Here is a 57,671-nt window from a genome sequence, read left to right as displayed (position 1 = left end):
GTTTGTCCATTGCAGTGTGTGCTCGTTGACCTTAGGTGCATCGACAACACTGAGCGTGCACACCGCTGCCTGCTCGGAAGTTAACAACAAACTGACGCCGTATTTGGCCACGACTTGCGGCTCAAGTAAGGCGGGGTATTCAGGTGCAGTAACTTGCGGCTGATTAACATAGGACGCATACATATCATCACTATAAAGCAGTTGTTGCTGCACCGGCGGATAGGCGACATTTTGCGCGTAATCTTGAGTCGGAATAAAACGAATGTTCTTAGTCAGTTCACCACTGTCAACCACAGTATTCACATAGAGTGTCAGCGTGGGCGGCGCTGCGGGAAAGGTAAACTGTGTGATCGATTCATATTGTGCCGCTGAGGCCAACGCCACCATATTTTGCTCTGCCGGGGTTAACCAATCCGGCCCAGTGGGCGGCGGTGAAAGATATTTCACCATAGCGCCTTCGGCACCGTCAAAGCGCCGGTATAACCAAGATTTGTCAGTGCTGCCTCGCGATTTCAGCAAATAACTGAATGGTTTATCTGGGATTGGCGAGAGTTCCAGCTGTATATCTTCATACTGCAAGACCACAGTTTTGCTGGGATCGGGGGTCAGGTTAAGTTTGACTAATTTCGCGCCGCGATAATGGGCAGTCGCGCGAAACTCAGCAACCTGAGCTAAGAGGTCATTCGGCGCATTCCAACCGATAAGCAAATTCTGCTGCTCAGACTGATGGAAACCATCCTGTTCTGGATAACTGTAACTGCCTACCTTGCTCAATTGCAGCGGCAGTACTGTGCCATCCGCACTGTGTGCTGTGATATCGGTTAAGTTAAACCCGCCTTCGGGTTTAAAACCTGAAAAGTCATACTGATAAGTCAGCTTTAATAAATCATCTTGCTGGTAAAAGTAGCCCGCATCATAGGCAAATACAGCATCTTGGGTTAAGGTCTTATTGACGTTATCCAACACAACGTCAGGTTGTTTTTGATACTCAAATACTGGGAAATCATAAAAACCTAAATACTGCGTCAGATCGCCCAACTGGCGCTCCTGCGGCAACATAATAACGTTGCTGCGCACTGTGCCCTTATAGCCGTAGCGCTCAAACGGCGCTTCTGCCACTAAGGCTAACTGCGCTAACCAACCCCGCTCACGTTCTAACATCAGCTGACCGTATATTTTGGCTTGCTCGCCGCCACTTTCAACTTTGGCTAACACATGAGTATCAGTGACTTGCAATACAGTAAGCTTGGCATTGGCGTGGCCTTGATAGGCAGGAAGCGCGACGACCGCCCCCGCTTTGGCGGGTATGGTGCTAAGGAAGGCAGATGAGCTAAAGAGCTTTTTCAGTTCCTGCTCAAGCTCTGCGCCGCGTTCAGCCAACAGCGCCTGCCATACAGGTTTGTTCAGTGCACTGAATTCTTTAACGCTGCCATCGTCTAGATTTAAAGAAAATTCAAACCCCTGCGAGAAAATAGCGTGCATTTCTGGATTACGATCGGCCCGCTGGCTACTACTGACGCCGCTCCCTTGGCCATCGCGCATGTTCATATAATCGACATGCACTTGAAACCGACTGTTTTTGCCTGTTTCGAGGACCTTATAACGCAGCAATTGATGTGACGTGGCGTTAACCGTTTCGGTACGCTGACCATTGTCTACAGTGATGTTAGTGGTGCTATACAGCTGATACGAGCGCTCTTCCCCTTTTTCAGGTGTAAACTCAACATCAGCATCCCCAAAAGAACAGGCCGATAATAAACAGCATGCAACTACGCTAACCAAGTACTTCATGGTTATTCCTTGTATCTCAAACAAATAGTAAGCGCCGCATTATGCCCTTTCATACACAGTAAATAAAATGCTTTGGCTATTTTGCCTGTCCAGCGCAACACCTTAATGCACGACTAAAATATCCTTTTAGATAGTCGCAGGTACAGCAATGCTAATCTCAGGCAAGTTCTTAATGACGAATTACAACATAAAGAACTGATGCGCAAAGCTAGTTCTGCTGTATTAATTGTCATTATTTACCCAGTGACTCGCCGTATTTTTATTTAATATGAAGTGTCCCTATCGGCTCGACGGTAACATCTGCAGCACACGGAAGTGTAAATGCCGCGTTCACATGGTCTATGATGTTCCCAACATCATAGACATTTCCCATATCCCTATGGGTCAGATGTGAAAGAGCGGCCATGTTACCAACGGTCACAGTTGCAACAATGCCAATCCTAACTAACACTTCTGCTGTTCGTTTAGCTAAAAAGCTATTGCCCCTTAAAGCTTGCTAGCATTCATTTAGTGAGTCGAAAACGGACGAATAAATTGCCCTACAAAATCTCATCTATTTAACGAATGTTTGGCCCTACCGTAAAGCGACTAACAATGTATGGGTACAGTCGTATTTAAATTTAGATGCTTTTGAGTGTTTTTAAGCTCATTTTTTTGCGCGTTTATCCAGCATAAAATTAACAAACCCCTTTAAAATCATTTGTATATATTTTTCCAAAATTAGTTAATAGGTTTGGAAAACGCGCATGCGCGTTTTTTCAGATGGTGTATTGGATAAAAAGCTGATAAGTTCTTTGTATACAGCTAGTTAACTGTGCGCGTTTTCACTGGTCTAATGAGGTAAACGCGCATGCGCACTAATAAAATGTTGAACTAAGCCGCTGCGCGGAGCTTAAAGGGAACCACTGCTCCACACTTACTCCTAGGGATAATCCCTTACCTAGGAGGTCTACCATGTCATCACTTCTGCAACAGTTCCATGACGAGATTAGTTTACGTAGTTACTCAGCCCGTACACGCGATGCTTATCTGCGTGCCATCACCCAACTGCAGCACTATGCAAACCAACCGCTCGATAGCATTACGGATGAGCAACTTACGGCTTATTTCCGTTATTTGAATCTTGAGCGACATCATTCCAGAGCCACCTTAAAGTTACAGCTTAATGGCATTCATTTTTTCTATAAACATGTCCTAGGGCGCGACTTTACGCTTCAGTTGAGTTTACCTAAACGTCCGCACAAGCTGCCGCAATTGCTTAGTTGCCAAGATATCGCGGCACTGTTGTACCACTGTCAAAACCTGAAACAACGCGCCATGTTGGCGCTGTGCTATGGTTGTGGTTTGCGTGTCAGTGAGTTAACCCATATTAAGGTTGCTGATATCGATGGGCAGCGGCAGTTGCTCAAAGTGTGTCAAGGCAAGGGTGCCTGCGACCGCTGGGTGATACTCTCACCGACTTTACTCACCCTGTTGCGTCAGTATTGGCAAGCGTATCATCCCGTCGAATGGTTGTTTGCCTCGACCTATCATGATGTGGTTTATCCGCTGCATGAGTCGACCTTTCGTAAAGCGTTAGCGAAGGCGGCCCGCTTAGCGAGTATCACTAAGCCATGCAGTCCACACAGCCTAAGGCATGCTTATGCGACCCATCAATTACAAGCGGGTATGCCACTTCATCAATTACAGGCTCAACTTGGTCATCACAGTATTAAATCCACCGAGCGCTACTTGCATTGGTCGCCGGAATTGGGTCATCAAGGCTGTGACTTGCTAGCAAGTCTTGGGGGGATGCCATGGCAACCTCCTACCATGTAAGCGATATCCTTCATCAGCACTTAGCCCACTATCAACAGCAGCATAAACTGACCGAACAACAAGCCTTAGTCTGCCAGCATATTCAACAGTGTCGCACGCAAGCCTTGGGCATACAGCAATGGCGTTGTGATACTTGTCACTATGAGCAGCAGCTGTTTTGCTCCTGTGGTGACCGGCATTGCCCTCGTTGTCAGGGAAGGCAGACGCAAGCGTGGATTGCTGCGCAGCAGGCGCAAGTCTTGCCTTGTCGCTATTTCCATTTGGTCTTTACCTTACCCCACGAGTTGAATATCTTGGCGCACTACGCTGCCAAGCCGTTATACAGCGCCCTGTTTGAGTCTGTGTGGCAGACGCTTGCGCAGTTTGGCATGAAACGGAAACACCTTCAGGGGCAATTGGGTTGCACTATGGTGCTGCACACGTGGGGGCAAACCTTGAGTCAACATATCCACTTGCATTGCTTAATTCCAGGCGGGGTGGTGACGTCAGCGGGAGATTGGCATGGCGTAAAAACGGATTATCTGTTTCCGGTTAAAGCCTTGTCCACCGTGTATCGGGCAAAGTTATTACGGGCGCTGCGACAACATGAGCTGGCTATCCCTGCGGCTGACACCTTAATGGCAAAACCGTGGTGTGTTTACAGCAAAGCGTGTCTGAGCCGCGCCGAAACCGTGGTGGAATACCTCGGGCGTTATACCCGTAAAGGCATGCTGCATGAGTCAAGAATTGCCGAAGTGACCGCAGAGCATGTCAGTTTTCGCTACAAAGACTATCGTGATGGTCAGCAGCATAAGCAAATGCGGCTAAGCTGTGATGAGTTTATCCGCCGTTACTTATTGCATGTGTTGCCCAAAGGGTTAATGCGAGTCAGGCACTTTGGCTTTTTAGCCAACGCTTGCCGCCGCAAAAAGCTCGCTTTCATCCAGCATCAATTGCGCCAACCGCAGGCGATATTGGCGAGTCCTTTAGTTAAGAAGGACTGTTGGTGGTCATGTCCGCAATGCCAGTTAGGTCATTTGCAGTTTATTGGGCTGTTAAGGCCGCAGGGATTAGTGATGATTAACAACCAAAGTCAGCCAGTACGTCTGTCAGGATAACCACTCCCTCAAGATGTAGCGTAATGACCGACAGCGAAAAGCAGCCAGCCTTATGGGCGCAAGCCGATGAGGGGATAGGGTGTGAGTGTCAGCCTGAATCTGGAGCCAAAATACTGTCAACCAAGGTCAAAAATCAGTCGAAAGTGAGCGTAAAAGAATGAGAAAGCTAAAACGATATCAAGTGATTACCCATCAAACTGTATAAAAAACCGCTACCGCAAAAAAGCAAATTCCTATAGCATCATTCATACCCATTTACACGGATGTGGCAGCGGCCAAGTCCAACAAGCGATTTATGCCCTGCAAACAGCGCAGCGCATAAATACTAAGACGTTAAAATGGCCACGCTGAGAGGCGGTACAAATTGTATGAATATAAAACTTATCAAATACCTTACTGCGTTGCTAATTTTACTTAGTGGTTTTTCATACGGAGAAAATAAAACTATGGAAGCAATCCCGGGTAAGACAATTACAATCGAACAATTGGAAGAAATGTTTGTAGGGCTTAAAAAAGACACTAAATGGAATATCTCAGGCAATCTTCTTTGGGGTTATTTCTTTACCAGTCATGAGCCTAAAAAGTTAGAAAAAGCCAAATCTATCTTAATCGCCAAGGGTTATCGTTTCGTAGATCTCTACATGTCTGACAAAGACGACCCAAATGAGCCAGACCTGTTCTGGTTGCATGTAGAGAAAATAGAACATCATACGCCACAAAGTTTAGACGCAAGAAATAACGAGCTTTATATTTTAGCAAATGAACTTAAACTTGAGTCATATGACGGAATGGATGTTGGGCCAGTATTCAACTAATTTTAACAAGTCGCTCAAGCATCGCCACTGCGTGGCTGGACAGTTTTTAAGTCGCGCTTTTATGGTTTTGCTACGCAAAAGTATTCCACAAAACCACAACTTAAAAACTGCCGCTTAGCTCGGCGTTATGCGTACTGATGAGGAGTCTTCTACATGGAACATAATTTTGAGAAGTTAAAAGAGCATATATTGCCTTTGTCCAATTCAACTGACTTTCATCATGCAAAAAACGAGTGGAAACTTGTTGGTGTTGAAATAAATGAAGACTGGGATAATTGTCCCTGTGGGCAATCGATTAAAGAGCTTTGTTATATTGAAAACCAACTCAACAATCAAAAGACTTACGTTGGTAATGTTTGTATTAACAAATTTATTGGCATTGATACTGGTAACTTATTTGCTGGACTAAAACGAATAGCTAAAAATGACTCAGCTAACGCAAATGAAGATCTAATAATCCATGCTTATAAACTAGGTTATATATTTGAAAATGAATATAGCTCTCTTATGGACACAAAAAACAAACGAAAATTGTCAGAGAAACAACTCGCTTGGAAACAAAAAACAAACAATCGAATTACAAGCCAAACCGTAGTTCGAGCAAAAGTGTAAATACGCATAACAAGAGACTATGGCGTCAATAACTAATTTATCGCTTTTGGCGCTTCCCATAGGGCACCGTCTCTCAACATCGAATTTAACGTCACCACCATCTTCCTAATACAGGCAATGATAGCCACTTTTTTAGGTTTCCCTGTGGCAACTAATCGCTGATAGGTGCTCTTAAAAACCGGGTTAGATTGTATGGCTGACATCATTGCCATATATAAAACCGTTCTCACTTGATGCCTTCCTCCTTGTATTTTTCGCATGCCTTTAAAGCGCCCGCTTTCTTTATTCATCGGTGCCACACCGACCAATGCGCTTGCTTCCTTGTTACTGATATAACCCAATTCTGGTAAGTTACTGATGATGGAAGCTGCGGCGATTTTACCGATACCTTTCATACTCTGAAGCAGTATATTTTTCGCTTGATAATCAGGGTTTGACTCAATGAGTTTAACGATTTTTATTTCAATCTTTTCAATCTGATTTTTGAACGCCGTTAAAATAGGTTTAATGGTCATTTCAAGTTCTTTTGGCAATATTTGAAGGCGGTTTTTTTCCATCGTCTGCATCACCAATAGTTGATTTCGTCTTGCGACTAAATCACTCATAGCACGCATTACATCAGGTTTTAAAGTTGATAAGGTCGGCTTAATCGCTTCGCTGTAATGCGCTATAAGTTGCGCATCAAGCTTGTCAGTTTTTGCCCGTTGACCAATGGCACCAGCAAAGCGTTTTATGTGAACAGGGTTTGCGATGACAAAAGGTAAGTTTGCCTCAGCGCAGGCCATAATGAAGGGCATTTCAAGACGACCTGTCGCTTCGATAACGATGCGCTCAGGAGTGTATTTTTTAATAGTTTTGACGGCCTCTTTAATCCCTTTTTCATCGTTCGATACAGTGAAATAGATATTGAGAGGGCGGATATAAATGTCGAGTTGAAACTTGCCAGTATCAACACCTACGTTAATGTTTTGATTAGAAGTTGTTTTCATAATAAGCTAACTCTTGCTTGCAAATGCGGGTTCGAGACCCAGTAGACTATTCGAGTATTTTGCTTGGAGTCCTTTGTCGCGTTCTTTCTTGTTATCGGTCTCTCAATAGAGGAGCCAGCGTTCAATCGAACTACGACAAGGAAAGCTTTAGTTGCAGCTAAAGCCTGGGTCTCACATTACCCGAAACTGGAAATTATTTGTAATCAGGTGAGTTTATTATCCATACAAGGCGTTTAAACTGGACTAAAACAGTGGGTTACGTTTCGCTTCGCTACGCGCTATAACCCACAATTTTAGTCCGCTTAACGCGGCGTTACCCATAGAAATTTTAATCCGAAAATCAAAAATTAGAGTTGGGAATCTAACACGCATTTGTCCAAAAGCGTGCTGCGTGTCTCCTTAAAACCTACAGTTTATGCTAATGCTAAAAAGGTAGGCCATGGTGATTCGCGAGACGACCGTCCGCCCCATGGACGGGGCGGTCGAGCACTGAAGAATCCCCTGATGATTTACATATAAATCATCAGATTGGAGTGAACTTGCACCTTGAAGTGTGATCTGATGGAAGTGCGAACAAACATCAATCACAGGGCATTAAGGTGCAAGTGTTAACTATCTTACATCAATCTCTCTATCAACATTGTCCAGAAATCCATCAAAAGCGACTGAATACACTCATGGTTGCTTGCCGAGCACTTATCAACGCGGATTGTCTCACCCTCACGCATTTAGGGCGGCACATTGATGGCACCAGCACTCATACTAAACACTCAATAAAACGCATGGATAGATTGTTGGGCAACCCGCACCTTCACCATGAAAGACTGGCTGTTTATCAGTGGCATGCAAAGTGGCTGCTAACAGCACATACGATGCCGACCATACTGGTGGATTGGTCAGATATGCGTGAAGGTCGTGAGCTGATTGCACTACGCGCCTCTATTGCTATCAAGGGCCGCTCTATCACGCTCTACGAGCGAACATTTCCGTTAATCCTGCAAGGCACTCAAACTGCCCATAATCAGTTTCTGAATGAACTCAAATAAGTGTTACCTGACAACATTACCCCGCTGATAGTCACTGACGCGGGCTTCCGTAATCCATGGTTTCGCAAAGTCGAGCAGCTCGGTTGGTATTGGCTGGGTCGTGTCAGAGGATTAAGTGTCTATCGGCCGCATCCTTCTGGTCGCCAATTTTCACTAAAAGCGCTTTATCCCCAAGCCAGTCGTCGCGCAAAACATGTTGGGCGGGTGGCGTTATCGGTAAAGAAACCCTTGTTATGCGAGATGGTGTTGTTCAGAGCCCCAAGTAAAGGCAGAAAAGGTCAGCGAAGTACGACAACAGACTGTCACCATACGGCGCAATGGACGTATGAGTTGACCGCCAAAGAGCCTTGGGCACTGGTGACCAACTTGACCATAGAAGCCATGTCGCCTCAAAAACTGGTTAATATTTACCAAAAACGGATGCAAATAGAAGAAACCTTTAGAGATTTAAAAAGTCCCGCTTATGGCTTTGGTTTACGTCATAGCAGAACACGTTATGCGGCGAGGATGGACATACTGCTATTGATAGCGTTATTGGTGCAACTGGCATTTTGGTGGGTAGGATTATACGGTGAAACACAGCAATTACAGCGGCACTTCCAAGCCAACACGGTAAAGAAAAGGAATGTGCTATCAACAATCAGGATGGGCAAAGAACTGCTGCGACGACGGCATGATTACCCCATATCAGCAGATGATTTGCTTTGTGCTGCGAAGAAACTAGCTGAACTCTCATTAATTCATGGTTGTTGGGGTTATGAATTATGAGGGGATCCTACAGGGTCGAGCATCCAAGGATGATGGGATGGACACCTCTTGTGAAGTAGGCGTCATTTACGCCATATTGAATTTGCACGTTCAATAACAACAAAAGGTGTCCAAAATGAAAGTTACACTAATAGGAATTGATCTCGCAAAAAATATCTTCCAAGTATGTGGAGTTAATCAAGCAGGCAAGAGTGTTTTTAACCGTTCGATTAAACGTGCTCAGCTCCTGACTTTTCTGCGTACTTACCCTGATGCCACTATTGCTATGGAAGCCTGCAGTGGCTCTAACTATTGGGGCAGAGAGTTACTTTCTCTCGGGCATGACGTCAAACTGATCCCGCCTCAGCATGTTAAGCCATTTGTCAAAGGCAATAAGAACGATCGCAATGATGCCTTCGCTATCTGTGAGGCAGCGCAGAGACCGAACCTGATTTTCGTTCAGCCGAGAACCTTAGCGCAGGTTGATATCATCATTACCCACAGAATTCGCGAGCGTCGGATCAGAATACGCACTGCACTAACCAATCAAATTAGAGGCTTACTAAGTGAATATGGAATCGCCCTCCCTAAAGGACGTAATCCATTGAATCTTTTGCTGCCGGAATTACTTGAGGATGCCAGTAATCAACTCACTACGATTGCACGCCAATACATGCGTGAGCTGATGGAAGAGTTGCGTGCGATCAACGTTGCAATAGGTTCGCTGGAAAAAGACATCAAACTGCAGGCAAGAACGCACCCAGATGCCAAGCGACTGATGGGTATAAGAGGCGTTGCAGAAATCATTGCCACTGCCGCGGTGTCATTTGCCGGTGATGGCTCTGGCTATCATGGTGCTCGGCATTTTTCTGCAAATTTAGGACTGGTTCCTAAAGAGTTTTCCAGTGGGGGGAAACAGAAATTGGGCGGCATAACCAAACGAGGTAACAGCTATCTGCGGCGGCAACTGATCCAGGGAGCTTGGTCGATTATTCGCTATGCAAGTAAGAGTAATGACAGGATCTCCGTATGGGTCTTAAAGGTGATTGAGCGGCGAGGTAAACAGAAAGCGGCAGTAGCAATTGCAAACAAATTGGCGCGGATCATCTGGGCTATGCTGTTTCATCGCAGCGAATATCGGCCTTGTTAATATGTAAAAATCGAGTATTAAACTCACCTTAAAACACGACTACAGATAATGAAGTAACAGGTAATACCGGCCTTTGCAGATGCTGAGAGAGTACAAGGAGCATATGACTCCGAAAGGACGATAAGCAGCAAAGGCGCGGTTCTCATTAAGGCCAGAGAACAAAGATTCTCACAAACAGGTCGGATATACGTACGCAGTATTACTTTCTGTTACTCAAAAAGTGGTTGATCTATTTGAGGTGTCCATATACGGACTAGCTGCGAGTCGGTGAGTGAACACCATGGCAAGCCTGTATTAATGAATATCAGCAAATGCTCACAACTCAAGTTACGAATCCCCTGCACGACTTCCAACACATTTCCATCCACTTTCAACATCCCACCAACAAAAATGCTCAATAACTTTATTTAACGATAACCCTCTGCCTTTCACAAAAACGCATAAATATTCTCATTTAATTCAAATTGACTGTTGCAAAGGCTCATAAAAGCGGTTAGTTTAAATCCACTTATACGGGTAGACGTCCGTAACAACGCATTCAAGGCTCCACTGTATTTTGAGCAGTTAAGCCAATAAAGTTAAATACCGAGAGAGTAAAATGAGCCCACTACTGAACGCTATTCACCACCATCACCACCATATGCGGTAGCCTTCGGACGCTCACTGCCGGAGGACTATATCCTTCTGGCGGACTGATTCAAGATGATCATAAACCCCTGGAAGGAATTCCGGGGGTTTTTGCATTTAGGCGTTAATTTTGGTTTTAATTTAAATAAGCAACTTTAGATATTTAATAAATTATCAATACGTTAGCTAGAACACTTAGCTAGATTTCTTAGCTAGGGCCCATTGAATGGCAAGGCGTATTAAACCGATTAAACAACACTTTTTGAATCTTTTAATTTTGATACTTTTGAGCGAGATAACACTATGACTGAATCGAACCGTTTACGCATCGCCATCCAAAAATCTGGCCGTCTTTCTACTGACTCTCAGCAACTGCTAAAAAGCTGTGGTGTTAAATTTTCCATTAATGAACAACGTCTTATCGCTCACGCTGACAATATGCCTATCGATTTACTGCGCGTTCGTGATGACGATATCCCAGGTCTAGTGATGGACGGCGTAGTCGATATGGGGATCATCGGTGAAAACGTACTCGAAGAAGAACAAATCGAGCGTCAAACCCTGAACAAACCCGCAGATTGTCTCAAACTGCGTCAGTTAGATTTCGGCTCATGTCGCCTCTCGTTAGCCGTACCGACAGAATTCAGTTACGCCGATGCCTCCTCGTTAGAAGGATTACGCATTGCCACTTCTTACCCGAACCTGCTGCGCCGTTTTATGCAACAAAAAGGCATAACTTATCGCGACTGTATGTTAAAAGGTTCGGTTGAAGTCGCCCCACGCGCTGGCCTTGCCGATGGGATTTGTGATCTCGTGTCGACAGGCGCTACCTTAGAGGCCAACGGCTTATACGAAACCGAAGTGATTTACCGCTCAATGGCCTGCATCATTCAATCGACCCAAACCCAATCGCCGACTAAACAAGCACTCATCGACAAAATTCTGTCCCGCGTCAACGGCGTTATCCGCGCCCGTGAGAGCAAGTACATACTGCTACACGCGCCAACCGAAACCTTAGATCAAATCGTCGCCCTGCTGCCAGGCGCTGAAAACCCAACCGTATTGCCATTAAATGATGATACTAACCGCGTGGCTATCCACGCTGTCAGTACCGAAGATTTATTCTGGGATACCATGGAACAGTTGACCGCACTCGGTGCCAGCTCGATTCTGGTAATGCCAATCGAAAAAATGATGGGGTAATGTATGGAAATCCTAACTTGGTCAACCTTATCAACCGCCGAGCAGAAAACGGCGCTGAAACGCTCGCCCTTAATTGGTGATAGCGGCTTAGAGCAAAGCGTTCGCGCCATTATCGATGCAGTGGCAACGCGGGGTGATGCCGCCATTGCCGAATTTAATCAAAAGTTTGATGGCTTCAATAGCGCGACCAAAGATTTAAATGGACAAGGAAGTGGCGAGCTGCGCATGGGTGAAGCCGAGATTGCAGCGGCAAGCGCACAGGTATCACCAGAGCTGAAAGCGGCGATCGCCAAAGCCATGGCGAACATAGATGTGTTTCACAGCGCCCAGCAATTTCGCCCGATTGATATGGAAACCGAGGCGGGAGTACGCTGCGAGCTACGTAACGAACCGATTGAAAAAGTGGGTTTATATATTCCTGGTGGCAGTGCGCCATTAATTTCTACCGTGATGATGCTCGCCCTGCCCGCCAAGATCGCCGGCTGCGAACAAAGAGTATTGGTCAGCCCACCGCCAATCAACGATGCCATTATCTATGCCGCCAATGCCTGCGGGATCACTGAAATTTATCAAGTGGGTGGCGCGCAGGCCATTGCGGCACTGGCCTTTGGCACAGAAACGATTCCCGCGGTCGATAAAATTTTTGGCCCAGGTAATCGCTACGTGACTGAAGCTAAACGCTTAGTGTCACAGGATGGCCGCTGCACTGTGTGTATCGATATGCCAGCTGGTCCTTCTGAAGTGTTAGTGATTGCCGATAGCGACGCCAATTGCGAATTTATCGCCGCCGATTTGCTTTCGCAAGCGGAGCACGGCCCTGATTCACAAGTGATTTTAGTGACAGATTCGCAAGCTATCGCCGATGGCGTAAATGATGCACTAACAAGACAACTCGCTGCCCTGCCGCGTTGTGATATAGCTACAACGGCACTACTGAGCAGTCGCACTTTTGTTGTGGACGATATGCTGCAAGCCGCGCAGGTTTCTAATCAATATGGGCCTGAGCACTTGATCATTCAAACGCGCTTTCCCCGTGAGGTGCTGAAAAACATTCGCGCCGCGGGCTCGGTATTTTTAGGCGCTTATACACCTGAATCTGTTGGCGATTATGCCAGTGGCACCAACCACGTGCTGCCGACTTACGGTTACAGCCGCGCCGTGTCGAGCCTGTCATTAGCCGACTTTAGCCGCCGCTTTACCGTGCAGGAACTCAGTGCTAAGGGCTTAATCGGATTGGGGCAAGCGGTCATGACGTTAGCCAGTAACGAATTGCTCGATGCGCACAAAAATGCCGTCGCCATTCGCCTAGCTAGCCTAGAGAAATGACCCGCTTAACCTTAAGTAATTGAAAATAGAGCTGAGTGAAGAAAATGAGCCAAGTGAGCAGCATGGAAAAGACAACAGAACCCGTAGCATTAGCATCGACGTTAGCACCGGCGCCGCTAACGTTAGCTGAGCGCCTAGCGCGCCCTGAATTACTGGATTTAACGCCCTACCAGAGTGCCCGCAGACTGGGCGGTCGTGGTGATATTTGGATCAATGCCAACGAATCGCCCTTCAATAATGTCGATACGGCAGCGCTCGATTTATCAAAATTGAATCGTTACCCAGAATGCCAACCGCCGCAGCTTATCAGTGCCTACAGCAACTACAGCGGCGTGAGCACCAGCAAGATAGTTGCCAGCCGCGGCGCCGATGAAGCGATTGAACTGTTAATTCGCGCCTTTTGTATACCTGGCATCGACAGCATCGCCTGCTTTGGCCCGACGTACGGCATGTATGCCATCAGCGCGAACACCTTTAATGTGGACGTTAAAGCATTAAATCTCAGCGCGGAATATGGCTTGCCGTCAAGCTATGCCGAGGACGTTCGCGGCGCAAAACTGGTGTTTATCTGCAATCCCAATAATCCGACGGGCACAGTGATCGACAAAGCCATTATCGAGCAAGCAATCAAAGTCCTGCCCGACGCGCTTGTAGTCATCGACGAAGCCTATATTGAGTTTTGCCCCGAATACAGTGTGGCGGATTTACTGGAAAGCTATCCGAATCTAGTGGTACTGCGCACCCTATCAAAAGCCTTTGCACTCGCCGGCGCACGTTGTGGTTTTATGCTAGCAAACGAGGCCGTAGTCGAAATCATTATGCGCGTGATTGCGCCCTATCCTGTGCCGCTACCCGTGAGTGAAGTCGCCACACAGGCGCTATCAAGCGCTGGCGTTGCAAGAATGAAAGTGCAAGTTGCTGAATTAAATGAGCAAGGCGCCAGACTCACAGCGGCGATCAGCGCTTATTGTTCAAAATCGAATAGTTCAGAGTCCCGCGCCCGCGTGCTCAAACCTAACGGCAATTATGTGCTGGCTGAATTTGATGATGTCGCCAAGGTAGCTGCGTTACTGCAAGGCAGCGGTGTTGTCGCCCGCGCCTACAAAGACCCAAGGCTTGCTAAGGCCATCCGTTTTAGCTTTAGTTCAAAGGCGGATACCGATGTGTTAGTGAATTTATTTGAATCGCAACGCACTGAGCAGCCATCAGAAAATGAATGATAAGTCACTGATAATAAATCTCTGATCATAAAAAACTAATAAAAAGCGAATGCAACGCTGAAAGTTAAATCAGCTTAAGCATTAGCTAAACGAATTGAATTTGAAGGTAGAGCCATGAACCCACAATTTGTCCCGAATGTTGCACAAAAAATTCTGTTTATCGACCGCGATGGCACCTTAATTGAAGAACCCGTCACCGACAAACAGGTCGATAGTCTGGCTAAATTAGTGTTTGAGCCACAGGTGATCCCCGCTTTGCTACGTCTGCAAAAGGCAGGGTTTCGCTTAGTCATGGTCAGCAATCAAGACGGCCTTGGCACACCGTCTTTCCCGCAGGAAGATTTCGACGCGCCCCACAATATGATGATGCAAATCCTCAAAAGCCAAGGGGTGAACTTCGAAGATGTGGTGATTTGCCCGCACTTTAACGATGAAAATTGCAGCTGCCGTAAGCCTAAGCTTGGGCTAGTGAAAGACTATCTCACCCAAGGCTGTATCGATTTCACCCAATCAGCGGTGATTGGCGATCGCGAAACCGATGTGGAGCTGGGCAATGCCATGGGCATTAAAAGCCTGAAATATCAACGCGACACTTTAGGTTGGAACGCCATCGCCGATGCGCTGCTCAATAAAGGCCGCACAGCCACGGTCGTACGTACCACCAAAGAAACCGACATTCGTGTGACTGTTGATCTCGACAGCCCCGTTAAAGGCAAAATCGACACTGGCATTGGCTTTTTCGACCACATGCTCGATCAAATTGCCACCCACGGTAATTTTAGAATGGATGTGAAAGTCGATGGCGATCTGGAAATCGACGATCACCACAGCATCGAAGACACGGCACTGGCCATAGGTGATGCCCTGCGCCAAGCGCTTGGAGACAAACGCGGCATTGCCCGTTTTGGCTTTAGTCTGCCAATGGATGAAGCTAAGGGTGAGTGTCTGCTGGATATATCTGGCCGCCCTTTTATCAAATTCTCGGCCGATTTTGAACGCGAGCATGTGGGCGAAATGGCCACTGAAATGGTGCCGCACTTCTTCCGATCCTTTGCCGATGGCCTGCGCTGTACGCTGCATGTGTCGACGCAGGGCGATAACGATCACCACAAGGTTGAAGCCATGTTTAAAGTGCTCGGCCGCGCGCTACGCCAAGCGGTTAAAGTCGAAGGCGATATTCTGCCATCGAGTAAAGGCGTGCTTTAAGGCATCAGCATAAATCGTTTAAGAGGTTAGGATGCAACAAGACACTCTATTAATAGCTGGCCAGCAATTAACAGCAAATGCATCACTAGATGCTGAAACCGTCATCATAGACACGGGCTGCGCCAATTTAAACTCAGTACGTTTCGCCTTCGAGCGTTTAGGCGCTAAGGTATTGGTCACAGACGATAAAGCCAAAATCAAAGCGGCAAAACGTGTGGTACTGCCGGGTGTGGGCACGGCGGGTGCAGCCATGGCGTCCTTACATGAAAAAGGCTTGGTCGAACTCATTCAAGGCCTGACTCAACCTGTGCTGGGTGTGTGCCTTGGCATGCAAATGTTGGCGGCAATTTCTAAGGAGCGCGGCGGAAAAGGTCAAGATTGCGAGTGCTTAGGCATAATCCCGACCGATATTTGCGAGCTGGATACGCAGTTACTCAAAGCTGAAAGCCTACCTTTGCCGCACATGGGCTGGAACCAACTTAAGCTAACAACAAACTCACAAGGCGCCAACAGCCCTAACGTTCACCCGCTGTTTGCGGGTATTGAAGATGGCAGCTATGTGTATTTCGTCCACAGTTACCGCGCGCCGTTGAGTGAATTTACTTTAGCCCAATGTACCTATGGTGAAGGCTTTAGCGCCGCCATTGGCAAAGGCAACTTTATGGGCGTGCAGTTCCACCCCGAAAAAAGTGCCGCCGTGGGCGCGCAAATTCTGCGTAATTTTTTACTGATGGACGAGTTGCAAATGAACGAAGCTCTGATGAACGAAGCACTGCAAAGCAACTCTGCTGATGGCCAAGCGGGTGTAAAGAAGGCTGACCAATGAATAAATTACTCATTAAAAAAGTATTTATTAATAAACTACTTATAGAAAAATAAATCAAGGATCTGAGCTTATGATTATTCCTGCAATTGATTTAATTGATGGCAATGTCGTCCGCCTCTATCAAGGTGATTACGGCCAGCAGACTACCTTTGATTTAAGTCCTTTGGCGCAGCTGCAATCCTACGAGGCACAAGGCGCGAAGTGGTTACATATCGTTGATTTAACGGGCGCGAAAGATCCCGCTAAACGCCAAACTCGCCTTATCAGTGAATTAGTGGCAGGACTAAACGCCAATATTCAAGTGGGCGGCGGCATTCGCACTGAAGAACAAGTCACTGAATTATTAGCTATCGGCGTAAAACGTGTGGTGATTGGCTCACTGGCGGTGAAAGAACCTGAGTTAGTCAAACAATGGTTTATCAAATACGGCAGCGAAGCTATTTGCCTCGCGCTCGATGTCAATATCAACCAGAGCGGCGAGAAAATGGTCGCCGTATCAGGTTGGCAAAGTGGTGGCGGTAAGAGTTTAGAATCCCTTGTCGAAACCTTTAGCGCGGTCGGCTTAAAGCACGCGCTAGTGACTGACATTAGCCGTGATGGCACCTTAACGGGCGCCAATACCGCGCTTTATCAAGAAATTGCAGCAAGCTTCCCCGACATCGCTTGGCAAGCCTCTGGCGGTATTGCGACCCTTGAGGATGTTGCCGCCGTGCGAGACAGCGGCGCTGCGGGCATCATTATCGGTAAAGCCTTGCTTATCAATCAGTTTAACGTGGCGGAGGCAATCCAATGCTGGCCAAACGACTAGTCCCCTGTTTAGATGTGAAAGACGGTAAAGTAGTGAAAGGCGTGCAGTTCCGTAACCACGAAATTGTCGGCGATATCGTCCCGTTAGCCGCGCGTTATGCCGAAGAAGGCGCCGATGAGCTAGTGTTTTATGACATTACCGCCAGCGCCCACGAACGTGTGGTCGATAAATCGTGGGTGAGCAGCGTGGCGGAGCAGATTGATATTCCCTTCTGCGTGGCCGGTGGCATTAAAACCATTAGCCAAGCCCGTGAATTATTAGCCTTTGGTGCGGATAAGATTTCGATTAACTCGCCCGCCTTAACCGATCCGAGTTTAATCTCGCGCCTGCAGGACGAGTTCGGCCGCCAGTGTATCGTGATTGGTATCGACTCCTTTTTCGATGCCACCAGCAACAGCTATAAAGTAAAGCAATTTACCGGCGATGAAGCGGCAACTAAGGATACGCAGTGGTTTACCCAAGACTGGGTTGAAGAAGTGCAAAAACGTGGTTGTGGTGAAATCGTGCTCAATGTGATGAACCAAGACGGCGTGCGCGGCGGCTATGATATCAAGCAGTTAAGTCTTGTTCGCGCCATCTGCGACGTGCCTTTAATTGCCTCTGGCGGTGCAGGGACTATGGCGCATTTTCGTGATGTATTTATTGAAGCTAAGGTCGATGCGGCGCTGGCAGCGAGCGTATTCCACAAGGCGATTATCAACATAGGTGAATTAAAAGCCTATTTAGCGGCCGAAGGTATCGCGATTAGACGCTAGAGCGGTTCTAGGTTCTAGGTTCTAGGTTCTAGGTTCTAGGTTCTAGGTTCTAGGTTCTAGGTTCTAGGTTCTAGGTTCTAGGTTCTAGGTTCTAGGTTCTAGGTTCTAGGTTCTACAAACAGATTAAGAGTGAATACTATGTCAACGCAAACAAACACTAAGTCGGATTTTAGCCCTGTTCAAGTTAATGAGCTGGATTGGAACAAACAGGATGGGCTCATTCCTGCCGTTATCCAAAATCATTTATCGGGCAAGGTATTAATGCTCGGTTATATGGATAAGGCCGCGCTGGAAAAAACCTTGAGCACAGGTGATGTCACCTTTTTCAGCCGCTCAAAACAGCGCTTGTGGACCAAGGGTGAAACCTCGGGGAATACCCTAAAGTTGGTCGCTATCGATAAAGACTGCGATAACGACAGCCTGTTAGTGCAAGTGATCCCCAACGGCCCAACCTGCCACAAAGGCACCGAAAGTTGCTGGTTAGATGACAATGCGCACCCTTTCTTGAACAACCTCGCGAGCTTAATCACCTCACGTAAAGGGCAAAGTGCCGATTCCAGTTACACGGCGTCTTTGTTTGCGCGCGGCACAAAACGTATCGCCCAAAAGGTCGGGGAAGAAGGTCTTGAAACCGCCCTTGCCGCCGCGACCCACGATAAGGAAGAGCTGGTTAACGAAGCCTCAGATCTTATCTATCACTTGCTGGTATTGCTTGAAGATCAACACTTAAGCCTCAGTGACATCACAGCAAACCTGCTGGCAAGACATGAAAAGGCGCTACAGAATAAAGCATAATCTGCTCACTGATTCTGATTTCACACTAGGGTCTGTTGATCTTTCGAGAGTAATTTTTAGACAGCATGGCAAGACGTTATAATTTGCTTCGCCAAAAGTAACCATAACCTCAAGCCATGCCAAGACTTATGCTAACCGATGCACGCTGGGAAAAGCTATTTCATTTAATGAAAAGCACAGGCCGTGTTTATGACAAACCTGAACATAGACAAACATTCGAAGGTATTCTTTACCGCCTTAGAACAGGTATCCCTTGGCGAGATTTACCTAAAGAGTTCGGTCATTGGAGCACGGTCTTTAGACGGTTTCATTTATGGTCTAAGAAAGGCGTTCTAGCACATTTATTCAAGGCCTTAGCCAACCTTGCTGATATAGAATGGGTCTTTATTGATGGCTCGATAGTGCGGGCTCACCAGCACAGTGCAGGTGCAGCGACGCTAAGTAATGAGAGTATTGGTAAAAGTCGAGGCGGTAATTCAACCAAAATTCACTTAGCCGTCGACAGCGGAGGATTACCGATTTATTTCGAATTATCAGAAGGCCAAAAACACGATATTACACACGCCCCCAGCTTAATTGAGCACCTGAAGCAGGTTGATACCGTCATTGCAGATAAAGGTTATGACAGCGATGCTTTTCGTGAACTTATCGCAAATAAAGGCGGGAAATCTGTTATTCCAAGGCGCCGCTATAAGAATACACCTCAAGAAAGAGTCGATTGGTGCTTATATCGGTATCGACATTTAGTGGAGAATGCTTTTGGAAGAATTAAGCACTATCGAGCAATATCAACAAGATATGACAAGCTAGCAAGAAATTACGCCAGTATGGTGTCACTGGCGTTTATGTTAATGTGGCTGCCGATGTATTGCTGAACAACATTTGTACAGCAAAGATCAACAGACCCTAGTCACTGACATCTAGAAATGCCGCACACTTGAGCCAAGTCTGCGGCATTTTTTATTGCGCGATAAACGTGGCTAACTCCTCTTTCCTTCTCCTCGTTGACCATAAACTCAGTGTGAGTTAGGCATGGCTTTCAGCTTAGTCACATGACAAAAAACAAACAAAATACTGCCGTAATGGTTGACAAGTACATATCTAATCCCTATGGTAGCCTCCGTTGCTGATGTTAAGTCTCGGCAGCAAAAAGACTTAAGGTGCAGCTGTTCAAGCTACTCATAAAATGACTGTCTTTTAAGTAAAAAAGATTAAAGAGAGCGCCACCTTTGATAATCGAACCGAATTTAATCGCGGTTATCCATGTTTACTCAACACACGCTAAGGCAAGTTTTATGTGTTTCACAGCATTTTATACTCCCTATCTGTAGCCGCAATGGGTATACCCAAGCTACCTGAAGATACGAGTTTCAGCATCTTCAGATTGTTTGTGCATAGATAGGCACCTCGCCTGACCTTCCATTGTGGCCATATCCTTTCGGATCCGCTGAGCGCCACTGTCTCATTTACTTAAATCATTTTGTGCTTGAATCATTTCATTATTGAATCGCATCAAAATCCTTTAAGACAGTTGCTTTCGGATCAAGTCTTTATCTCTTTTTCTTGCGACACGCTTTTGAGATCATGTTATGACACAGAATAAAATTCTCGGCAGTTTACTGCTTATCGCCGGCACCACAATCGGCGCGGGCATGTTGGCTTTGCCTATCGCATCGGCTGGACTTGGCTTTGGCACTTCCTCCGCCATTATGCTCATCCTATGGGCGCTAATGGCTTACACGGCGCTGCTAATGGTGGAAATCCATCAATTCGCCCCCAGCGATGCCAGTCTTAATCACTTAGCGCAACGCTTATTGGGTCGTAAGGGCCAGTTGATCGCCAATAGCGCCCTGATGTTTTTACTGTACGCCCTCTGCGCCGCCTACATTGCTGGCGGCGGCGAGCAAGTGAACCAAAAGCTGAGCACTTGGCTAGGACTAAATTTGCCACCGCAGGCGGGTGCAATCCTATTCACCCTGCTGGTTGGCGCCATTGTGGGCATGGGAACCCACTGTGTGGATCTCATCAATCGCGGTCTGTTTGCCCTTAAGTTATTAGCACTATTGTTGATGTTGGCCTTATTACTGCCGCAGGTTGAAAGCCCACATTTGCTCGAACTCCCGCTCAACCAAGGCCTAATTATCACGGCTATTCCGGTGATTTTTACCTCCTTTGGTTTTCACGGTTCGATTCCCTCAGTGGTGCGCTACTTGGGCGTTGAAATCAAAGCCCTGCGCAAGATCATGTTGTTTGGCTCGGCTTTGCCATTAGTGATTTACCTTTTGTGGCAAGTAGGCAGTCAAGGCGTATTGAGCCAAAGTCAATTGCTCGAAAACCAGAGTTTATCGAGCTTTATCAATCAACTGGCGAGCGTACTGCACAGTGAATACTTAAGTAGCACTATAAGTCTATTTGCCGATCTCGCCCTTGCGACCTCGTTTTTAGGGGTGAGTTTAGGTTTGTTCGATTTTATGGCCTCAAGCTTAAGGCAAGAAGATAATGCAACAGGTCGAAGCTTAACCGCGGCTATCACCTTTTTACCGCCCTTAGGTTTTGCCCTCTTCTACCCTCAAGGTTTTATCACAGCGCTGGGTTACGCGGCGATTGCGCTGGTGATCCTCGCCATCTTTTTACCTGTGGCCATGGTGTGGACACAACGCCAGATGCGAGACGCTGCCAATATGCCAACAGGTTACCGCGTTGCGGGCGGCAAGTTAGCCTTAATGCTCGCCACACTTTGCGGAATTGTGGTGATCGCCGCCCAGATATTTAGCTAGCCGCAATTCACTCACCAAGAGTGAGTGAACTAAAAGTTAGCTAGCCCGAATAACAGATTAAGTACAAGAGCCTGTAAAACCTCAACTATTGACATCAGGCTCTTGTCTATTCAATGATCCTTTCACATTAGTCAGCTAAGCCCTTGAGTGTTAAACTGCCTCAGGTGCTCGTGCGCGATATAAAAGCTCCGAAGTAACCGAACAAAGTAAAAGTGCCAATGAAATATACACATTCGTGTATTTTTGCACTGCTAAGGCACGAGTTTGATCAGGGCTCAGTCAATAAAGGATAAATATCAAACCCAATGCCAATCCACAACAAGCCAAGCCGTGGCAATGCCTCTGATAGCAAGGCACTTCAGCACGAGGCAACGGAAATATCCGCAGGCCCTCGCAGTGGTGCTTTAGGTTTTGGAACAGATACTCATGTTGCTGCGCAAAATCGCCGTAAATTCCCCCTAAAAAAAACCTTATTGGCGACCAGCTTAACGGGCATCTTGGCGGGCGTGGCGTTAACTGTTTGGATTGTGAATACCCAGGCTGAACAACTCATCATACGGGCGGCAAATTTTGCCCTCACAGGTATGGACAGCGAACTGATTGACATTGAATTAGGGAAAAGTCAGTTAGAACATTGGCGAATTACCTCTGCCAATCTGAGGGTGCATGATAGCCATATCAGACTTAATGATCTGAATATTCAGCTAAAACTTGACTGGCCGCAAAATTTTGCCGAACTTAAACAGTTCAGCCAAGCTTCTTACCTCACTCAAAAAATCACCCAAATATCCACAGGTGATATTGAGGTCGAGTTAGGGCAATCACTGTTTTTACCCAATCGGAATGCCATCGATGAACAAGGCCCCGCATTGGCCTTAGATATCAAATCATTACCACTTATTGATATAGGTAAAACCAGCCTAATTCTCAAAGCCCAGCATCTCAACACCCAAAATGATTTACCCGCCTATCGTTTGGTGATGGACAAGTTGAGCCTCAACGGCGCGGGGGAAATCAACAGCGAATTTAGCCATGCAGGTGAAAGCATCGCCAAACTTAAAGCAACACTCGAAGCTAACAAGTGGCAACTTGCGAGCGAAATTGCACTCGCGCCGCTGCTTGCGAGCTTGCATCAAATCAGCCTGAGGCAAGCGCAAGACAGTGTACTTAGTCCGTTAACTGAACTTGATAATGAATGGCAAGCGTTAGCGATTAATCTACAAGGTCAATTGGTGTCCAACAGCAGTATCACTTTAACCTCAGGCGAACTTATCAGTGAGCATCAGTTAATCGAGCCAAAGCTGACCTTTAATCAGTTGGCTGCACTGCAACTTGCACCTAAACCTGAGCTAGCATTTAAAATTGCCGGACATGTAACTGAACTTGACCTAAAACTAGAGCCCTTTAGCTTAGCTGTGAGCCCCAATACCGCCCAGCAACAGCGATTGATGCAACTGCTCGATGAGACGCTGGCTAAACCTTCATCTCAGTCAGTATCTGAACCAGTATCTCAACCGATAGCGGAGCAAGTGCCTGATCCGCTAGCGAGTCAAATCGCTAAGCTACTATCGGGGCTCAAAAGTACAGATACACCTGTGGGGATCGCACTGACATTGCCTGAAGCCCTGCACTATCCGCTGACTCAAATTCCGCAAGATGTGCACTTAGCTAATCCCCTTGCGATTAAACTTCCTCAAGTGAAGCTTAAGACCTTAGGCAGTAAGCTCGATACCCAAGTCGATTTGGCCAATGTTGAAATCACAAAATCAACCAAAGCACTGGCCTTCAAAACAGATTGGCGCCTTAGTACGAGGCAAACCAGCTCAATGCAATTATCTGAATTGTGGACAAATCCGCCGCAGGATTTTAGCTGGAATAATAGTCAGTTAACGACAGCAGGCACATTTAACTTAGTTCAGACGCCAAGTTCAACCGATTGGCAATTTATCACTGCCGCTACCAAATCGACTGAACTGACTCAATCAACAAAACAAAATACTGGCAACACGCTACAGTTCGCCGTGGGTGAGCTTAAGCGTATTAGCATGCAAAATAAAAATGCGGCTAAGCATGCAGAGTTTAGCCTTGGTAGTATCGCGATAAATGCCCTCGCGCCGCTGAACATAAGCTCGCAGCAAAGCACTCATACTCAGAGTTCTGGTATTCAAAACGCTAGCATTCAGAAAGTCAGTCCAGCGCAAAGCTCAGTGCCCACATCTGATACCGCAAACAGGTTAACCCTTGCCATACCACCTTTAACCTTAGCACTGGAGCAACTGTATTTTTCGCAGACCAAACAGACTTTAGTGACAGATGATGTAGTCACTGAGGCTAATGCTGATAAAAATGCTAGCACTAGCATCATAACGAAAACCGATATGAATGCGGGCAGTTTCTCGATTGCATTACAAAAAGCCATGTCATTTGAGCTTAAACCCGATATCGAAGCGCTGTTCGACTCACTACGCGCTACCACTTGGCGTAATCAACTCGCATGGCAAGCAAGTCAGCTTAATATCGAAAAACAGCTCAGCAGCAAAGGCCGCAGCCGCAAAGAAACCGTACTCAAGCTGGACAAGTTAACGCTGGCACAAAGCTTAGATTGGAAAAATAACACGCTCTTTGGTGATGAGCACTGGCAAGTGGGCACTGTTGAGCTGCAAAGCCAACACAAGTTGAATCTTGCCACCGCGAACAATCCCTTAGTGTTAACGGGCCAATGGGTAGTCAACACTAGCATGACCGAGGCGCTAGCCTTGCTCAATCAAACCCAACCCTTACCATCTGAGCTTAATGTCACAGGTAATAACCAATTACAGGCGCAGTTTAATTTAACCCAACAGCGCGATCAGACCCAATTTGCCATGCAAATAACTCAATCGATGACAGAACTTGAAGGCTTTTATAAAGACATCATTTTTGAGGGGGGAAAACTGCAAGCGCAATGTGAGTTCACTTGGGGGCAATCTTATAAAAAAGAGTCTCATAACAAGCCACAGGATAAAGGCTATTTTAGCAGCCTCAGTAAGCTCAATTGCCCGCAGACGCTGATGACCTTTAACTTATTTGATCCAGGCTTCCCACTGACCGATATCGAAGTGGAAGCCGATATCGCCCTTGGCAAAGATGCCGAGAAATTGCCCGACAATTGGATACAACAACTCACAGGCTTAAGTGACACCGATGTTTCCATGACCGCCAAAGGCAAAGTGCTCAGCGGCCAGTTTCTGCTGCCAGAATTTAATCTTAAATTGCAGGATAAATCCCATGCCTATCTGCTGCTGCAGGCCATGAGTCTGGAAGAGGTCCTGCGCATTCAACCACAAATTGGCATCTATGCCGACGGTATATTCGATGGCGTGTTGCCCGTCGATTTAATCAACGGCAAAGTGTCGATCACTGGCGGGCAATTAGCCGCGCGCGCACCCGGCGGCCTCATCGCTATCTCGGGCAACCCCGCCGTTGAGCAGATGCGCCAATCCCAACCGTATCTAGACTTTGTCTTTTCGACGTTAGAACACTTACAATACAGCCAATTATCAAGCAGCTTTGATATGGAGCAAGCTGGTGATGCTAAACTACTCGTCGAAGTAAAAGGCCGCGGTGAAGGGATTGAACGCCCAATCCACTTGAATTACTCCCACGAAGAGAACATGCTGCAATTATTTAGAAGTCTGCAAATTGGTAATGACTTGCAGGACAGAATCGAAAAATCAGTGAAGTAACAAGGAAACCTCAGTGAAGATAATTCAATTACAGCAAATTAGCATAGGTACCCGAAGCGCGCTTATCGCATTGGTAGCCCTAGCCTCATTGCAGGGCTGTACGCCCACAGTCAAAATAGAACCGCCAGATAAACCTATCGTTATCAATCTCAATGTGAAAATTGAACATGAGATACGGATCAAAGTAGATAAGGAATTAGACCAACTCCTGTCAGACGATAAGCTGTTCTAATTAAATAAGAATTGAGGAATCACCATGAAATCAATCCGACTAAAAACAAAGTTATTATTGCTATTAACCCTCAGCTTCTTAAGCCTAAGCGCCTTTGCTATGTCACTTCAAGAAGCTAAATCACAGGGCTATTTAGGCGAACAAGCCAACGGCTACTTAGGATTAGTGCAAGCCAATCCCGAAGCCAAAGCCGTGATGGACGACGTAAATAACAAACGTCGCGCCCACTACGAAACCATCGCCAAGAAGAACAAACTCTCCCCAGCCGATGTTGCTAAACTCGCAGGCGAAAAAGCCATAGCCGCCACCGATAAAGGCAACTATGTGCAAGATGCCAAAGGCAAATGGATTAAAAAGTAGTCCGCTTTCTAAGGCTCTAGCGCGTAAAAGCAAAACGAATAAATATAAACAAAACGCCTGCAGTAGCAGGCGTTTTCATTGGTGGTCGATAAAGGGAATGATTTGCTAGCCAATACCTTTGAACGAGGATCTAGATTTTAGATTATTTGATGGAGTTTAGTTAAGCACTGTCATTCCAGTGACTCGCAGCAAGTACATCCGTGTATGCTCGACCGTGACATCCCTGTCACGGACGGTCACTTCTATGACAGTGCTTAATCTAATCAACCCCGGTGTATACTGGGTAACCAAATTTAACAATGGGTGTCTTATTAAATTGCTCTAAATCACAGGGCTATTTAGGCGAACAAGCCAACGGCTACTTAGGATTAGTGCAAGCCAATCCCGAAGCCAAAGCCGTGATGGACGACGTAAATAACAAACGTCGCGCCCACTACGAAACCATCGCCAAGAAGAACAAACTCTCCCCCGCCGACGTCGCTAAACTCGCCGGTGAAAAAGCCATAGCCGCCACCGATAAAGGCAACTATGTGCAAGATGCCAAAGGCAAATGGATTAAAAAGTAGTCCGCTTTCTAAGGCTCTAGCGCGTAAAAGCAAAACGAATAGACATAAACAAAACGCCTGCAATCGCAGGCGTTTTTGTTGGTGGAGTTTGATTAAGCACACTCATTCCAGTGACACGCCGTCCTGTTACCTAGTAAGAAGTATCCCTATAGGCTCGACCGTGACATCCCTGTCACGGACGGTCACTTCCATGACTGTGCTTAATCTCATCGACCCCTGCGTATACTTGTAACCAAATTTAACAATGGGTGTCTTACTAAATTGCCTATGGAGTTTGATTAAGCACACTCATTCCAGTGATACGCCGTAAATATATCCCTATAGGCTCGACCGTGACATCCCTGTCACGAACGGTCACTTCCGTAAGTATGCTTAATCTCATCGACCCCTGTGTATACTGGTAACCAAATTTAACAATGGGTGTCTTATTAAATTCTGTTATGTTTAAATTTTCGCCAGCATTTCAGCACTATCTAAGACGCTAGACTTCAAAGACCACGACTTGTCATCAAGCACGATTTTACTTAGACCCCAGTTTTCTCTATTAGCTAGTTCATACAATTCATCAGAACCATTACCTTCACTAAGTAAGGGGTTTCTCACTCCAAAATATACCTCTGAAATTGTATGTTGCTGGTGATAAATACGTAATCCCGGAACATTGTCTAAAGAATTAAATGAGCGAAAAGGGTGTGATTGAAAATCCGCACAAGTCATAAAGAATGACGTTTTGGGTTTTACTACTCTTACCTCTTCCTCATACACCCACGTAGAGTGCTTTGTCAGAAATAACTTCCGAGATAATTTGTTAAATTCAAGTTTTTCCTGTGGACTGTCAAATGCCCCTAACGTGTCTAGCCACGTTTTGTGAAGTTTATCCTTACAAACATTCAATGGTGTCTTCGTATTTGTATAGAAAACATCACCTTCGTCTATTGGAACCAAACTAAATTCAGGGTCTTGAAAAAAGCCGGTATCAACTTTATAGCCAACTACGAACCCTTTATGCTCATCACCATAATGCGCCCACATTAGTGGATTTAAAGGAGTCCTAGTTAGCGAAAGAATGACTACTGAATCTCTTATTTCATTCACTTTTTCAAGAATATCAGCATCGCCTTCAGAAACATGTGACAAAGCAGAGAGCTCAAAGGGGTCATTAAAGTAGCGAGGTTCCCTAAAGCCTAGGCATTGACTTTTCAAAGCTGCCAACCCAGATTCATATCCATAATATTTGTATAAAATCACTCAAACTTCCTTTTAAACATAACGCTCAAAGCAAGCGCGCGGTATGCGTCGCCTTGCCTTTGTTTGTTATGTGTTTTCTCAAATTACGCAATGTAAAAGTACTCCTATAGTAAATGCGATTAGTAGCAGCCCAAAGAGCGAAACCAAAGAATTTCCCCATAGATAGTTTTCAACTTCTTCATGCAATTCAAGCTCATACTTGGGGTGCTTTCCCGCCGAGATAAGGCGTAAAGAGTAGTAACCCACAACGTAACATAATTTATAAAAAAACATTTCAACGAAAAGCCAAAAAACACCTCTGGCTATTAAAGAAATAAAGTCTTCCATGGCTCACCAAAACACATAACGCCCGCCACACACGCGAGCAACTTGTTGCGAGTCGAGCGCCCGAAGGGCGCGTTTGTGCTGGCGCTTGTTATAACGCAACGACTAAAGACCACGCTCTTTGATTATTTGAGCCAATTTTAAACCTTTAGCAAATTCAGTCTTATAACTTTCATTGCGGCCAATGGCTAAAGAAAACTCGATGGGATTGATATCTTTAAGTTGGTCAGCGTACTTAACTACAAGATACATGTTAACCCCGTCTTTATTTTTTTCTAAAGCGGCTTTGGCAACTTCATCTCTAATGTAATTCAACAGTTCTTGTTGATTCATCTCAACTCCGACTTGAACTTGCGTTATAACGTCTTAATATTTATGCGCTGCGCGTTTACCTCATTAGACCAGTAAAAACACGCATGGTTAACTAACTGTAATAAAAGGAACTTATCAGCTTTTGTTTAGATATGCCATCAGGAAAAACACTCATGCGCGTTTTTTCAAACCTATTATCTCAAGCTGTCAAAAAATAACTTGTTGATTATAAATGCTATATACATCGAAAAGACCGAACACCCACAGATTTTTTGCTTTTAGCGCTCCACAGACAACACTAAAAATCAAAACAAATCACCGTTAAATGTAATCTCTAATCTTTTGCATCTACAGACTACGCAAATGCTGAAAGGTGCGCCATGGTGATTGACGAGACGACCGTCCGCCCCATGGACGGGGCGGTCGAGCATCCAAGGACGGACTGGCTGCGAGTCGACGAGTGAATACCATGGCAAACCAGACTGCGTAGTGAGTTTAATACTAAAAGCAGGGCCAAATAGAGAAAACTAAGACTCACGAATTATCGGTAAGTGGTTAATATCAAAAACCAATGATGAGCTATGCCGCAACCACGTGGCGCTGTGCACGTAGTGGGTGTAAGCGATTATGCATCACTTTGATGGTCTCAAACTGCACCATGGTTTTAGCGCCCGACAACACACATTCAGGTGACAATAACATCACTAGCGCGGACTGTAGGGTATTTTCAACCACGAGGGCGAGTACTCTTTGCTTTTGGCATTTTAGCTCAAAGACTTTACCTACATCGCTATAAACACAGACATCACTGGTATCAAAAAACCATGATTTAGGCATTTGTGGTGTCAGCATAAAATGGGCTGCGGTGGCATTGAGCGCAATTTGAACAATAGCGGCATCGGACAAAGACAGGGTTTTAGGCAATCTATCGAGTAAGTTCATATAGAATTTGGCGTGCGCAATATTAAATTCCATGCTTGATAAGGCATCTGGAATGAGTAATTTTGCTTTATAAGACGTCAGAAATTCTATCTCGGAACCTAACGATACGCCTAATACACCATACGAATCGTTATATTTCCATTGCCAATCTTTTTGCGGCATTAATAACATAACGGTGACCCAATATTTGAACACTGGGACATAATAGTAGATATTTTATCCAATATCAAAATAAAAATAATAAAATACAAATTATTTAACAGTTACTTAGTCGATCTATTGTAGGATCTTAACAGCGATCTAAGGATCATTTTAGATCGCTGTTAAAGAATAAGATCTTATTTTAGATCGTTATATTAATCCTAAGATCATTATTTCAAGCGGTATGCATTTACTATTTCTTTAATTAACTTCGGACCTTGATAAATAAAACCCGAATAAATCTGAACCATAGTGGCGCCCGCATCGAATTTGGCTAAGGCATCTTCAGCGCTATTAATACCGCCCACACCGATGATCGGGATCTGCCCTTTCAAACAAATCGCCAATTGCTTAATCACTTTAGTAGACAGCTCTGTTAAGGGTTTGCCACTTAACCCGCCGCTTTCATTGGCGTTGGCAAGACCGCTAACACCATCACGTGTTAAAGTAGTATTGGTCGCAATTGCGCCATCAAATTTGTTTTTAATCAAAGCTTGCGCGATATTTTCAATTTCTTCGATGGTTAAATCTGGAGCAATTTTAAGCGCGATGGGCACGTATTTTTTATGCTTTTCGGCCAGATCAAGTTGCTTAGTTTTAATTGCGCTCAATAATTCATCTAATAGATCGCCATATTGTAGCGATCGTAATCCTGGGGTATTGGGTGATGAAATATTCACCGCAATATAAGCCGCATGGAGATAAACTTTATCCATGCAGATCAAATAATCGTCTTTACCTTGTTCTACTGGCGTGTCTTTATTTTTGCCAATATTGACGCCAACCATGATATTGGTCTTTTTAGCGATCAAATTTTTGACCAGATTATCGACCCCCTTATTATTAAACCCCATGCGATTAATGATGCCTTTGGCAGGCTTTAATCTAAATAGACGGGGTAAATCGTTACCAGGCTGTGGTCTTGGGGTCACTGTACCCACTTCAATATGACCAAATCCCATCGCATGAAAGGCATCAATCGATTCGCCATCCTTGTCCATACCGGCAGCAAGTCCCACTGGGTTAGGAAAGGTCAACCCCATAAAGCTGACAGGAGCGGGTGCAATCGTTTGTCCATATAGACACGTTAACGGGCTATTGGCGGTCATTTTTAAACTGCCTATAGCAAGATGGTGAGCTCGCTCAGGATCCATCTGAAACATGACTTTCTGTGCGATTTTATAAAACATGTACTTTCCTCGACCTAAAAAAAGCCCCGGCGATCGCCAGGGCTTCTGATTGTTATAATAAGTTTACTTTTGGCCTTCGCAATGAAGGATCAGAAGGTTAAGTTCACGTAGGGCGACAGAGAACTTAGCAAACTCATGGATTTGCGACGTTTTAAAGTCAGCTAGCATATGGAACCATCTTTCCAATAAGCCTTGATTTATCTCAATCCACTGAGAAATCACACTTTCGGCATCACAGGTTGCACTGCAGGTTCTTAAGACCACTGAACTCAATGCACGTTGTTGCCAATCTAACTCTTCCCTAAAGGCGGCACGAGCCAGTGCTTGCCAATGGTTCGCTACAGGTTGAGCGCTGATCTGTTCTAAGAACCAGTGCAGCTCAACGCGGGCGCCGAGTTTGAAGTAAGTTTCAGCCACTAATGCCACTGTCTTATCTTCTGTTTGCGCAATTTGGGCAATGTCTAAGGCAGAGAACAAGGTGCTCATGTTAGCCACAATCGTTGCAACAGCTTGTGGTACGTTTTCTTTGACCAAAGCATTGATCTCAGATTGGATACCCTTCGCTTCTTCTTCGACCAGATATAAATGAACATTATCTTTAATTTGTTCAAATACCGGTTTGAAGAAGGCAACGGTTTGTTCGATGCTCCAAGAGCGGTTACGGTGACGTAGGAACCAGCGGCTAGCACGACGCATATTGCGGCGTAACTGATGCAGCATTTCACCTTGAACCACAGCCGGAACTATGCCGTTTAAGTCAGTGATCGATTTAGTTAATTCAGCTAAACCAAATACTTCGCGAGCCATAGTGTAACAAATTGCCGCGTCGGCAACTGAGGCACCAGTCTCATCTTGCATACGTTGAACAAAATTCAAGCCCATGTCGTTGACGAGTTCATTGGCGAGTGAGGTCGCAATGATTTCGCCACGCAGTGGATGGGTTGCCATTTTGTCGCTGTATTTTTCCTGAAGTTTTTTCGGGAAATACGCGATAAGCAGTTGGCTTAACAGAGTATCTTCAGTGATTTCTGGCGTCACTAATTGCTCTTTCAGCACCATTTTCGCATAAGCAACCAATACTGATAGCTCTGGGCGCGTTAATGCACGACCACTGGCTAAACGTTCAGCTAGCTCATCGTCAGACGGTAAGAACTCTAACGCTCTGTCTAACTTGCCTTCTTTTTCCAGGTACTGGATAAAGCGGATCTGCTCTTTTAACTGCTCAGCACCGCGCACTTGAGTCACAGAGATGGTACGAGTTTGATCTTTACAGTCTTGTAGTACGATTTGGCCGACTTCTTCAGTCATTTCTTCCAGTAAACGGTTGCGCTGCTTAAGCGTCAGTTCACCTTCAGTCACCATAGCGTTCAGCAAAATCTTGATGTTCACTTCGTTGTCTGAACAGTCCACACCACCAACGTTATCCACGAAGTCAGTGTTGATGCGGCCGCCATTAGACGCATATTCAATACGACCTAACTGAGTACAACCTAAGTTACCGCCCTCGCCGACTATCTTAGCGCGCAGTTCGCCACCGTTGACACGTAGAGCATCGTTGGCACGATCGCCGACTTCAGCGTGGGTTTCCCGTGAAGATTTCACATACGTACCGATACCGCCGTTCCAGATCAAATCCACTGGCATTTTCAACAGTTCTTTCATCAGCTCAGTTGGGGTCATAGAGGTTTTCTCTGTGGCCAACATTTGCTTCATCTCTGCCGATAATGGAATGGATTTAGATGAACGTAGGAAAATACCGCCACCTTTAGAAATCAACTTGCTGCTGTAGTCTTCCCAGCTTGAACGTGGCAGAGCGAATAAACGCGCCCGTTCATCATAACTTAATTCCGTATCCGGATTTGGATCGATAAAGATGTGCATGTGGTTAAAGGCTGCAACCAGTTTAGTGTGCTTAGACAACAACATACCGTTACCGAATACGTCGCCCGCCATGTCACCTATACCTAAACAGGTAAAGTCTGTGGTTTGGCAATCAATACCAACTTCGCGGAAATGACGCTTAACCGATTCCCAGCCGCCTTTGGCCGTGATACCCATTTTCTTATGGTCATAACCGTTGCTGCCACCCGATGCGAATGCATCACCGAGCCAGAAGCGGTATTCGAGGGAAATCGAGTTCGCGATATCAGAGAATGTCGCTGTACCTTTATCGGCTGCTACCACTAAATATGGGTCATCTTCATCGTGACGAACCACATCCAATGGATGGACGATTTCACCGTTCAAAATGTTATCGGTAATATCGAGCAATGCACGGATAAAGATGCGGTAACATTCTTGACCTTCGGTGAAGAAAGCTTCACGGCCGCCTTCAGTTGGCAATTGTTTACAAACAAAGCCACCTTTAGCACCCACAGGCACAATCACAGTGTTTTTCACTTGCTGTGCTTTTACCAGACCTAATACTTCGGTACGGAAGTCTTCACGACGATCTGACCAACGCAGACCACCACGAGCCACTTTACCGTAACGTAAATGCACACCTTCAACCCGTGGCGAATAAACGAATATTTCGAATTTCGGCAGTGGACGTGGCATTTCAGGGATCAGTGAAGGCATGAATTTAAACGAGATATAACTCTTAGATTCGCCTTTGGCATCCAGTTGGTAGAAGTTGGTACGCAGAGTGGCGTTAATCAAGTCTAAATAACGACGAATAATACGGTCATCATCTAAGCTAGACACTTCGTCTAAACGTAAATTGATCTGCTCCAAAAACTTGCCCAGAGTACGGGTTTTCAGTTTAGGGTTAAATTTACGGATGAACATCTTCACCAACAAATCAGCGATTTGTGGGTAACGACCGAAGGTTTCTTCAATATATGACTGACTGAAAGTCGCATCGATTTGACGCATGTATTTCGCATAAGCGCGCAATACAGAGACTTCACGGCCAGTTAAACCAGATGCCAGAATAATGCGGTTGAAGCCGTCATCTTCTAACTTCTTTTGCCACACTTGTGACAGTGCAGTTTGGAATCTATCTTGGCTATCAGCGATGTTATCTGTGTTGACGACTTTAACTGTCATCAAGAAGTCTAAGATCCAGAAGGTAGAACCGTCTGAAGTCGTGACTTCATATGGACGCTCGTTGATCACGCGCAGACCAAAGTTTTCGAGCATTGGCAGCACGTCAGAAAGATGAATAGGCTCATCTTTATGGAATAGCTTTAAACGCACTTTATTGTCGTTCAGCGCAGCTTCCTGCGGTTGATAGAACAACATGCCGAGCTTGTGTTCATCATCCAGTGCTTCGAGCTGTTGCATGTCGACGACGGCAGAACTTGGCAATACGTCTTCTTTATAGCTTTGCTCGAACGCATTGAAATAACGCTTAGTCAGATGAGTGCCAGCTTCTTCGCCGAGTGCACTGTTAAGCGCAGTGCTTAACTTATCTTCCCACGAACGTGCCGCTTCTATTAAGTTGTTCTCTATGGCAGCCACATCTACATCCATATTATTGTTATCAACTTTGACTATGTAGTGAGTGCGGGCTAGCGTCGACTCGGAAAAATAAGTCGTAAACTCTACATCTTCTTTGCTGTTAAAGTGCTGGGCCAGAATACGTTGAGTATCTTGGCGGAGTTTAGTGTTGTAACGATCCTTAGAAACGTACACTAAACAGGATAAGAAACGGCCAAAGCCATCTTTGCGTACAAAGAGTTTCAGCTTGTCTCTGTCTTGCATTTCTAACACGCCATGAGCCATGTGCGATAAATCATCAACATTGGCTTGAATTAGCTCGTCACGAGGTAAATTCTCAAGGATGTTTAGCAGGGCTTTATAGTCGTGTGAACGTGGGGTCAAGCCTGAACGATCTAACACACGCTGCACTTTTTCATTCAGCAGTGGGATTTCACGTGGGCTACGGTTATACAGGTTTGACGCATATAAACCGATAAATCTATCTTCGCCAATCACATTGCCTTTCTTATCGAAACGCTTAATACCGATATAATCGACATAAGCTGGGCGATGCACGCGGCTCTTAGCACTGCTCTTAGTGAGGATCAGTAAGCTGTGGTCTAAGGCTTCTTTGCGGGCACTATCGGAGAAGCTAGATAACAACAAACCTTGCTCAGGTTGCGCTTTAGTGTGCTTGTTCATCAAACCTAAGCTAGAGGCGATATTAGGCACTAACTCAACGTCACCTTCGACACGTTTCAAATCGTATTGACGGTAACCTAATAGCGTAAAGTGATGATTATTCAAGTAAGTCAGGAAGTTAATCGCTTCTTCTAACTCTTGCTTATCGCCCGGGAACGGACGTTTTGGCAATTCCTTGATCATCTCAGCCAACTTGGCAGACATGACTTCCCAGTCGTTAACTGATGAAGCGACATCGGCAAGCACAGACTGAATTTCGCGCTCTAATGCTTTGATATCGACCGTGCTGCTTTGACGGTCAATTTCAATCAAAAATACGGCGACATGCTCAGTGCTTTCAGGGCTCTGATTAAGATAAGTGACATTCGTCACACCACTTTCTGAACGCTCAATCGCCAGTGGAGTGTGCAACATCATGTGAGCAGTAATACCCATTCGCTTCAATGCCATACCAACTGAATCGACCAAGAATGGCATGTCAGGTTGGATAACTTCAATGATCGAGTGAGTCGATTGCCAGCCGTGTTTGGCTTGGCTAGGATTGAACACTCTTAGATGAGTGTTACCTTTTGGCGTTTTGTTCAGGGCGTTCCATAAACTGAGAACCGCACCGTATAAATCACTGTCATTACGCGCATTGAGATCGTCTTTCGACATGTGGGCATAAAGGCAGGTGGCGAACTGTTCAACTTGCTTGGCTTGTGAATTAGGGACTTTAGCGTGAATTAAACTGACTACATTTTCAAGTAGTACTGAAGGCATTGCATCTTTCAAGGCCATGTTGCTGTTTCCTTAAGCGTCTATGGCAGCGCTTTTTTCATTATTTGGATGCTTCGGCTTAACAATCGCAGATAAATTAATGTGATCTAGATCGTCGCGCGAAGTTTATTACTAAAACCGCTGTATTTCGAGGAAAATTTTAGTGGTACATCCTCTTGAAATCCAGTATTGGCGTAAACAAGGAATGACAAATGACCAAACAATCGATAAAGCAGACTAAGTATTCAAAAGTAAATGGGGAGCTTAGCTCCCCATTTGTAGACTCTACTTAGGTTGGCGCCAGAAAATGGCGGCCAATGCAGGTAGGATAATTATGGCACCGAGCATATTTACCACAAACATGAATGTTAACAATATTCCCATGTCCATTTGGAATTTAAGTGCCGAGAAGAACCAAGTACTGACACCAATCGCCAATGTAAGGCCCGTAAAGATCACCGCACTACCCCGTTCGACCAACGCCTCATAGTAAGCCTGTTGCACTGGCATACCATTTGATAGCTTAGACGACATAGTCGAGAGGATATAAATACCGTAATCCACACCAATACCAACCCCCAGTGCAATGACAGGTAAGGTACTGACAGCTAAGCCAATATCGAGCTGAGTCATCAAGGCTTGTGCCAGTGTCGACACGACATATAACGGAATAATGACCGCCACAGTGGCTTTAAAAGATTTAAAGCTGATTAAGCAGAGTACAAACACTGCACCATAGACGTATATCATCATAGGTAACTGCGCCTCGGCCACCGCTTCGTTAGTCGCTGCCATTACACCCACAGGACCCGACGCCAGTTTAAACTGCAACTTCTCGTTGTCCATTTTCGCGGCGACGGCTTTAACCTTAGCGACCACAGTTTCTATGGTTTCGGCCTTGTGATCTTTCATAAACAGATACACAGGCATGACAGAACAATCGCCATTTAATAAACCTGAAGTCGTGGGAATTTGGCCAATGGCCTGTACTAAGCTCGCCGTTGTACGCGGCAACACTTCCCATCTTGGATTGCCTTCGTTGAAGCCTGCATTCACTTTTTTAGCGACTGACGCCAGACTCACAGTCGACTCCACCCCAGAGGTATTGCGTACTAACCATTCAAACTGATCAATTTGAGTGAGCACATCGTGGTAAGTACAGGCTTCAGGTGCTGCCTCAACAATCACAGTCATCACATCTGTGGTGATAGAGAAATGATCTGTGATGAAGAAGGTATCGAGGTTATAACGCGAATCTTGATGTAACGCTGGCGCGCCGCCCTGTAAGTCACCAATCTTCATCTGATTGGCTTGTTGCAAACCCACAAAATACAACACCACAGTGGCAATAATGACTACCACAGCATATTTAGGCGTCGCAAAACGCGCCATGAAGCGCCAAATAGCCTCAGTTCGCACTTCTTCAGCAGTTGGTTCTGCGTGTTTATTGACTTTGATTTCAGTAAAAGAAATCACCAAAGGCAACAGGATAAGGTTAGTGAAAATGATCACGCCCACACCGAGCGAGGCAGAAATCGCCAGCTCGCGAATAATCCCAATATCGATAAATAACAGGGTAATAAAACCAACAGTATCGGACAGTAATGCCACACCACCCGGCACTAATAAACTACGAAATGCCGACGCCGAAGCCGCTTTTGTCGTTTGCCCGTCGAGCACTCGACGCCGTACAGCGTTGATGATCTGCACCCCGTGGCTCACACCGATGGCGAAGACTAAAAACGGTACCAGAATCGACATAGGATCGAGACCGAAACCTATCACAGTCAATAAACCAAGCTGCCAGACCACAGCCGTTAAACTGCAGACCAGTGGCAGCATGGTCAAGATGATGGATTTAGAAAAGAGGTAAACCATGATGGCAGTGACCAAAATCGCGATCACGAAGAACAGCAACACGCCCTTAGCGCCATCAGCCACATCCCCGGCCATTTTGGCGAAACCTATGATGTGAATTTTAACCTTATCGGTTTCGAACTTGCCCCTAAGCTCTTTTTCTAATTGTGCAGCAAAAGCAATGGTATCAAGCGGTTTACCCGTCTGTGGATCAAAATCCATTAATTGAGCCGACACCATAGCCGCACTGTAATCGTTAGCAATTAATCGGCCGACAATCCCTGCTTTTTCAATATTATCGCGAACCGTTTCTAACCCAGACACTGAAGTTGAAAAATCCGCTGGAATAACAGGCCCGCCAGCAAAACCATCCTCAACAACTTCAGTAAAACGAGTGGAAGGCGAAAAAATTGATTTCACCTGCGCACGGTCAACCCCTGGAATAAAAAACAGCTGATCATGCACATTTTTTAAGGTATCAAAATAGTTAGCATTAAAAATATTACCGCTGGTATCCTCAACCGCCACCATGATGCTGTTGGCACCACCAAAATCTTTTTGGTGTTTCAGGTAGGTCTGCATATAACTGTGCTGCAGTGGAATATTTTTGATAAAAGCCGCATCCATTTTGAGTTGACTGGCCTGATAGCCAAAAAACAACGTCAAAAACACAAAAATGCCGACGACCCATGCGCGATTGCGAAACAAAAATGACTCAAATCCGTTGACCAGTTTTTCTAACATCTTCTCGGCCCTGTTATTTATTGTAGTTTTAAAATTTTATGGCTTAAGAATAAACAGCCCTTGGCTGCCGGATAACCACATATTCCCTTGATTATCCTTCGCAATAGACACTAAGTTTTCTCCTTGGCGACGAGTCACGATACTGCTAGTGTCATCCTCATTTAGCTTGATCACTATCCCCGCATTTCCCACTAAATATAGCGCGTCGTCAGAAACAACCATGGCACCGTTGATTGAGGATTGCACCGGCAGTTCAATTTGATTCCATTGGCTTAAACTCACATCAGCTTTGAATATATGACCGCGAAGGCCCATCACATACACAGCATTTTTCGTTTCTACGGCGTTAAACATAGAACCATCGTAATCAAAATTGGTACGCGTAAATGTTTTACCTTGATCGCCAGAAACAGCGACTAAGCCCAGCTCGCCAACCAATAATAAACGTCCATCGGTTAAGGTTAAAATACGATTAAAGTGCGGCAATAATGAAGCGCGCGCACTCAAATAGGCCGATTGATCGCTGCCTTTTAACTCCGCCAAATAAGCCACATCTTCTTCAGCTAAAAGCTCCTCATGGAACTCCTCGCGCCACTGGGCACCGCCATCATTGGTACGATAAAACAAACCGTAAGCACCAATGGCAATACCATTGTTTTCGTCTAAAAACACCACATCGAGGAATGGCTTTTCAATCTCGGGCGAATGCATCTGCTGCTGCCAAGTTTGACCGCCATCCTGAGTCTGTAAAATGGTTGCATCATGACCTACAGCCCAACCGCGTTTTTCATTGAGGAAAAAGACTTTGGTCAGCTGTGAACTCACGGGCGTTGCCACTTGATGCCAACTGCCGTCATACACCAGAGCATGACCACGTTCACCCACAGCCACTAAACCTGCGCCTACGTTGGCAATATCTAAAATCAAAGATGAAACAGCAAGAGGTTGAACTTGAGAAAAAATCGGATCAGAGGGCGTTGCAGATAACGTAGAAGGAAAAAAAGCGCCACCGAAACTTAATACAGCGACACACTGAAGGATGCGAAACGACATACAAACTTCCTTAAACTAATGAGGGGCGCTAAGCGCCCCTTTGTACGTGGCCTATTAACGGATACCTTCACGACGCAATGCATCGGGGGTAAAGTTAGCTTCAGTCAGTTTGGCATCGAAGTTATACATGCCACTTTGGTTGTCTAAGCCCATGGCGAGATAACGACGGGATTGCAAATCATGGAAGACTTCTAAAGTATCCCACTGTGCAGGTACTTCGTAGTAATTCAAGCCATGCGCAACGGCCACACGATACAACTGATCACGGTTGTCGTAGAGATCGGCGATTGACACTTGCCATGAATCTTCATCAAGGTACATATCGCGCACTTTATAAATGTGGCGCATACCATCTTTCAGCGTCGCCCTCACTTGCCATACGCGGTGTTTTTCCCAACGAACGTATTCAGGATTCACATGACCAGGTTTCAATATTTGGTCATATTTCAGCTTATCCGAATGCAGTTTGTAATCGTTGTACGGGATATAAATTTCTTTTTTGCCTACCAGTTCCCAGTTGTAACGCACTGGAGAGCCGTTAAACATATCGAAATCATCTGTCGTACGCAGACCATCTGACACTGTACCCGGTGTATCAAAAGCCACGTTCGGCGCTTTACGTACTCGACGTTGACCTGTGTTATAGGTCCAAGCTTGGCGGGGAAGCGCCTCTTGATCCATGGTTTCTTTAACCAATAAGGCTGTACCTGCTAAACGTGCAGGCTGAGTCACCACTTGCTTAAAGTAGAACAGCGTATTGCTGGCTTTAAGCTGATCTAAGGTAATTTCTGGACGAGAATATTCGAAGCGAATTTCCTCAGCCGTTTCGACTAAGCTATAGCTACCATCGGCTGTCGGTGCAGCTTGGCTACGGGAAGTTTCGATATCGATACCACGAAAACGCAAAATGTGGTTCCAAATTGCTTCTAAACCATTTGCAGGGATCGGGAATGGAATACCAATAGCCGCGCCAGAAATACCATTGCCCTGTGCAATCAGTTCAGCACGAGTCGCGTTAACTTTAGTCGCATCGTAAACGAACTGTGGTACAGAGGCGCTACGGCGAGTCTTATACACATTCATCTTGTAGGTATCAGGATAAAGTTCGAACAACTTCATCTGACCCGGCGTTAAAAAATCTTTATATTGCGCTTTGTTAGCATTGGTAATAGTAAATTCAATCTTATCCTCAGGGAAAGGATCTGGGTGGTGCATCCCTTTGGTATAACCCGCCACAGGCTTAGTGATACCACCATCCCACGCAGGAATAGAACCATCAGCATTACCTGCTTTTTCAGCACCTAAAGGGGTAAGTTCATTGCCAAGTTTTGCCGCATCAGCTTCTGATATCTTAGCCATAGCGACTGGCGCTGCGAACGCCAGCATGACTGCACTCGCCAATATCGTCAGTTTCTTCATTGTTTGAGTCCTTTTAGATCGAATACTTGATATTGAATGAAACATAATCACGATCTGCCATCGCATTCGTCGTACCGACACCGCCAAAGAAATTGTTATAGGAGATATCTGCACCCCAGCGGTTTTGATAGTCGAAGTTAACGCCTAGCGCGACAGACTTACGCCCTTCCGTGAACAGGAACATAGGATCAGGTGTAATACCATCAACGTCATGGGAGAAAATCACCCGTGGAGACATATTGACCCCAGCAAATACGTTGTTGAAATCCGCCTTTCCAACTAAACGGTATCCCCAAGCAAAGTCGGTTGGGAACGGGTTAGTTTCAGGACCATTGTGCAAGGCTTGAATGATGCCGGGCATATCTGGGTTGCCGCCAGAACGTGACGTACCAGGACCATTGAGACGTAGCTCATCAAAACCTGGCATATCATGGATCCACACACCACCCACTTCGGCCAACATAGTCAAGTTATCTAAACCTAACGTTGGACCAAATAAATGGGTGAAAGTCATCTGCGCCTGAGTGGTATCAAGACGGATAAAGCCATCCACGGTTTCACCCGGCTTAACATCTTTAATCTGTGAAATACCATCGAGATCTGGACGAAGACCAGCGTTAGCTAACTGCTGTGGCATACCTGCAAACAATAATTCTACGTCATCGATTTGCAGTGGTTCATCCTGACGATGGGCAATTTCAGCCGCGACAGAGGTATCACCAACCAAAGTATTGAAACTGAAACCGTAAAGCTTGATATCCTCTGGATAAACGATTTGCGCCTTAGAGAAACTCTTCAAATTGAGCAGCAATTCACGATCAATGTTACCCGAGTTTTGACCTATGGTCGCCAGATCAGACAAAAGTGCACCCGTGCTAAAATCGGCGGCAGTACCACTGATAAGCGGACGACGGCTATGGTAATTCATGAAATAAAAACCAAATTCGGTTTCACCCAGTGAAGGCGCGTAATAACCCAGCTTAATACCATATTGGCCATCATTGCTTGGCTCAGCCTCATCCTGCACTAGCGTCACTTTTGTTGGGTAGGCTAAGGCCATAGAAACCAATTGCTGTGTCGGAATAGATTGGCCGCTGGCAATCATGCCCGCTAAACGCTCGTATTCTTGCATCACAAAGTCTAAATTGATGTCAGGGTTAGCATTAAACCCAAGCTGAGCGTTTTGAGCGTAACCACCGAAACCCGCAAAATCGTTAGTCGCAAAAATAGAACCCGGTGTTGGAACCCAAATAGGTTGCCAATCATATTGATAGAATGCTTCTACCGTTAATGAATCCGTCAAACCAAGGGAAGCCCACACCATACCTTGCGGTCTGAACGCTTCTTTGAGTTCAGCACCAGGCGCGTTAAGTATGTTCAAGTCAACGGCGTTGATTTCACTGATCCCATGGGCAATCAGTGTACTTTCACCCCATGACACCACTTGATTACCTACACGAATAGATAATGGATTAGCGCCATCGTTGAGGTCAAAGTTGCCATACACAAACGCATCGAGTAAGCGAATATCTTTACATTGAACTTCTGAAGCACGGTTATCTTCGCAAGGGTCAAACTCTTTGCCCGTTATCGGATCATTAAAATCATAATTACCGTCATTGAGTTTACGATCATAGAAATACATACCACGGGCGAATAAACCGTAGTTTTTGTATTTCAATGACAATTCATGCAAACCTTTAACGATTTCGGACGTAGTATCGCCTTGAGAATAAAGTAAATTACTTAAGTCATTGTTACTGGAATACGATCCGGGCTGGGCCCAAATCTCAGCAGAAGTGTATTTAGTATTGCCAAATGCGCTGTAATTAGACCAATCGAATTGGGGTTGATTAACCTTACCAATTTGACCTTCCCAATCGCGCTCCCCTACACGCCAGCTCGCACCAGCAGTCCAAGTTGAGTCAAATGTGCCCTCAACCTCTCCCCAATTAAAAGATACTGCATTAACGCTTGGGATCATTAACAAACTCAATGCCGACGCCACCCCCAAAGCAAGCGCCGATTTGTTAAAACTATTTTTAACAATTTTCATTTTAGCTCTCCGTACCCTGCTGGATTCTTTGTTTTAGGAATTACAACCAACATCTTGTTAGCTCACAGGTAACATCATTGTTACAGCAATTAATCCCCTTGAGCAAGGCGCAGTTAGAGAAAATTTTCTAAAGAATTAAGCATGTAGGTACATTTGTACCGTTAACTAAAAAGGAGAGATTTAAATTAGCGAAAAGCAGAATAGGAATGAAACATAAAAACACATTAAAAAATCATATAATTCATTAACATATTTAAAAATAAAATATCACAAAGCGAGCTTAGTAATCAGCCGACCGTTTAAAGTAATTGCTCTAAGTAAAGATAAACAAATTAAGACTAAACTCGATTTAATGAAACAAATTGTCCCTTGTCATCTAAAACCAATTTGAAATAGCCTTGAATGCCATTTTCGGTTAAAAAACGCCTAAAATGACGGCCATTAATCCACAAAATCCGCCCTTGAGTTTCACGAACCTCAACTTTATCGGCAAGCCCTTGATAATAAGGTAAGAAATCTCGATAACTGATCGATAGTTTGAAATACAGTTCCATAATATCAGGGCAGTACAGACTGCTGCCCTCCTCCTACAAACTGCTATTTTGCCAATGCTTTAGAGACTTTTTCGTACATATCCTTAGATAAGTCAGGCAAAGCCAAAAGTTGCCCTAAACAGGCTTTTATCAAGGTTTGGCGGCCTAAGTCGAATTTATGATACTGGATCAATGGCGTCACCATACGGGCCGCAACCTGCGGATTGAGCTTATTAAGGGTCATTAAGCATTCGGTTAAGAAAGCATAACCCTTACCGTCTCTATGGTGGAATTGATAAATATTACCGGCAGCAAAACTGCCCACTAAAGCACGCACTCGGTTTGGATTGCTCATACTAAAGCACTTGTGTTGCTGCAACTGACGCAAACACTCAATCACATCATCTGCATCACGGGTCGCTTGCAACATAAACCATTTATCCATCACCAATGGTGTATCCTGCCAACGTAGCTCAAATGTCGTCATCAGTTCATCACGACAAGGTAAATTCCCAACATTGGCTGCCGTCAACGCACCAAGAGAATCCGTCATATTACTGGCGTTATCGAACTGAGAAATCACTAACCCCTCAGCCTCATCCGACACCCGAGCTAACCAAGTTAAACACTGATTTTTAAGGGCTCTTGCCTGCGTACTCTCTACTGCGACTAAAGAACGATATAGCGCAATCAATTCATCTTCACTATGTGAAGCGAGCTCTATTAGTACAAATTCACGTGCTAAAGCTAACGCATCTAGATCAACATTCTCTGTTTGCTCAATCAAAGCCGAAGCCGTAGGTATCGCTAATATTTCGGCGATCAATGCCGGATCAAGCTCAGTGTCTAACAACACACCTTTAAAACTATCGCGCACACGGGGATCGAGAGCCATAGCTTGTTGCTGTTGTAAACTCGCCACATTTTGCCAAATAGCTTGGCTCACTAAGGTCACAGAAGCTTCCCAACGCGCCACTTCGCTGCTAGCAAAACGCATCAAGTGAACGAGTTGATCCACATTGAATCGATATTGTAATTTGACGGGCGCGGAAAAGTTTTGCAATAACGAAGCGACGGGTTTATGAGTGAATCCATCAAAGCTAAACACTTGTTCAGCTTGAGTAAAATCGAGAATTTCATTCACTAAAGAATGGCCCTTTGCATCTAAGAGCTCTAAGCTAAACGGAATATGCAGCGGTGATGCACAGTTCGCTAGACTTTGTTTAAGGGTCAATTGATAAACGCCCGTTTGCGCATCAAAACTGTCCATCGCAGTCACAATCGGCGTACCGGCTTGGCTATACCATAAACGGAATTGGGTTAAATCCACTCCGCTGGCATCTTCCATTGCCGCCACAAAATCATCACAGGTGACAGCTTGGCCGTCGTGGCGTTTAAAATACAGTTTCATTCCCGCCTGAAACTTTTCTTCGCCGAGCAAAGTGTGCATCATGCGGATGACTTCAGCGCCCTTGTTATACACAGTCACAGTGTAGAAATTATTCATCTCAATGACGGATTCTGGACGAATAGGATGGGACATAGGGCCAGAATCTTCTGCAAACTGCTGATTTTTTATCACTTTAATTGCGTGAATTCGATTCACAGCACGAGAGCCTAAATCTGAGCTAAATTCTTGATCGCGAAAAACCGTTAAGCCTTCTTTCAAACTTAACTGGAACCAATCGCGGCACGTTACGCGGTTTCCTGTCCAATTATGGAAATACTCATGGCCTACAACCGATTCAATGCCGTGATAATCCTCGTCGGTGGCCGTTAAGGTATCTGCGAGCACATATTTAGTGTTAAAGATATTTAAGCCTTTGTTTTCCATCGCACCCATATTGAAAAAGTCGACGGCCACTATCATGTAAATATCTAAATCATACTCAAGATCAAAACGGCTCTCATCCCATGCCATGGATTTCTTAAGTGATGCCATCGCATGGTGTGCTTTATGTAAATTACCTTTATCAACGAACACTTGCAGGATCACTTTACGGCGACTGCGAGTAATGAACTCATCTTGCAATAGATCAAAATCGCCAGCGACTAATGCAAATAAATACGCTGGTTTTGGAAATGGATCTTGCCAGCAAACATAATGGCGTCCGTCATCTAACTCACCTTGATCAATCAAATTACCGTTACTCAGTAAAAACGGGAATGCGGCTCTATCGGCTTCGATACGAACAGTGTATTTAGCTAATACATCAGGGCGATCAAGGAAATAAGTGATACGTCGAAAGCCCTCTGCCTCGCATTGCGTGCAGTAGGCGCCATCGGACATATAGAGCCCTTCAAGGCTCGAATTAGCTTCTGGATCGAGCTTAGTGATAATGTTCAGCTCAAACTCATCAAGCTCAGTTTCTAGAACTAATTGACCCGCACTTACATGGTAAGGCACAGCATCACCATTAACAGTCAGCGAAACAACGGTCAAATCTTCGCCATCCAACACTAAGGCTTGTGCATGTTTTGAAGTGCGTTTTATACGACTGATCGCCTGCACTTGGGTTTCATTGCCTGCCAAATTAAAAGCTAAATCGATAGTCTCTATCGTAAAAAGTGGCGCTTGATAATCTTTTAAGTATTTTGCTTGAGCTTGTGTCATTTCGATCCCTTTAACGCTGATCTAAATAAGAAAAAACGCGCCATAAGCGCGTTTTGATATCGGATAAATCGACTCGACTAGCGCCTACTTAGCCCTAGTTTTAGCCATTTTTTGCACATCAGCCATATCTAAGGTGATATAAGCGGTTTCGTCTAAAAATGCATCTGGCAATTCAGCGTCGTCTTTAATGTCTTCCATTGATTTAACCGGTGCTAAACCATTGGCGACTCGACGCTCGTTTGTTCTGTCGAGGACTTTTTTCTCATCGGCTTCGCGGGAAGCAATACGCTCACTTTCAACCAGAGATACAGTTTTCTCTTTGTGATGCTTTTTAAAGTCGGCAATATCTTGATTGATATAGGCAAACTCTACGCTATTTTTTATACGGTTAAGGTGCTTAGATTCAAGGCTAGTCACTAACTCAGGCGTAACATCATTAAGCGTACCATATTGCGCCATAGGCACTTTATCCCAAGGTAAAGCATTTTTCTCTTCAGCTTCACCGTACTCGCCCGGCTCCAACGCACTTGGGTAAGCAATGTTGGGGGTCACACCTTTAATCTGTGTACTACCACCATTAATACGGTAGAACTTTTGAATCGTATACTGCACATGGCCAATTGGCTTCTCATACATGTCGTAGATACGGCCTAGGCTCTTATGCTGCTGTACTGTACCTTTCCCAAAACTCGACTCACCGACGATCAGTGCACGGTCATAATCTTGCAATGCGGCAGCAAAAATTTCAGAGGCTGAAGCACTGTAACGGTCAACCATCACAGTCAATGGTCCAGCGTAACTGGTTTTACCGTCGTTATCACGATGCGCAGACACTCGTCCATCGGCATCACGAATTTGTACTACAGGGCCCATATCGATAAAAAGTCCCGTCAGTAGCACGGCTTCCGTTAATGCACCACCACCGTTACCTCTAAGGTCGATGACTATGCCTTCTACTTTGGCGTCGTTTAACTTCACGAGCTCTTTTTCAACGTCCTGCGACAAATTCATATAAAAACCAGGAATTTGGATCACACCGACTTTGCGATTAGCATACTCACCGTCTTTAGGTTCAATCACCTTAGAGGTTGCAGCTCTGTCTTCAAGACGAATTTTGTCGCGAACTAAGGTAACGTCGAATGGCTTCGCATTGGAACCGCCTTTCTTCGGTAAAATTTGCAGAACAACTTTACTGCCCTTAGGACCTTTAATCAGGTCGACCACGTCGTCTAAACGCCAGCCAATCACATCAACAATCTCGCCGCCTTCTTGACCGACACCGACAATCTTGTCTTCCGGCGACAGTTTTTCACTGCCCGCAGCAGGACCGCCAGTAATTAAACTTTTAATGACAGTGTAATCGTCTTCGAGTTGCAGTTGAGCACCAATACCTTCAAGGCTCAAGTTCATTTCCATTTGGAAACGTTCAGCATTGCGTGGTGAAAGGTAACTTGTATGTGGCTCAATGCTACGCGAGAAGGCATTCATCACGCCTTGGAACACGTCTTCACTGTTAGTTTGAATCAACCGTTTAATCGCGTTGTTGTAACGCTTTTGGAGGATATCAACAATCTCAGGCCATTTCTTACCTGTGAGTTTAAGATTTAGTGCATCGTATTTAACACGTTGACGCCATAACTCATTAATTTCTGTCTGGTCTTTTGGCCATGCGGCCTCATCGCGGTCGTACTCATAGGCATCACCGGGCGCAGAAAAATCCATCTCTTTATCTAATAGAGATAAAGCATAGACAAAGCCTTCATAGCGGCGCTTTTGGACGATATCAAACATTTTATAGGCAGGCTCAAGTTCACCAGAACTGAGCATGTCATCGAATTGGGTAGCATAAGGTTTAAAACTATCGACATCCGCTTGGGTTAACACATTGCGGCGATAGTCTAACTGCTGTAGATAACGATCGAAAATTTGCGCAGAAAAGGCGTCATCAAGATTGAATCTATGATAGTGCGAACGAGTGTATAAGTCCGTTACCCTTTTGCTCGCAACCTTATGTTGCGCTTCCTGCTTGAGAGTGGGTAACTCGCTGATTTGAATCGTGGGTGGTACGGCCCAAGCCGAAAATCCGACAAAAACAGTGGCGATCGAGGTAGCCAAAGTGAGTTTTCGCATCAACAAGTTACTCCGTTTTAATAAATGATTACAGCAGGATATGTTCTGCTCTAACTTTAATCGTTAGGCCACTATCAAGCTGAACATGAATATCTTCCTTGTTAATGTCAGTAATCACACCGGCTACGGGTGTCATACCTAATTTAACATTGACGCGTTGTTTTTTCGTTAAATCAGTCAATTGTGCTTGAACATAATTGACGACTGGCGCTGCAGCTTTTGGCGCAGGCTTAGCAGGACGCTCAGTTTTAGGACGCTGAGGAACAGCCACCTTTTTAGGTGCTTTCTTCGCCGCGGGCTTAGGTGCAAGTGCTGCACGTTTCGCTTTGGCCTTATCCTGACTCTCTTTCAACATGGCTTGAGCATGATCAATGTGCTCTTGCTCTAACTCGCCGCAAGGTTCGCCATCCAGGTTTACGCGTTGTGCGCCCGCTTTAACGCACTTTAAATAGCGCCAGCTGCTGGTGTAACGTCTCAAGGCAACTCTGAGCTGAGTTTTACTGACTTTAGAATCATCAGCCAACCTTTCAGCCAAATCTTGAAACAATCCGATTTTTAATGGCTTAGTTTCACCTTCAGCAATAAAGCACAAAGGAAATGTTTCATACAAATACGCCAAAATTGCATTGGTGTCGGTCAACTTTTCTGTTGATTCCATCATTACTTCCACAGTCAAAAAGGGACATCGATTCGAGGTGATATATATCAGCTTCTTACATGTCGTTTATCTTCGTTAAACTCAATATTGAGTCAACGTACAAATTAGCATCCTAGCCGCGTTTACTAAAGTTAAAAAATATACCTTAACAAATTTTGACAGCTCAAAACACTAAGCTTATTCATTGCATGCCAATCAAACCAGCTTAATGCGTGCAAGCGCATATTATAAGGCGCACGCCACCGATTGCGACTATGAATTATGCGTTATTGTACGCAAATTAATCAAATAGGCAGTTTTCAAAACTTTTAACCAGTAATTCCAGCCCCTTTTGGTCTTCTTCATCGAAACGATCGAAGATAGGACTGTCAATATCGAGCACGGCAACCACGTTACCTTGCGCACGAACTGGCACAACGATTTCAGAATTACTGGCAGAATCACAGGCAATATGACCATCAAATTGATGGACATCAGCCACTCGCTGAGTTTGATTAGTGAATGCTGCAGTACCACACACACCTTTTCCTAACGGAATGCGTGTACAAGCCACTTTACCTTGAAACGGGCCTAATACTAGTTGTTCGCCACGCATAACGTAGAATCCCACCCAGTTCAGCTCAGTTAAATTATCATTGAGCAAGGCTGAAAAATTCGCCATCGCCGCAACAAGGTCGTCTTCCCCTTCCAACAAGGCCAAGGCTTGACGGTTAAGTGACTCATAAAATTTCGATTTCATTACATTTCCTAACAATTTTATTCTGCTGCTTCGGTCTTTTTAGCCGCTTTTTTCGCTGCAGGCGGATTCATTGGCGTACTATTAACCTGAACGGCGCCTTTAAGCAAGTTCGTCAGCTCATCTTTATTGTTAGCAAAATAGAATGCGAGCTTTTCGCCCACACTTTCATCTATACCCAAATCAGCTTTTTGAATGAAGGGGATAAGGTTATCGGCGATATCGAGCATCTTATCGTAGGCATCAGCCTCCTTCTTAGATGTGAATGTCATCTTTTCAACCCCTTCTCTGACCACGACAAACTGTGTTATTACTGCCATGACTGCCCTCGCACTGTTTTTATATACAGTAACTAGAGTGACATAGATTGAACTTGTGATGCAAGTGTTCTGATTAATCTGATATTATTAGCGTACTTTCGTTGCCAAGATTATAAAAGCGCTAGACGTGGCTGAACAGCTAACTAGCACGACACTTTGCACCGTTCTCGCTGTTATTACTCCTATTAGGCTAATATATATTTTTATATGCATGAAAACGCAGCAGAAAATTCAGTAACCCTATGCCGCTCCTGCGATTTAGCAGTCCGCAAACGTGCCTTGCCTAGCGGCGTTAGAGCAATCTGTCCTCGTTGCAGCACTGCACTTTATGACACGCCATACTGCTCTGTGAATGGTATGTTAGCCCTATGTATTTCGGCATTAGTGTTTTATTTCCCTGCCAATTTTTTACCCGTACTCGAGATCCACTTTTTCGGCAGTATTCGTACTACTACGGTTTTCCAAGGGGCATTTGCAGTATTTGACCAAGGCTATTGGGTTGTAGGTGTCGCCGTACTTGCCGCAGCTGTGATAGGTCCAGGCTTATTACTGTTATCGATATTGACACAGATTTTAATTGTGAAATGGGGATTGAGTAGCCTTTTTTGGCGTAACTCATTGAAGCAGTTGTTAAAATTTCATGGCGTCTTATCGCAACTCACTATGCTGGAAATTTATGTGATCAGCTTCTTAGTTTCATCATTTCAGCTATCTGATTTTTCGGACATTTATTTTGGTATGGGCACATTTTGCTTCACTATGCTGTTTCTCGTGACCTTGTTTCTACAAAGAGAATACGACTTAGAACATATGTGGACGTTATTGGAAGGTCATAGCTGATATGAAACAACAAGGTAAAGATATCGGCCTATGTCTCTGTAAAGTGTGTCGCCAACTCAACAGCAGTGAACTCACGCACTGTCAGCGCTGTGAAACTGAGTTGCACGTCAGAGACTATTCCAGCCTGCAAAAAAGTTGGGCTTTGTTGATTACCGCTGCCATCTTACTGGTGCCAGCCAACATTTACCCTATCACTATGCTGACCAATCAAGGGCAAGTGCGGCACGACACCATTTTTTCAGGCATTTTGCATTTAGTGCATTCAGATATGCTGCCTATTGCCATCATAGTGTTTACCGCCAGTATTTTAGTACCATGGATTAAAATCATCGGCTTATCCATTTATCTGTGTGCGATCAGCTTTGATATTCCGATTTCAAAAAAGAAATTGATGGTGGGTTTTCACATCATCGAATGGATTGGCCGCTGGTCAATGCTCGATTTATTTGTCATCTCAATCACAGTGGCATTAGTGAACATGGGACAATTACTCGACGCGAAACCCGCGCCTGCGGCTACCGCATTTGCCTTGGTGATTCTGTTAACTCAGTTAGCCGCAAAAGTTTTAGACACTCGTTTACTCTGGGATCGATTGGAACCTCAAGATGACACAAATTGAATCGCCGAAAGTTGTAAAGAAAAAACTCTTTTCGCCCATTTGGCTGCTTCCTATTGTCGCGTTGGCATTAGGTGCTTGGCTGGGCATTAAGAGCATTAAAGAATCGGGGGTTGAAATTCAAATTCACTTTCCGAGCGCCACTGGGATTGATGTAGGTAAAACCTTAGTCAAATACCAAGGTTTGACTGTTGGTAAAGTGAAAGACATTGGCATAGATGAAGATCTCAAAGGCGTGAACGTCAAGGTCATGATGGACTACCGCGCTAAGCCTTTCTTGAATAAAGAAACCCTCTTCTGGCTTGTCACACCTAAAGCAAGTATTACAGGTGTTGAAGGCTTAGATGCGCTGTTTTCGGGTAACTATATTGCTATCCAACCAGGGAAAGGCAATGCATCGACCTTTTTTGAAGCAGAACGCCAACCGCCGCCGATGCAAATCGGCTCAGAAGGTGTGATGGTCGAATTGACCTCCGATAAACTCGGTTCGCTCGATGTTGGCTCGCCAATATTTTTCCGCCAAATCCCCGTGGGTAGCGTGGTCAGCTATCGTTTAGATGGCAATCAAAGGGTCATTATCAGCGCTTTCATTCAAGAGCAATATGCGCGGTTAGTGAAGAAAAATTCTCACTTTTGGAATGTTTCTGGCGTCAAAATTGATGCTTCACTAACTGGGGTTAAAGTCAGTTCAGAGAGTTTGGCGTCCATTCTGGCTGGCGGCGTGAGTTTCAGCTCTGACGATAAAGCAGACATAGCTAAAAACGGTGACGTTTTTTCGCTTTATGATTCAGAAACCACCGCCCTTGGCGGCATAGAAATAAACCTAACCATGGCTGACGCTAACGGTGTCGACAAAGGTACCCGCATCGTTTATCGCGGCATGAACATTGGCAGTATTTTAAGTAAACAACTCACGTCCAATGGTGTTACAGCCGTGGCTAAGTTTGAACCTCAATACGGTTCACTGTTAACTAACGACGGGGTGTTTTGGCTTGAAGGTGCTGATATTTCCCTCTCAGGCATTAAAAATCCAGAACGTTTACTGACAGGTAGCGTGATCAACTTCCTGCCAGGCATCAACACCAAAAGCGCGGTACCAAGCAGCTTTGCCTTACAATCAAAGGCACCTGATTTACTGCAATCGAAGAAGCGTTTCTTGACCTTAACCTCAGCCGAAAACATGGGCATTTCAGCGGGCGCCCAAGTTCGCTTCAAGCAAATCCCCATTGGTTCAGTGCTTGCGGTTAAGTTAACCAAAGATTTATCGGCGGTGGAATACCAACTCGAGCTACAACCTGAGTTTGCCAGTCTAATTCGCAGCGACAGCTATTTTGTGCCTGAGTCAGCATTAACGGTAAACGCATCGTTAGACGGTGTATCAGTCAAAGCAAGGGATTTTACAACGCTCACTCAAGGTGCAGTTAGCTTGATCCAAGGTCACAGCGACACACCTTTAGCTGCTAACAGCGCTCTGACCCTCTTTAGCTCTGTGGATGCCGCGACAGCTTTTTATGATCGTCAGCAGCAAGTGCATTTAACGTTAATCAGTCAAGATGGCGCCGATGTCAGCCAAGGCTCACCGATTTACTATAAAAAAATGCAAATTGGCACAGTTGACTCAGTGAACTGGCAAAGCAAAACCGAAGACTTCGCTATCAAGCTCGCTATCGACAAACAGTTTCAACCCTTGCTGAAAAAGCCAAAAGTATTCTGGCGTAACAGCGCCGTGGATATCAGTGCCAGTCTTGCCGGTATTGATGTCGCCGTTGCCCCGCTACAAGGGGCATTAAAGGGCAGCATCAGTCTGGGACTGCTTGATAGCAATGACAAAGTGAGCAATACAACCCCGTTAAAACTCTATGAGAGCAAGCAGTTGGCATTAAGTCAGGCGCAGGCGATTCGCCTCACGTTACCCGCCTCCAGCAAGCTTACGGCCAAGGCCGCGATTCGCTATCAAGGTCATCAAGTGGGTGAAGTGTCGCAGGTGAAGCTCAATGCGGATCTCAATACACTCACAGCTAGCGCATATCTCTACGGGGAATATGCCGAACATTTCAGCCGCAGTGACTGTGAATATCATTTAGTGGATGCACAAATTTCTCTGGCGGGGATCAAAGCGCCAGAAACGCTGATCACAGGTCCTTACATAGGAGTCTTACCGGGTAAGGGCAGTCAAAAAGCGACCCAGTTTGTTGCCAACCTCGCTGCCAGCAGCTATGCCAATGTTGCCGAAGATGCGCTGAAATTCATTCTAGAAGATACTAGCCTAGGCTCAATGAAAGTCGGCACACCTATCTTCTTCCGAGGGATTAAAGTCGGTCAAATCGACGGTTATAGCCTATCGACACAGGGTAATAGTGTATTGATGCAGGCCCATATCGAGGCTCAGTACAGTCACTTAGTGAATCAAAGCAGTCAGTTCTGGGATGCCTCGGGGATTAAAGTCGATGTAGGCCTCTTCTCTGGTGCCCAAATCGAAGCGGGCTCACTGGAAACCTTACTCGCTGGCGGCATCAATGTGGCGACTAAGGACACTACTCAAGGGGATAATCGTTTAGCAGCAGGAACAGTATTAAGATTGCAACACAAAGCCGAAAACGAATGGCAGCAATGGGCGCCCGCCCAGTAATTCTTTTCATCAAAATACTTACACCAACGCACTAATATTAAAGCTCTTACAAATAAATCAGGCGCATAATGCGCCTGATTTATTTTTAGCTTCTCGAACTGTTATTGGCACATTCTAGGGTGCTCAAGACACTTGCCATCCTGTTAACCATAAAACCAATAGCAAACAGCAATCGCGGCACTGATCCCCGCAAAGTCCGCGGTTAAACCGCAAGCTAAGGCGTGACGGCCATGGCGAATACCCACAGAACCAAAATACACAGCGAGAACATAGAAAGTGGTTTCAGTACTACCCTGAAAAATCGCCGCTAATCGACCCGCAAAGGAATCTACTCCGTGGTGATCCATTGTCTCAAGCATCATAGCTCTGGCGCCTGAGCCACTAAAAGGTTTCATCAGTGCGGTCGGCATAGCATCGACAAAACGCGTATCAAAACCCAATATCCGCACACCAGTGGCAATCAAGTGCAACAGATAATCCAAGGCGCCGGATGCACGCAGTAAACCAATCGCTAATAGCATGGCGAGCAAATAAGGGATCAACTGGATAGATTGGGCAAAACCCGCCTTCGCCCCATCAATAAACTCATCATAAACCGCCACCTTGCGAATACCCGCAACAATCACGAAGGTAAATACCAATAACAGCAAAATACCATTGCCCATTGCCGTCGACACAGTGCCAATGGCCTCAGCACTTAAAGTCATCAGATAAAAACCACTCGCCACTAACCCTGAGAGCATCAAGGCGCCATAACCGAGCACCACTGAGTTTAATAATGAAATTCGCTGCACTAACGCCACAACCAGCAAGCCCGCCAATGTCGATGCCGAAGTAGCCAGTAAAATCGGTAAGAAAATATCTGCAGGCGCAGCGGCACCTTGCTGGGCACGGTAAAGGAATACCGTCACAGGCACTAAGGTCACAGAGGAAGTATTGAGTACTAAAAATAAGATTTGCGCATTAGTCGCCACGGTTTTTAGCGGATTTAAACTCTGTAAATCATGCATCGCCTTTAAACCAAGTGGTGTAGCGGCATTATCTAACCCAAAGATATTCGCTGTTAAATTCATTGTGATACTGCCAAAGGCCGGATGCCCCTTGGGCACTTCAGGCATCAAACGGCGCAGTAATGGCTCAAACACAAAGGCAATAGCGCCGACAACGCCAGCTTTTTCTCCTACCTGCATCAATCCCATCCAGAGGGAAAGCACGCCAATCAGCCCAAGAGAAATTTCAGCGGCAAGCTTAGCACTTGCAAATAATGCCGCGACTGAAGCCGATAATACTTCTATATGTCCATTGAATAACTGCACTGCTATTGCAAGCAATGCTGTGATAAAAAAAGCCAACCACACACGATTCAGCACGCTAATCCCCTTATTTTTATTTGTTTTTATTCTATTAGCTCATTGCTACTGAGTGCTAGCTTTATGGCGACTCATTCCATTATTGCGGCAATCGTCAGTGCATAAACCTCAAATCACTATAACGGCTGAGGCACTTGGGATAAAATCTCAGACCCAATAAGGGATTATGATATACTCGCGCCAGTTGATACACAGTCTATTTTCCTATGGTTCAATGAAATCAATGGTCCAATTAAATCAAAATTTTATCGATACAATCACCCAAGAACTCCCCGCCCATTTATCCATGGACGAGTTTATTGCCGCCTGCGACAGGCCGCTTAGACGTTCAATTCGGGTCAATACCTTAAAAATCAGCAGTGACGACTTTAAGACCTTGATGCAACCTAAGGGCTGGACGTTCGATCCTATTCCTTGGTGTGAAGACGGATTTTGGATCAGTTACGACGAAGAAGAACAACTCGGCAATGCCTTAGAGCACATTCAGGGCCTATTCTACATTCAAGAAGCCAGCTCTATGTTGCCGCCGACCGCACTTTTTACACCGAATGCACATTGGCAGTGCGTACTCGATCTCGCCTCCGCACCCGGTTCAAAAACCACTCAAATGGCCGCATTGATGCGAAACCAAGGCTTATTGGTGGCTAATGAGTATTCGGCGAGCCGCGTGAAAGTATTGCACGCCAATGTGCTGCGCATGGGCGCGAGCCACTGCGCCCTCACCCATTTCGATGGCCGTGTATTTGGCGAATACCTGTACGAAAGTTTTGATGCCGTGCTTATCGATGCGCCCTGTGGCGGTGAAGGCACAGTGCGCAAAGACGCCGATGCACTAAAACACTGGAGCCTAGACGATGTGCTGGCGATTAGCGAAACCCAAAAAGCCTTAATCGAATCGGCGTTTCTCGCCCTGAAACCCGGTGGCAATTTGGTCTACTCAACCTGCACCTTAAACCGCCTCGAAAACCAAGGCGTGTGCGAGTATTTAAAGCAAGTCTACGGCGATGCAGTGCAATTTGAATCCTTAAGCGATTTATTTGATGGTGCAGATCGAGCTACAACGCCCGAAGGCTTCTTACATGTCTGGCCACAGATTTACGACAGTGAAGGTTTCTTTGTCGCTAAATTGACAAAAACGGCCTCAGTGCCACGGTTACAGCCTGAGCCTAAACTGCAGAAAAACTTCCCCTTCACGCCCGCATCAGCGAAACAAGCCCAAGGGATAAAAGACTATTTTCAGCAGGATTTAGGTATCAGCTTACCAGACGAACTCATCATGGTTCGCGATGATGAATTCTGGCTATTTCCCCATGAATTCAACGCTTTTATCGGTCGTATGCGCTTTCAGCGTATTGGCATTAAACTCGCCGATAACAGTAAACACGGCTTTAAAGTCCGCCATGAAGCGATTATTGCATTAGCAGGAAAACAGCTCAGCCCAACTGCAAAAACGGTCGATGTGAGCGATGTTGAAGCGAAAGAGTATTTGATGGGGCGAGATATTGCCCTAAACACCGCAGTGAAAGCTCAAGGTGAAGTGATCGTCTGTTATGGCGGCGCACCATTAGGCATGGCGAAACATTTAGGCAATAAGTTAAAAAACAACCTGCCCAGAGACTTAGTGAAAGATAAAGTGTTATTGCTACCAGAACAGACAAAATCGTTATAGTTCTGCTGTTTTTTAGCGATAAATAACCTAAAAAAGGGGAAGGTGAACGCGACTCTAGGGCAAAAGCTCGACTACACTGAGTCTATTGTAAAGCGCACTGCATGGCGCTTTCACCTGTAGCGCACGGCTCTTCAACGAGCCATTCCCCTAGGCCCAAACAGCTTTAATCGTTTTGGGCCTTTTTTTATGCCTGTACGCTAACAATCACGCAATCGCATAACGTGGGTCAAAGCACTTGCTGCTAACGGCCAACTAAACGCGCTGCATCTTTGAATAAATTAAAGAAGTTATTGCTGGTGTATTCAGCAAGCTCTTCGTAACGCTCACCTCTAAGCTCTGCCACAAACTCAGCCACATCGCGCACATAGGCAGGCTGATTCTCTTGTCCACGGTGTGGGATCGGCGCCAAATAAGGCGAATCAGTTTCAACCAACAGACGATCCTGAGGCACTTTACGGATAACGGTTCGTAGATCACCCGCATTTTTAAAAGTGACTATGCCTGAAACCGAAATATAAAAGCCAAGATCAATCGCCGCTTTCGCCATCTCCCAGTTCTCGGTAAAGCAATGCAGCACGCCGCCAACGTTATCCGCGTTGCCCTGCTTAAGCATATTGATCGTATCTTCACGTGCATCACGGGTATGGACAATTAAAGGTTTATTCACTTCTACCGCAAGGGCAATCTGCTGCTCAAAACATTGCTGTTGCAACAGCTTAGTGTCGTCTGCATAAAAATAATCTAACCCCGTTTCACCAATCGCGACCACTTTAGGATCGGTGGCAAAGCGGCGGATTTGCTCAACATCGAGGCCTTCTTTAACGTCAAATGG

42 protein-coding genes and 1 pseudogene (2 of these 43 running past the window's edge) are annotated in these 57,671 nt (G+C 45.4%); 24 read left to right on the top strand and 19 right to left on the bottom strand.

The genetic code is table 11. The features are described from left to right. Positions 1-1,791 carry the 5' portion of a hypothetical protein gene (locus RA178_RS10460; RefSeq protein WP_306685310.1) on the bottom strand. The gene continues 453 nt to the left of window position 1, outside the view, so 1,791 of the gene's 2,244 nt are visible here — the first part of the coding sequence; its start codon is at positions 1,789-1,791; its stop codon lies off the left edge, out of view. Positions 1,792-2,745: 954 nt separating this feature from the next. Between RA178_RS10460 and RA178_RS10455 the strand changes: the two genes are divergently transcribed. The 4 genes from RA178_RS10455 to RA178_RS10440 all read left to right on the top strand — a co-directional run bounded on the left by RA178_RS10455 (position 2,746) and on the right by RA178_RS10440 (position 6,133). After that, positions 2,746-3,609 carry a tyrosine-type recombinase/integrase gene (locus tag RA178_RS10455; protein WP_306685309.1) on the top strand — a complete coding sequence of 288 codons (864 nt, stop codon included), beginning with the start codon at positions 2,746-2,748 and terminating at the stop codon, positions 3,607-3,609. Then, a complete protein-coding gene (locus RA178_RS10450; RefSeq protein ID WP_306685308.1) occupies positions 3,588-4,706 on the top strand; it encodes an IS91 family transposase in 1,119 nt (372 codons plus the stop codon). The genes RA178_RS10455 and RA178_RS10450 overlap by 22 nt, the downstream gene beginning before the upstream one ends. A 368-nt stretch (positions 4,707-5,074) precedes the next feature. Continuing rightward, the gene (locus tag RA178_RS10445; protein WP_306685307.1) at positions 5,075-5,521 is read left to right on the top strand and encodes a ribonuclease E inhibitor RraB; all 447 of its coding nucleotides are present in this window, start codon (positions 5,075-5,077) and stop codon (positions 5,519-5,521) included. A 153-nt stretch (positions 5,522-5,674) separates the two neighbouring features. Further along, entirely contained in the window at positions 5,675-6,133 is a 459-nt protein-coding gene (locus tag RA178_RS10440) for a hypothetical protein (protein ID WP_306685306.1), read from the top strand. Positions 6,134-6,165: 32 nt separating this feature from the next. Here RA178_RS10440 and RA178_RS10435 read toward each other — a convergent pair whose 3' ends face one another. Continuing rightward, the gene (locus RA178_RS10435; protein ID WP_107948140.1) at positions 6,166-7,122 is read right to left on the bottom strand and encodes an IS110 family RNA-guided transposase; all 957 of its coding nucleotides are present in this window, start codon (positions 7,120-7,122) and stop codon (positions 6,166-6,168) included. 599 nt (positions 7,123-7,721) lie between these two features. Between RA178_RS10435 and RA178_RS10430 the strand changes: the two are divergent. From RA178_RS10430 to RA178_RS10355, 16 genes and pseudogenes are all read left to right on the top strand, one after another. Next, positions 7,722-8,936, top strand: a pseudogene (locus RA178_RS10430) (IS4 family transposase). Between the two features lie 115 nt (positions 8,937-9,051). Further along, a complete protein-coding gene (locus tag RA178_RS10425; protein WP_306685305.1) occupies positions 9,052-10,065 on the top strand; it encodes an IS110-like element ISShes7 family transposase in 1,014 nt (337 codons plus the stop codon). 930 nt (positions 10,066-10,995) lie between these two features. Then, a complete protein-coding gene (gene hisG / locus RA178_RS10420) occupies positions 10,996-11,895 on the top strand; it encodes an ATP phosphoribosyltransferase (protein ID WP_041408375.1) in 900 nt (299 codons plus the stop codon). A gap of 3 nt (positions 11,896-11,898) precedes the next feature. After that, on the top strand, positions 11,899-13,221 hold the full coding sequence (hisD, locus tag RA178_RS10415; RefSeq protein WP_306685304.1) for a histidinol dehydrogenase: 1,323 nt from the start codon (positions 11,899-11,901) through the stop codon (positions 13,219-13,221). Between the two features lie 44 nt (positions 13,222-13,265). After that, a complete protein-coding gene (hisC, locus tag RA178_RS10410) occupies positions 13,266-14,441 on the top strand; it encodes a histidinol-phosphate transaminase (RefSeq protein WP_306685303.1) in 1,176 nt (391 codons plus the stop codon). 114 nt (positions 14,442-14,555) lie between these two features. Next, positions 14,556-15,647 (top strand): bifunctional histidinol-phosphatase/imidazoleglycerol-phosphate dehydratase HisB, encoded by a 1,092-nt coding sequence (gene hisB / locus RA178_RS10405; RefSeq protein WP_306685302.1) that lies wholly within the window; start codon positions 14,556-14,558, stop codon positions 15,645-15,647. A gap of 31 nt (positions 15,648-15,678) precedes the next feature. Further along, positions 15,679-16,473 (top strand): imidazole glycerol phosphate synthase subunit HisH, encoded by a 795-nt coding sequence (hisH, locus tag RA178_RS10400; RefSeq protein ID WP_306685301.1) that lies wholly within the window; start codon positions 15,679-15,681, stop codon positions 16,471-16,473. A gap of 70 nt (positions 16,474-16,543) precedes the next feature. After that, complete coding sequence (hisA, locus tag RA178_RS10395; protein WP_306685300.1) at positions 16,544-17,281, top strand: 1-(5-phosphoribosyl)-5-[(5-phosphoribosylamino)methylideneamino]imidazole-4-carboxamide isomerase; 738 nt, start codon at positions 16,544-16,546, stop codon at positions 17,279-17,281. Then, a complete protein-coding gene (gene hisF / locus RA178_RS10390; RefSeq protein ID WP_306685299.1) occupies positions 17,263-18,036 on the top strand; it encodes an imidazole glycerol phosphate synthase subunit HisF in 774 nt (257 codons plus the stop codon). The genes hisA and hisF overlap by 19 nt, the downstream gene beginning before the upstream one ends. Before the next feature lie 138 nt (positions 18,037-18,174). Next, a complete protein-coding gene (gene hisIE / locus RA178_RS10385; protein WP_306685298.1) occupies positions 18,175-18,831 on the top strand; it encodes a bifunctional phosphoribosyl-AMP cyclohydrolase/phosphoribosyl-ATP diphosphatase HisIE in 657 nt (218 codons plus the stop codon). Positions 18,832-18,947: 116 nt separating this feature from the next. Further along, positions 18,948-19,706, top strand: a complete 759-nt coding sequence (locus RA178_RS10380) for an IS5-like element ISSod6 family transposase (protein ID WP_011071076.1) — start codon at positions 18,948-18,950, stop codon at positions 19,704-19,706. Between the two features lie 714 nt (positions 19,707-20,420). Further along, a complete protein-coding gene (locus tag RA178_RS10375; protein WP_306685297.1) occupies positions 20,421-21,608 on the top strand; it encodes an aromatic amino acid transport family protein in 1,188 nt (395 codons plus the stop codon). 305 nt (positions 21,609-21,913) lie between these two features. Next, positions 21,914-25,333 (top strand): intermembrane phospholipid transport YdbH family protein, encoded by a 3,420-nt coding sequence (locus RA178_RS10370; protein ID WP_306685296.1) that lies wholly within the window; start codon positions 21,914-21,916, stop codon positions 25,331-25,333. Positions 25,334-25,346: 13 nt separating this feature from the next. Continuing rightward, entirely contained in the window at positions 25,347-25,565 is a 219-nt protein-coding gene (locus tag RA178_RS10365; protein WP_028759774.1) for a YnbE family lipoprotein, read from the top strand. Between the two features lie 24 nt (positions 25,566-25,589). Further along, the gene (locus RA178_RS10360) at positions 25,590-25,925 is read left to right on the top strand and encodes a YdbL family probable chaperone protein (protein WP_106650697.1); all 336 of its coding nucleotides are present in this window, start codon (positions 25,590-25,592) and stop codon (positions 25,923-25,925) included. Between the two features lie 299 nt (positions 25,926-26,224). After that, positions 26,225-26,491, top strand: coding sequence for a YdbL family probable chaperone protein (locus tag RA178_RS10355; RefSeq protein WP_306685295.1), 267 nt, complete (start codon positions 26,225-26,227; stop codon positions 26,489-26,491). Positions 26,492-26,935: 444 nt separating this feature from the next. On the opposite strand, the gene RA178_RS10350 is transcribed toward RA178_RS10355, so the two are convergent. The 15 genes from RA178_RS10350 to RA178_RS10280 form a co-directional block, all read right to left on the bottom strand. Continuing rightward, positions 26,936-27,739, bottom strand: coding sequence for a DUF2971 domain-containing protein (locus RA178_RS10350; RefSeq protein ID WP_283628775.1), 804 nt, complete (start codon positions 27,737-27,739; stop codon positions 26,936-26,938). A gap of 429 nt (positions 27,740-28,168) precedes the next feature. Continuing rightward, on the bottom strand, positions 28,169-28,396 hold the full coding sequence (locus RA178_RS10345) for an HTH-like domain-containing protein (RefSeq protein ID WP_259579033.1): 228 nt from the start codon (positions 28,394-28,396) through the stop codon (positions 28,169-28,171). A 558-nt stretch (positions 28,397-28,954) separates the two neighbouring features. Next, a complete protein-coding gene (locus RA178_RS10340; RefSeq protein WP_105252649.1) occupies positions 28,955-29,488 on the bottom strand; it encodes a cell division protein ZapC in 534 nt (177 codons plus the stop codon). A 200-nt stretch (positions 29,489-29,688) separates the two neighbouring features. Continuing rightward, positions 29,689-30,708, bottom strand: coding sequence for a quinone-dependent dihydroorotate dehydrogenase (gene pyrD, locus RA178_RS10335; protein WP_306685294.1), 1,020 nt, complete (start codon positions 30,706-30,708; stop codon positions 29,689-29,691). Positions 30,709-30,771: 63 nt separating this feature from the next. Then, a complete protein-coding gene (locus RA178_RS10330) occupies positions 30,772-35,616 on the bottom strand; it encodes an NAD-glutamate dehydrogenase (RefSeq protein WP_306685293.1) in 4,845 nt (1,614 codons plus the stop codon). A 264-nt stretch (positions 35,617-35,880) separates the two neighbouring features. Continuing rightward, on the bottom strand, positions 35,881-38,196 hold the full coding sequence (locus tag RA178_RS10325) for an efflux RND transporter permease subunit (protein WP_306685292.1): 2,316 nt from the start codon (positions 38,194-38,196) through the stop codon (positions 35,881-35,883). Between the two features lie 36 nt (positions 38,197-38,232). Next, on the bottom strand, positions 38,233-39,249 hold the full coding sequence (locus tag RA178_RS10320; RefSeq protein WP_263172001.1) for a WD40/YVTN/BNR-like repeat-containing protein: 1,017 nt from the start codon (positions 39,247-39,249) through the stop codon (positions 38,233-38,235). A 54-nt stretch (positions 39,250-39,303) separates the two neighbouring features. After that, positions 39,304-40,668, bottom strand: a complete 1,365-nt coding sequence (locus RA178_RS10315; RefSeq protein ID WP_198572303.1) for a DUF1329 domain-containing protein — start codon at positions 40,666-40,668, stop codon at positions 39,304-39,306. 13 nt (positions 40,669-40,681) lie between these two features. After that, entirely contained in the window at positions 40,682-42,724 is a 2,043-nt protein-coding gene (locus RA178_RS10310; protein WP_105252651.1) for a DUF1302 domain-containing protein, read from the bottom strand. 338 nt (positions 42,725-43,062) lie between these two features. After that, a complete protein-coding gene (locus RA178_RS10305) occupies positions 43,063-43,278 on the bottom strand; it encodes a DUF2835 domain-containing protein (RefSeq protein WP_028759764.1) in 216 nt (71 codons plus the stop codon). Positions 43,279-43,321: 43 nt separating this feature from the next. Then, positions 43,322-45,871: an aminopeptidase N gene (pepN, locus tag RA178_RS10300; RefSeq protein ID WP_306685291.1), complete on the bottom strand. Its 2,550-nt coding sequence runs from the start codon at positions 45,869-45,871 to the stop codon at positions 43,322-43,324. An 84-nt stretch (positions 45,872-45,955) separates the two neighbouring features. After that, complete coding sequence (gene prc, locus RA178_RS10295) at positions 45,956-48,001, bottom strand: carboxy terminal-processing peptidase (RefSeq protein WP_306685290.1); 2,046 nt, start codon at positions 47,999-48,001, stop codon at positions 45,956-45,958. Between the two features lie 28 nt (positions 48,002-48,029). Further along, positions 48,030-48,659 carry an RNA chaperone ProQ gene (proQ, locus tag RA178_RS10290; protein WP_028759761.1) on the bottom strand — a complete coding sequence of 210 codons (630 nt, stop codon included), beginning with the start codon at positions 48,657-48,659 and terminating at the stop codon, positions 48,030-48,032. A gap of 280 nt (positions 48,660-48,939) precedes the next feature. Next, positions 48,940-49,398: a free L-methionine (R)-S-oxide reductase MsrC gene (gene msrC / locus RA178_RS10285; protein ID WP_028759760.1), complete on the bottom strand. Its 459-nt coding sequence runs from the start codon at positions 49,396-49,398 to the stop codon at positions 48,940-48,942. A gap of 17 nt (positions 49,399-49,415) precedes the next feature. After that, complete coding sequence (locus RA178_RS10280; protein WP_028759759.1) at positions 49,416-49,715, bottom strand: YebG family protein; 300 nt, start codon at positions 49,713-49,715, stop codon at positions 49,416-49,418. A 207-nt stretch (positions 49,716-49,922) separates the two neighbouring features. Here RA178_RS10280 and RA178_RS10275 point away from each other — a divergent pair, with 207 nt between their 5' ends. From RA178_RS10275 to RA178_RS10265, 3 genes are read left to right on the top strand one after another with little or no spacing between them, the layout of a single operon-like run. Continuing rightward, entirely contained in the window at positions 49,923-50,555 is a 633-nt protein-coding gene (locus tag RA178_RS10275; protein ID WP_028759758.1) for a paraquat-inducible protein A, read from the top strand. A 1-nt stretch (position 50,556) separates the two neighbouring features. Next, a complete protein-coding gene (locus RA178_RS10270) occupies positions 50,557-51,174 on the top strand; it encodes a paraquat-inducible protein A (protein ID WP_105252657.1) in 618 nt (205 codons plus the stop codon). Then, positions 51,161-53,800, top strand: coding sequence for a PqiB family protein (locus RA178_RS10265; RefSeq protein ID WP_306685289.1), 2,640 nt, complete (start codon positions 51,161-51,163; stop codon positions 53,798-53,800). Before RA178_RS10270 ends, RA178_RS10265 begins: the two co-directional genes overlap by 14 nt. A 143-nt stretch (positions 53,801-53,943) precedes the next feature. Here the strand turns inward: RA178_RS10265 and RA178_RS10260 are convergent, their stop codons facing one another. After that, a complete protein-coding gene (locus RA178_RS10260) occupies positions 53,944-55,170 on the bottom strand; it encodes a spore maturation protein (RefSeq protein ID WP_212600209.1) in 1,227 nt (408 codons plus the stop codon). Positions 55,171-55,393: 223 nt separating this feature from the next. Here RA178_RS10260 and rsmF point away from each other — a divergent pair, with 223 nt between their 5' ends. Then, the gene (gene rsmF / locus RA178_RS10255; protein WP_306685288.1) at positions 55,394-56,839 is read left to right on the top strand and encodes a 16S rRNA (cytosine(1407)-C(5))-methyltransferase RsmF; all 1,446 of its coding nucleotides are present in this window, start codon (positions 55,394-55,396) and stop codon (positions 56,837-56,839) included. 241 nt (positions 56,840-57,080) lie between these two features. On the opposite strand, the gene RA178_RS10250 is transcribed toward rsmF, so the two are convergent. Further along, positions 57,081-57,671 carry the 3' portion of a TatD family hydrolase gene (locus RA178_RS10250; RefSeq protein ID WP_306685287.1) on the bottom strand. The gene runs 198 nt beyond the window's last position, so 591 of the gene's 789 nt are visible here — the last part of the coding sequence; the start codon falls outside the window, past its right edge — the gene reads right to left on this strand; it ends in the stop codon at positions 57,081-57,083.

Source organism: Shewanella oncorhynchi (assembly GCF_030848765.1).
GTDB lineage: Bacteria > Pseudomonadota > Gammaproteobacteria > Enterobacterales > Shewanellaceae > Shewanella > Shewanella oncorhynchi.
The sequence above is the reverse complement of the archived record's forward strand: the minus strand, read 5'-3'. Positions and strand labels throughout refer to the sequence as shown.

Bases quoted from the DNA above. Each gene is read 5' to 3' on its own strand.
- RA178_RS10265 (WP_306685289.1), top strand. From the start codon at position 51,161: ATGACACAAATTGAATCGCCGAAAGTTGTAAAGAAAAAACTCTTTTCG.
- RA178_RS10425 (WP_306685305.1), top strand. From the start codon at position 9,052: ATGAAAGTTACACTAATAGGAATTGATCTCGCAAAAAATATCTTCCAA.
- RA178_RS10360 (WP_106650697.1), top strand. From the start codon at position 25,590: ATGAAATCAATCCGACTAAAAACAAAGTTATTATTGCTATTAACCCTC.
- RA178_RS10315 (WP_198572303.1), bottom strand. From the start codon at position 40,668: ATGAAGAAACTGACGATATTGGCGAGTGCAGTCATGCTGGCGTTCGCA.
- pyrD (WP_306685294.1), bottom strand. From the start codon at position 30,708: ATGTTTTATAAAATCGCACAGAAAGTCATGTTTCAGATGGATCCTGAG.
- hisB (WP_306685302.1), top strand. From the start codon at position 14,556: ATGAACCCACAATTTGTCCCGAATGTTGCACAAAAAATTCTGTTTATC.
- pepN (WP_306685291.1), bottom strand. From the start codon at position 45,871: ATGACACAAGCTCAAGCAAAATACTTAAAAGATTATCAAGCGCCACTT.
- hisA (WP_306685300.1), top strand. From the start codon at position 16,544: ATGATTATTCCTGCAATTGATTTAATTGATGGCAATGTCGTCCGCCTC.
- RA178_RS10325 (WP_306685292.1), bottom strand. From the start codon at position 38,196: ATGTTAGAAAAACTGGTCAACGGATTTGAGTCATTTTTGTTTCGCAAT.
- RA178_RS10455 (WP_306685309.1), top strand. From the start codon at position 2,746: ATGTCATCACTTCTGCAACAGTTCCATGACGAGATTAGTTTACGTAGT.
- RA178_RS10320 (WP_263172001.1), bottom strand. From the start codon at position 39,249: ATGTCGTTTCGCATCCTTCAGTGTGTCGCTGTATTAAGTTTCGGTGGC.
- RA178_RS10345 (WP_259579033.1), bottom strand. From the start codon at position 28,396: ATGAATCAACAAGAACTGTTGAATTACATTAGAGATGAAGTTGCCAAA.
- rsmF (WP_306685288.1), top strand. From the start codon at position 55,394: ATGGTCCAATTAAATCAAAATTTTATCGATACAATCACCCAAGAACTC.
- RA178_RS10340 (WP_105252649.1), bottom strand. From the start codon at position 29,488: ATGTTATTAATGCCGCAAAAAGATTGGCAATGGAAATATAACGATTCG.
- RA178_RS10375 (WP_306685297.1), top strand. From the start codon at position 20,421: ATGACACAGAATAAAATTCTCGGCAGTTTACTGCTTATCGCCGGCACC.
- hisIE (WP_306685298.1), top strand. From the start codon at position 18,175: ATGTCAACGCAAACAAACACTAAGTCGGATTTTAGCCCTGTTCAAGTT.
- RA178_RS10370 (WP_306685296.1), top strand. From the start codon at position 21,914: ATGCCAATCCACAACAAGCCAAGCCGTGGCAATGCCTCTGATAGCAAG.
- RA178_RS10435 (WP_107948140.1), bottom strand. From the start codon at position 7,122: ATGAAAACAACTTCTAATCAAAACATTAACGTAGGTGTTGATACTGGC.
- RA178_RS10270 (WP_105252657.1), top strand. From the start codon at position 50,557: ATGAAACAACAAGGTAAAGATATCGGCCTATGTCTCTGTAAAGTGTGT.
- hisG (WP_041408375.1), top strand. From the start codon at position 10,996: ATGACTGAATCGAACCGTTTACGCATCGCCATCCAAAAATCTGGCCGT.
- RA178_RS10380 (WP_011071076.1), top strand. From the start codon at position 18,948: ATGCCAAGACTTATGCTAACCGATGCACGCTGGGAAAAGCTATTTCAT.
- hisC (WP_306685303.1), top strand. From the start codon at position 13,266: ATGAGCCAAGTGAGCAGCATGGAAAAGACAACAGAACCCGTAGCATTA.
- RA178_RS10310 (WP_105252651.1), bottom strand. From the start codon at position 42,724: ATGAAAATTGTTAAAAATAGTTTTAACAAATCGGCGCTTGCTTTGGGG.
- RA178_RS10440 (WP_306685306.1), top strand. From the start codon at position 5,675: ATGGAACATAATTTTGAGAAGTTAAAAGAGCATATATTGCCTTTGTCC.
- hisD (WP_306685304.1), top strand. From the start codon at position 11,899: ATGGAAATCCTAACTTGGTCAACCTTATCAACCGCCGAGCAGAAAACG.
- RA178_RS10355 (WP_306685295.1), top strand. From the start codon at position 26,225: ATGGGTGTCTTATTAAATTGCTCTAAATCACAGGGCTATTTAGGCGAA.
- RA178_RS10280 (WP_028759759.1), bottom strand. From the start codon at position 49,715: ATGGCAGTAATAACACAGTTTGTCGTGGTCAGAGAAGGGGTTGAAAAG.
- RA178_RS10450 (WP_306685308.1), top strand. From the start codon at position 3,588: ATGGCAACCTCCTACCATGTAAGCGATATCCTTCATCAGCACTTAGCC.
- proQ (WP_028759761.1), bottom strand. From the start codon at position 48,659: ATGGAATCAACAGAAAAGTTGACCGACACCAATGCAATTTTGGCGTAT.
- prc (WP_306685290.1), bottom strand. From the start codon at position 48,001: ATGCGAAAACTCACTTTGGCTACCTCGATCGCCACTGTTTTTGTCGGA.
- RA178_RS10275 (WP_028759758.1), top strand. From the start codon at position 49,923: ATGCATGAAAACGCAGCAGAAAATTCAGTAACCCTATGCCGCTCCTGC.
- RA178_RS10305 (WP_028759764.1), bottom strand. From the start codon at position 43,278: ATGGAACTGTATTTCAAACTATCGATCAGTTATCGAGATTTCTTACCT.
- msrC (WP_028759760.1), bottom strand. From the start codon at position 49,398: ATGAAATCGAAATTTTATGAGTCACTTAACCGTCAAGCCTTGGCCTTG.
- RA178_RS10330 (WP_306685293.1), bottom strand. From the start codon at position 35,616: ATGGCCTTGAAAGATGCAATGCCTTCAGTACTACTTGAAAATGTAGTC.
- RA178_RS10445 (WP_306685307.1), top strand. From the start codon at position 5,075: ATGAATATAAAACTTATCAAATACCTTACTGCGTTGCTAATTTTACTT.
- hisF (WP_306685299.1), top strand. From the start codon at position 17,263: ATGCTGGCCAAACGACTAGTCCCCTGTTTAGATGTGAAAGACGGTAAA.
- hisH (WP_306685301.1), top strand. From the start codon at position 15,679: ATGCAACAAGACACTCTATTAATAGCTGGCCAGCAATTAACAGCAAAT.